Consider the following 56,647-nt stretch of genomic DNA (forward strand, 5'->3'; position numbering starts at 1 on the left):
GCTCGCGGTGGTGCCCTGGACGGGCCGTGCGGGACCGACGGGCCGTGCCACCCCTGCTCCGGGGCGGCACGGCCCGTCCGTCGTCCCGGGCTACCAGTCGACGCCGGCCCGTTCCGTGCCCGTCCGGCGGGGGCACTGCGCGGCTGACGGCATGCGGACCGGAGAACGGGTGCCGCTGGCGTAGTGTGCCTCCGGAATGCGGCGGACGTGCCGCCGATCGAGGTGGTGCAGACGTCGTGGAGAAGGCGCGCACAGCCTCCGGGCCCGCCGCGGGGGCGGCCCCCGGGGCCTCGGCGGACCGCGTCGCCGTCTTCGACGCCGACTGGACGATCGTCGCCGTCGACGAGGGCACCGCCGCGCTGCTGGGCCGGCGACGCGACGAGCTCGTCGACCGCAACATCTGGATCGCGCTGCCGGAGCTGGCCGGCACGATCTTCCACAGCTTCCTGCTGCACGCGCGCAGCGTCGGCGAGCGCGTGACGTGGCGGGGCTTCTACGCCCCCCGCAACTGCTGGCTCGAGGCCACCGCCGTGCCGGTCGGCGGCCGGCTGCACGTGCAGCTGGCGGCGGCGACCGGATCCGCCCCTGCCGAGGGGGCAGCCGGCCACGCCACCGCGCCGGGGGAGGGCGCGGAGAGCGACCGGCTCCGCTTCCTGGCCGAGGTCAGCGAGGCGATGATCAGCACGCTGGACGCCGATGAGTCGGTGGGCAAGCTCGTCGACCTCGTCGTCCCCCGGCTGTGCGACTGGGCGGTGGTGTCGGTCCTGGGCGACGACGGGCAGTCCACCGAACAGGTGGGGGCACACCGGGACCCCTCCCGGCTGGCCGACCTGGACATCTACCTGACCCAGCGGGTGCAGAGCCCGCGGGACGACAGCAACCCCATGGCGGCCGCGCTGCTCACCGGCGAGCCGATCCACCTGGCCTCGATCGACCAGGAGCTCGTCGAGCCGACCCTGGGCACCGACGCGGTGCGGGAGGCGTGGCGGCGGCTGGACGCGGCCTCGCTCACGATCGTCCCCCTGCGGGCGCGGGCGGAGACCTTCGGCGCGCTGGGGCTGGTCAACACCTCCGCGCGGCCGCCGCACAGCGAGATGCAGATCGCCACGGCGGTGGAGGTGGCCCGGCGGGCCTCCCTCGCGATCGACAACGCGCGCCTCTACGGCCGGCAGCTGAAGGTGGCCGAGACCCTCCAGCGCAGCCTGCTCACCCCGCCCCCGCAGCCGGACCACCTGGAGATCGCCGTCCGCTACCAGCCGGCGGCCAGCCACATGCACGTCGGCGGCGACTGGTACGACGCATTCCAGCAGCCCGACGGCGCGACCCTGCTGGTGATCGGCGACGTCGTCGGCCACAACGTGGACGCCGCGGCCGCCATGGGGCAGGTCCGCAGCATCGTCCGGGGGATCGCCTACGACCGGCAGGAGCAGCCGGCGCGCATCCTCACCCGGGTCGACACGACCCTCACCGGCCTGCGGATCGGCACCCTGGCGACCGCGCTGATCGCGCGGATCGAGCAGCCGCCCGGCGAGGCCGCCGAGGACCGGCGGACGCTCCGGTGGTCCTCGGCCGGGCACCTGCCGCCGCTGGTGCGCCGCGCGGACGGCCGGGTCGAGCGGCTCGACACGCCCCCGGAGACGCTGCTGGGCACCGGCGCGCACCCGGCGCGGTCGGACGCGTCGGTCCAGCTGCTCCCCGGGGACGTCGTCGTCTTCTACACCGACGGGCTGGTCGAGCAGGGGCGGACGGGGATCGACGAGGGGCTGGCCCGGCTCACCGCGCTCGTCGGCGAGCTCGGGCCCTGCGGCGTGGACGACCTGTGCGACGGGCTCCTGGAGCGGATCGTCCGGCACCGCTCCGACGACGATGTCGCCATCGTCGCCGTCGCCTTCCACGCCGCTGGCGGAGCCCCTCCCCGCTGACGCGGGGAAGGGCTGCGCACCGTCCTCAGAAGCTGGACTTCGGCACGCCCGGCGCCGGGTCGATCCGGGTCGGCCCCGACGCGCTCGGACGGACGTCGAAGTCGAAGATCCCGGTCGGGATGTAGACGGTGGAGCAGGCGTTCGGGATGTCCACCACCCCGGAGTGCCGGCCTTCGATCGGGGCTGCCCCCAGGATCATGTAGACCTGCTCCGGCGTGTAACCGAACTTCGACAGGTAGTCGATCGCGTGCAGGCAGGCGCGCTTGTAGGCCAGGGTGGAGTCCAGGTAGCGCTGCTCGTTGTCCCTGGTGACGGACACACCGGAGAAGGCCAGCCACTGGTCGTAGCGCGGGTCCACGTTGCCGGGCATGAACACGGCGTTCTCGCCCACGCCGTAGGTCTCCATGCCGCCCTTGATGAGGTCGACGTGCAGGTCCAGGAAGCCGCCCATCTCGATCGCGCCGCAGAAGGTGATCTCGCCGTCCCCCTGGGAGAAGTGCAGGTCGCCCATCGACAGCTTGGCCCCGGGGACGAAGACCGGGTAGAAGATCCGGCTGCCCTTGGTCAGGTTCTTGATGTCCTGGTTGCCGCCGTTCTCCCGCGGGGGCGCGGTCCGGGCGGCCTCGGCGGCCGCACGGTCGAACTCCTCGCCGCTGAGGGTGCCGAGGATGGCGTCCTGCGGCAGCGGGGGCAGGGCCAGCGGCGGTACCCGGTCGGGGTCGGTGGCGATCAGCTCGCCCTCCCGCTCGTTCCAGCGGGCGAGCAGGTCCGCGGAGGGTGCTGTTCCCATCAGGCCGGGGTGCACGATCCCGGTGAACGACACCCGGGGGATGTGCCGGGAGGTCGCCTTGATGCCGAGGAAGTCCCAGATCACCTTGTAGGCGTCGGGGAACTCGTCGGTGAGGAACCCGCCCCCGTTCTGCTTCGGGAAGATGCCGGTGTAGCCCCACCCCTGGCCGGCCAGCGGTCCGGAGTCCTCCTGCGGGATGGGCCCGACGTCCAGGATGTCCACGAGCAGCAGGTCCCCGGGTTCGGCGCCCTCGACGGCGATCGGCCCGCTGAGCACGTGCACCCTGGACAGCGGTGCGTCGCGGACGTCGTCGGCCGAGTCGTCGTTGTGGATCGCCCCGTCGAACCACTCACGGCAGTGCACCCGGAACACGTCGCCCGGGCGGACGGTCACGTTGGCCGGGATGTCCGGGTGCCATCGGTTGTGTCCGACGTAGCGCTGGTCGGTGAACTTCTTGGTGGAGTCCAGCGGGAACACGACCTCGGGCATGACCTACCTCCTGATCGGCGGGGGTGGGACGACGGTGCTGTGCTCGCTCGGGTGCCGGCCTCACCTCCTCCGGCGCCCGGCGGACTCGTCCCGGCCGGGCGCGGCGCTCTGGCTGGGGCGGGGCGTCGGCGTGGAGGTCTCCCGCAGCTCCGGCGCCGGAGCGGTTCCGGCCGTCGCCCGCGGTTGGCGCAGCCGCGGGTAGAGGGCCAGCGAGAGGATGCAGATGACCGCGATCACGATCGCCCACGTCCTGGTGTTGTCCGCCCACTTGCCGGTGAGCAGCAGGAAGGCGGGCACCGCGGCGGTCACGATGCCGGCGACGATGGCGACGGCGCCGGTGAAGCGGGTGAACTCTTCCCGCTTCAGCCCCAGCACCACGAAGAACAGCGCCCACAGGAAGGCCCAGTAGAGCCAGATGACACCGAAGGCGGGGTCGTCGAAGCGGCTGAAGTTCAACGCGGAGTAGACGATCGCGCAGACGGCGACGAAGCCGGAGAACCAGCCCAGGCCGGCGCCGTCCAGGTCGCCGAGCAGGTTGATGCCCACGTACAGGTAGGTGAAGCCGAACAGGTAGATGCCCGACGCGGAGAGGATCACGTCGGGGTCGCCGCCCGAGGTGACGATCAGGTAGGTCGGGGTGAACACCTGCAGGGCGCCGACGAACAGGTTCAACGGCGCGGCAGCCCGGGCGTCCATCCAGCCCAGCAGCATCACCCCGTTGATGAGGAGCACCGCTCCGACGTACAGCAGGCCGACACTGGCCATGGGAACCGTCCCTTCATCGCAATCGATCGGGGCAGAGGGACGCCCGGCCGGCCGTCGCCGGCCGGACGGCGGATCAGGGACGCGGCAGCCGGCGCAGCTTCGGGTCGGTCAGCGTCGGGGAGCGGCGCCTCGGCCGCGGCGGGGGAGCGGAGACCACCTCAGGGGCGTCGCGGCTGCGCTCGGCGCGGTCCAGCAGCGCCCCCCGGGTCGGGTCGCCCAGAGACAGCCGCGGGGCGGTGAAGACCCGCGGAGCCGGGGAGCCGCACGTCGGGCACGGGACCGCGGCGGTGGCCGTACCGATCGGGCGGGACTGCTCGGTCACGCCGTGCTCGGAGCATCGGTAGACGTAGACGACCATGGCCACCCTCGGTGCAACCGGTCCGGACACTCTGTGGCGCCACGGGCCACTGGCCGCGAGGTTGCTCCGGTCGCCCGGCGGCGGCAAGATCCCCGAACGCGGACCCCCCCGTCCCGGAGGCGCGGGAACCCGGGCGCGGCGCGTCGTGACCGGGGCACACCGTGCGCGCACGAGGAGGGGCCGGACCGCCCCGGCGGCTCCCGGCGGGCACCGCGGGGGCCCGGCAAGGAGCCGCGTCGATCATGATGGGCGGGCCACCCTCCCCTCCTGAGCAGAAGGAACAGCCAATGTCGCTCCTCCCCGGGTTCGCCGCCGCGCTGGCGACCGGCGGCATCGAGGTCGTCGACCTCACCGCGCCGCTGTCGGCCGACACCCCCGTCATCGCGCTGCCCGCCGAGTTCGCCCAGACCGCGCGCTTCGAGCTGGAGGAGCTCAGCCGCTACGACGACCGCGGTCCGGCCTGGTACTGGAACAACTTCCGCACCGGCGAGCACACCGGCACGCACTTCGACGCGCCCAACCACTGGGTGACCGGCCGGGACGGGGAGGACGTCGCCTTGGTGCCGCCGCGCAGGCTGATCGGGCCGGCCGCCGTCCTCGACTTCTCCGCCGAGGCCGGGGCCGACCCCGATTTCCTGCTCGAGGTCGAGCACGTCCGCAAGTGGGAGGCCGACCACGGCCCGCTGCCCGAGGGCGGCTGGCTGCTCTACCGCACCGGGTGGGACGCCCGCAGCGCCTCCCAGGAGGAGTACCTCAACGCCGACGAGACCGGCGCGCACACCCCGGGCATCTCGCCGGAGTGCGCCCGCTGGCTGGCCGAGGAGGCGCCGGTGATCGGGGTGGGCGTGGAGACCGTCGGCACCGACGCCGGGGCGGCGCACTCCTTCGACCCACCGTTCCCCTGCCACGCCGCGCTGATGGGCAGCGGCAAGTACGGGCTCACCCAGCTGCAGAACCTCGCGCAGCTGCCGCCGACCGGCGCGGTGCTGATCGCGGCGCCGCTGCCGATCGTGCACGGTTCGGGGTCGCCGGCCCGGGTGCTGGCCCTCGTCGAGCGCGGATGAGCACCGTCGCCGAGGTGGTCGGCGCGGCGCTGGTCGGGTGCGGCGTGGACGCCGTCTTCGGCGTCGTCGGCTCGGGCAACTTCGCCGTCACCAACGCCATGGTGGCCGCGGGCGCCCGCTTCGTCGCCGCCCGCCACGAGGGCGGCGCGGCGACGATGGCCGACGCCTACGCCCGGATGAGCGGGCGCCCGGCGGCGCTGACCGTCCACCAGGGCTGCGGGCTCACCAACGCCCTGACCGGTCTCACCGAAGCGGCCAAGAGCCGGACCCCGCTGGTCGTGCTGGCCGCCGAGGCGACCTCGCCGCGGTCGAACTTCCACGTCGACCAGGTCGCGCTGGCCACCGCGGTGGGCGCGGTGCCGATGCGGGTCACCTCCGCCCGGAACGCGGTCGAGCAGGTCGCGGCCGCGGTGGCGACGGCGGTCGGGGAGCGGCGCACCGTGCTGCTCAACCTGCCGCTGGACGTGCAGGACGCGCCGGCGCTCCCCGGGCCGGTGGCGGGCGGGCCGGTCACGCTGCCGTTCCGGGAGATCCCGCCCGCGGCCGCCGAGGAGGTCGAGCGGCTCGTCGCCGCGCTCCGCGGGGCGCGGCGGCCGGTGTTCGTCGCCGGCCGCGGTGCCCGCGGCCCCGGCTGCCGAGCGGCGCTGGAGGAGCTCGCCGCGCGGTGCGGCGCGCTGCTGGCCACCTCGGCGGTCGCCAAGGGGCTGTTCGCCGGCAACCCGTGGTCGCTCGACGTCTCCGGCGGCTTCGCCTCGCCGCTGGCCGCCGAGCTCGTCTCCGGCGCGGACCTGATCGTCGGCTGGGGCTGCGCGCTCAACATGTGGACGATGCGGCACGGCCGGCTGATCGCCGACGACGCGGTCGTCGTCCAGGTCGATCTCGACCGGGAGGCCCTGGGCGCCCACCGCGACGTCACCGTCGGTGTGGTCGGTGACGTGCGGGCGATGGCCGAGGCGGCCACCGCGGCGCTTCCGGAGGGCACGGCGACCGGGTACCGGACGCGGGAGAACCGGACGGCCATCGCCGAGCGGGTGCGCTGGCGGGACGTCCCGTTCGAGCCGGCCGGCGGTGCGGGCCGCATCGACCCGCGCACGCTGACCGTCGCGCTGGACGACCTGTTGCCGGCCGAGCGGGTCGTCGCGGTCGACTCGGGCAACTTCATGGGCTACCCGAGCATGTTCCTCGACGTGCCGGACGAGTTCGGGTTCTGCTTCACCCAGGCCTTCCAGTCCGTCGGGCTGGGGCTGGCCTCGGCGATCGGCGCCGCGCTCGCCCGGCCCGACCGGCTGCCGGTGGCCGCGCTGGGGGACGGCGGTGCGCTGATGGGCGCCGCGGAGCTGGAGACGGTGGCGCGGCTGGGCCTGCCGATGGTGGTCGTCGTCTACAACGACGACGCCTACGGGGCGGAGGTGCACCACTTCGGCCCCGACGGCCACCCGCTCGACACCGTCCGCTTCCCGGAGACCGACCTGGCCGCCATCGCCCGGGGCTACGGGTTCGACGCCGTCACCGTGCGCCGCCCGGAGGACCTCGGCGCGGTGGCCGCGTGGGTGGCCGGCCCGCGGACGGCGCCGCTGCTGGTCGACGCGAAGGTGGCCGCCGACGAGCCGTCGTGGTGGCTGGAGGAGGCGTTCCGCGGCCACTGAGCCGCGCGGCTCAGTCAGCGAAGACGGCGGTGAGCGCGGCGGCGACGTCGCGGTGGCCGCGCACCAGCCGGCAGCGGCCCCGGCCGGCCCGCGCGAGGTCGCGGCCGAGGTCCACGTCGTCCTCGCCGGAGGTGTCGAGCAGGACGTCGAGCCGGGGCAGCCGGCCGGCCACCAGCCGCGGGTCCGGGCCGGCGTTGTGCACGCAGTCGGACAGCAGCAGCACGCGCGCGTCCCGGGGCGGGACGCCGGCCAGCTGCGCGCCGGCGGTCTCCAGCGCGAAGGAGACGTTGGTCAGCCCCTGGGTGGGCACCCGCACGAGCAGGTCGACGACGGCGAGCGGGTCCACGGTCTCCCCGAGCCGGACCAGCGCGGCGGCGTCGGACCAGAAGGCGACGACGGCCAGCCGGTCGCGGGCCAGCTCCCCGGCCAGCGCGCCGACGGTGGCGGCCGCGGTCCGGATCCGCTCGCCGCGCATCGAGCCGGACACGTCGACGACGAGCACCACCGAGCGGCGCCGGCGCACCCGCTCCCGCACGACGACGTCCTCGTCCTCGGGTAGCGGCGTGCCGGCGACCGCCTCCAGCGTGCGCTCGAGGTCCAGCTCGTCGGAGCCGCCGCTCCACCGCAGGCTGGCCAGCTCCCCGAGGCCGCGGCGCGCCCGCCGGTCCCGCGGCGGCCGGGCCACGGCCAGCCGGCGGGCGATCTCCCGGGCCCGCTGCCGCGCCGCCCGGTCCGGCCCGTCGACACCGGCCGGCTCGGCCAGCGGGATCAGCTCCGCCGGCTCGTCGGTCGTGCCGCGCGCGGTGCCGCCGGGCCGCGCGCCGGCCGGCCGGTCACGCCGGCGGCTCCCCGAGGTCAGCGCCAGCCCGCCACCCCCGTGGGCGGGCTGATACAGCGCCGGCTGCTCGGTGAGCTCCTTGGGGCGCCGGCGCAGGGGGCGGGTGCCCCGGGTCCGGCCGGCCGCGCCGCGGTCGCGCCGGGTCAGCGGGGAGTCGGCGTCGATCGTCCTTCAACCGGGCTCGGCGGCGCCGGGACGCAGCAGGAAGTGGTCCTCCCAGATCTCCCGGAGGACGGTCTCGGAGGTCGCGTCGAGGGCCTCGTCGAGGAAGATCCGCCCGGACAGCGCCAGCAGCAGGGCGTCGAGCACGGCGTCCGTGTACTCCTCCGGCAGCCCGCGCGGCGGCTCGACCGAGGGCTCGTCGGGAAGCGGGACGGCGCGCATCGCGGCCAGCTGGGCGGCGACCAGGGCCAGGTCGATGGCCCCGCGCACGCTGCTGCCCTGCCGGACGTCGTCCCGGTCGCGGGTCGCCCGGGTCAGCGCGACGGCGTCGGCGATCAGCCGCGGCGACTCCAGGCCGGTGCGCCGCCCGACGATGCCGCGCTCGGCCGCGGCGTCCTGGTAGTCGACGGCCAACCGGCACAGCCGGTCGTAGACCGAGGTGGACAGCCGGGTGGTGCCGACGTTGTCGTAGGGGTTCATCGAGGCGACGACGCGGAAGGTCGGCCGCGCCTCGACCGTGCCCACGCGGGGGACCGCGATGCGCCGCTCGGCCATGGCGGTCAGCAGCGTGTTGAGCGTGTCCTCCGGTGCCCGGTTGAACTCCTCCACGTAGAGGAAGCCGCCCGAGCGCATCGCCTCGACCAGCGGGCCGGCGACGAAGTTGTCCTCCGTGTAGTCCTCGCGCAGCACCCGCGCCGGGTTGTGGTGGCCGACCAGCCGGGTGGGGGTGAGGTCGGCGTTGCCCTCGACGAACACCAGCGGAATGCCCCACTCGGTGGTGATCGACCGCAGCAGGGTCGACTTCGACGTCCCCGGGGGGCCCTCCAGCAGCACGTCGCGGCCGGCCGAGACCGCCGCCAGCAGCAGGTCGATCTCCCGCTCCCGGCCGACCAGGTGCCCGGCGACCCGCGCCCGCACCTCGCGGACGGAGCGCCCGTCGGTGCCACCGATCCTGCTGCCGGTGATCGCGGTGTCCGGCCCCGGCGGGCCGGCCGCGGTGCGGGAATCGATGCTCACGTGTCCTCCGGCGGCCGGGGGTCCTCGGGCTCTGCTCCGGGCAGGGTAACCAGACCCGCCGGCTGATCAGTGCGAACGGCGCGGTCGGCGGGTCAGCCGGGCCGCTTCTCCCGGGGCAGGGCGAGCGCCGCCACCAGCCCGAGGGCGAGCACGCCGGTGCTGACGGCGAAGGCCACCTGGTAGGAGGCGACGTCGGTGAGCCACCCGGCGGCCAGGGGGCCCACCACCGCGCCCAGGTCGGCCGACATCTGGAACACCGCGACCACCCGGCCGCCCCGGGCCGGGCTGACGTCCCCGACCAGCGCGGCCGGCACGCTGGCCAGCAGCGAGGCGGCCAGCCCGTAGCCGGCCATCGCGACCAGGAACGTGCCGATGCCCGGCGGCAGCACGAGCAGGCCGATGGAGACGGTGGCCAGCGCCGCGCCCAGCACCAGCGACGGACGGCGCCCCCAGGTGTCGGCCAGGCGGCCGGAGCGCAGCAGCCCCACCGCCTGGGCGAGCGACCCGGCCAGCAGGCCCGCGCCGGCCCAGGCCACCGTGCGCCCGAGCTCCTCGGTCACGTACAGCGGCACCAGCGAGTTGCGGATGCCGAAGAGCACCCACCCCACGCCCAGGTTGGCCACCAGCGCGGCGAGGTAGACCCGGGAGCGGAACGCGGCGCGCAGCGGGAGCGGGTCGTCGGAGGGCTCGGGCACCGCGGGGTCCGGCGTCCCCGCCGCCGGGCCGGCGGAGCCGGAGCGCAGGAAGAGCAGGCCCAGACCGCCGGCGAGGAGCAGGAAGCCGGCGTAGAGCAGGAACGGCAGCCGGGGGGAGAGCTCGGCGAGCAGGCCGCCCACGGCCGGGCCGGCGATCCCGCCGAGGATGAAACCGCCCTGATAGGTCGCCGCCGCCCGCCCCCGGTGCGTGGGCGGCGAGACCCGCAGCAGCAGGGACAGCGCCGCCACGGTGAACATGGCGCTGCCGATCCCGCCGGCCGCGCGCAGCGCCAGGAACAGCGGGAAGGAGCCGGCCAGCCCCGCCGCGCCGGTCGTGACCGCGACCGTGACCAGGCCGAGGGTCAGCACCGCGCGCTCGCCGAGCCGCTCGACCAGCGAGCCGCCGGCGAAGGCCGAGGCGAAGCGGAAGAAGGCGAAGGCGCTCACCGCGAGGCCGACGGCGGTGGTGCCCACGCCGAACGAGCGGGCGTACAGCGGGATGGCCGGGGCGACGATGCCGAAGCCGAGGGCGACCACGAAGGCCACGACGGAGAGCACCCCGACCTCGCGGGGCAGCTGCCCGGCGCCCCGCTTCCGCACGAGCACCGATGCTCCCACGGCCCCGGAGGAGGTCCGGGGCGCGCCCCGCCGCGGCCACCGTTCGAGAAGTGGTTGTCCTCCGCACCACTGTGGGCCAGGGTGTCGCCCGTGGACGGCCGGTGGGGGGACGCTGTGCTCCCGCCGAGCGGTTCCTTCGAGCTGACCGGCGACGCGGGTGGCTCCGTGCTGCACCTGCGCGGGGACGTCGACGCGCCGGTGGTGCAGGAGATGGAGGTCGCCGGGGTGGACCCCCGGGCCGTGGTCGCCGTCGACGTCGGCGCGCTGACCTACATCGACTCGACCGGGCTGTCGATGCTGGTCCGCTGGGCGCAGCACGCCCGGGGCACCGGGCGCCCGGCACTGATCCGCCGGCCCACGCCCCGCTTCGTCAAGGTGCTGGAGGTCGCCGGGATCTCCCCGCTGTTCCAGGCCGACGGCCCCTGACCGCCGCGGGGGCCCGGCCGGCCGGCGTCCCCCACCCGCGGGGACGCGTGGCACGGACCGTCATCCGAGCGCAATGGGGGGCCGCCTACAGTTCCCGGGGTCTGGCCGCAGGAGGAGGACGCCGATGGACCGACCCCCCGCGATCGCGCTGCTCGGCCTGGGCGAGGCCGGCTCCGAGATCGCCCGCGACCTGGTGGCCGCCGGGGCCGACGTGCGCGGCTACGACCCCCGCGTGGCCGCGCCCGACGGTGTGCTGCCGCGTCGTGACGAGGCCGCCGCGGTGGTCGACGCCGACCTGGTGCTGAGCGTGAACAGCTCCTCCGACGCCCTGCCGGCGCTGCGCAACGCCCTCCCCGGCCTGCGCGCGGGAACGGTCTGGGCCGACCTCAACACCGCAGCTCCCGGCGTCAAGCGGGCCCTCGCCGACACGGTGGCCGGGCGCGGGGTGCCGGTCGCGGACGTAGCGCTGATGTCGACCGTGCCCGGCCGCGGCCTGCGCACGCCGATGGTCGTCTCCGGGGAGGGCGCGCCCCGGTACGCCGCGCTGCTGGCGGGGTTCGGCGTCCGGGTCGAGCTGTGCGAGGGGCCTGTGGGGACGGCGATCTCGCGCAAGCTGCTGCGCAGCGTCTTCTACAAGGGCGTGGCCGCCGCCGTGGTGGAGGCGCTGGCCGCCGCCGAGGCCGCCGGCGCGGGGGAGTGGCTGCGGGAGAACATCGCCACCGAGCTCGCCGCCTTCACCGCGGGGGACGTCGACCGGCTGGTCACCGGCAGCCACCGGCACGCGCGGCGTCGGGCCGAGGAGATGGCGGCGGCCGCCGAGCAGCTGCGCGAGCTCGGGGTCGGGGCCCGGATCGCCGCGGCGGCCCGCGACCAGCTCCGCGAGCTGATGGCGCCGGAGCTCGCGGCCGACCAGGACGGATCGCGGAGAGCCCGCTAGCGTCGGCTCCCCGACCGAACTCAGCGGGCGTGCGCGTCCGCGCGGGCGGCCTGCCGGCGGCGGCGGTGCGCAGCCATGCGGACCGGCGCATCGGCGCTGCCGTACCCGTCGTAACCGCCGATCCGCTGCACCACCTCGAAGAACACCCGGTCGCCGAGGACCTCGGTGGCCAGGTGCAGGTAGCCGCCGTGCGCGTCCTCCTCGTACATCAGGCCGTGCTCGCGGACGGCGGCCAGCAGGTCGTCCGGGAGGTCGAAGCGCGCGGCCAGGTCGTCGACGTAGTTGGCCGGCATCCCCAGCAGGGGCGCGCCGGCCGCGCGCAGCGCCCGGGCGGTCGCGACGATGTCGTCGGTGGCGAAGGCGACGTACTGGGGCTCGGGCACGGCCGGCGCCCACCCGCCGCGGCGCAGCACGGCCACGCTCAGCGCCAGCCGCACCGCCCGGTCGGGGCCGGTGACCGCGCGGGTGCGCACCAGCCCGAAGGGGGCGGCCAGCTCGGTCACCTCCTGCGGCTCGAGGCCGAGCACCGCCCGGTAGAACAGCCCGGCCTCGTCGAAGGCGTCGAAGGGCTGGGTGAGGCCGACGTGGTCGACGCCGGTCAGGCCGCTGCCCGGCCCGGCGGTCGCGCCGGTCGGCAGGAAGTCCGCCGGCCAGCCGTCGGGCCCGGTGCGGGTGAAGAACACCTGGGTGCCGTCGGGGGCGGCGACGGCGGCGAGGTCGGCCTCCGCGGCGCCGCGGCTGCGGGGCAGCACCGGGGCGCTCATCGCCCCGGCGCGCCGCGCCGACCGGGGCGGGTCCGCGCTCTCCAGGCCGAGGGCGGCGACCGACGCCACGCCGGCCGCCGCCGGGCGGACGACGGAGGCGTTGAGCAGCACCCGCGCGGACCCCTGCTCCCACAGCTGCACCGGCTTGGACCGGTGCTGGCCGGTGTGGGTGAAGCCGAGCGCCGCCAGGACGCCGGCGACCTGCGGGCCGGAGACGCCGTCGACGGCCAGCTCGGTGAACGAGTAGCCGGACAGCGCCGGCGCGGGCGGGGGCACGGACCGCCCGGACTCCTGGCCGCCGACCGCGCGCGCCTCCTCGAGCCACTGCAGGGAGCGCATCGCGTCGACCGCGGTGCGGGCCGGGTCGGCCTGCCGGTAGACGTCGTTGAACACCTCGAGGGACAGCGGGCCGGTGTACCCGGCGGCCCGCACGTGCCCGAGGAAACCGGGGAGGTCGAAGGCGCCCTGGCCGGGGAAGAGGCGGTGGTGGCGGCTCCACTGCAGCACGTCCATCGCCAGCCGGGGTGCATCGGCCAGCTGCAGGAAGAACAGCTTGTCGGCCGGCACCTGCGCGAACCCGGCCGGGTCCCCGCCGCGGGAGAGCACGTGGAAGCTGTCCAGGCACAACCCGAGGGCGGGGGAGCCCGCGCGGCGGACCGCGTCCCACGAACCCTCCCAGGTGGAGACGTGCCGGCCCCAGGCCAGCGCCTCGTAGGCGATCCGCAGCCCTCGCTCGCCGGCCCGGGCGGCCGCGGCAGCCAGCTGCTCGGCGAGCAGGTCGGGGTCGTCGACCGCGTCGTCGGCGACCGACGAGCACACCAGCACGGTGTCGACGCCGAGGCCGGCCATCACGTCGAACTTCCGCTCCAGCCGGCGCAGGTTGCGGGCGAACCGCGCCGGGTCGGTGGAGTCCAGGTCGCGGAAGGGCTGGTAGAGGTCGATGGACAGGCCGAGGTCGGCGCAGCGGGCGGCCAGCTCCGCCGGGGACCACGGGGAGGCGACCAGGTCCGGCTCGAACACCTCGATGCCGTCGAACCCGGCGCCGGCGGCCGCGACGATCTTGTCCTCGAGGGTGCCCGACAGGCAGACCGTGGCGATCGTTCGGCCCCGTCCCGGGTCCCGCCCCGAGCGGAGCGAGGGGTGGGGAGGACGGGGTCCTTCTTCAGCTGACACGGACGTTCCGCTCCGGGCCGGCGACCAGGGTGGTGAAGTGCGCGAGCATCCGCTCGGCGTCGGGCTCCACGCCGGTGAACAGCCGGAAGGCGTCGACGGCCTGGAAGACGGCCATGCCGCCGCCGTCGAGCACCCGGCAGCCGCGCTCCCGGGCGGTCCGGACCAGCTCGGTCTCCAGCGGCCGGTAGACGATGTCGGCCACCCACAGCTCCGGCCGCAGCAGCCCGGCCGGCAGCGGCAGGCCCGGGTGCGCGGCCATGCCGGTCGGTGTGGCGTGCACCAGCCCGTCGGCGTCCTGGAGCGCGACGGCGAGGGTGGCCAGGTTGCCGCCGGTGGCCCGGTCGGCGCCGAAGCGCGCGCGCAGCGCGCCGGCCAGCTCGACGGCCCGCTGCACGTCGACGTCGACGATGGTCAGCTGCCGGGCGCCGAGGGTGAGCAGCGCGTGGGCGACCGCCGCGCCGGCCCCGCCGGCTCCGAGCAGCACGACCCGGCCGAGGGCGGCGTCGGGCAGCCCGCGGTCGAAGGCGCGGGCGAAGCCGGACCAGTCGGTGTTGTGGCCGACGGCCCGACCCCCGCGCAGGACGACGGTGTTGACCGCGCCGAGGGCGGCGGCGTCGGGGGAGAGCTCGTCGAGGTGGTCGAGCACCAGCTGCTTGCAGGGGTGGGTGACGTTGAGCCCGTCGTACCCGGCCAGCCGGGCCGCGGCCAGGATCTCCCCGATCGCGCCGGCCGGCCGCTCCAGCCGGTCGAGGTCCAGCCGCTGGTAGAGGTAGCGCAGCCCCAGCTCGTCGGCCTCGCGCTCGTGCAGCGGCGGGGTGAGGGAGGGGCCGATGCCGGTGCCGACCAGGCCGACCAGGAAGCTGCGCGCGCCGGACGCCATGAACGTCTCCTGCCTATGTACCAGTTGGTGAGTTGTTCCAAGGGGACCACATCCGCGGGTCCGCCGCCAGCCCCCGGCGTGACCGGCGACACGGCACCGGGTGGCACAGCCGGGCGTTCCGGGGCGCACCTACGCTGCTCGGGACGGCTGCTCGGGGCGGCCGCCGAGGTGGGAGGGCGCAGTGACCGTGCAGCACCCCGGGGACGAGCTCCCCGTCGCGGGGGCGCCCGCCGCAGCGCCGGAGCGGACACGGGACGCCGAGCGCACCCGGGCGGAGATCCTCGCCGTGGCCACGGCCGAGTTCGCCGACCGCGGCTACGCCGGTGCCCGGATCAACGAGATCGCCGACAAGCTGAGCACCACCAAGCGGATGATCTACTACTACTTCGGCGGCAAGGAGCAGCTCTACGTCGCCGTCCTCGAGCAGGCCTACAGCCGGATCCGGAGCCTCGAGCAGCAGCTCGACGTGGAGTGCCTGGACCCGGTCGAGGCCATCCGCGAGCTCGCCGGGCTGACCTTCGACCACCACGAGGCGCATCCGGAGTTCATCCGCCTGGTCAGCATCGAGAACATCCACCGGGCCGAGCACATCGCCCACTCCGAGGCCCTGTCGGGGTTGGCCAATCCGGCCGTGGACGTCCTGGGCGCCATCCTCGAGCGGGGCTGGGACGCCGGGCTGTTCCGGGACGACGTCGACGCGCTCGACGTGCACCAGGTGATCAGCGCCTTCTGCGTCTTCCGGACGGCCAACCGGCACACCTTCGGCGCGATCTTCGGTCGCGACATGCTCGATCCGGCCCGCCGGGAGCACCAGCGGCGGATGCTCGGCGACCTCGTCGTCGCCTACCTCACCAGCCGCTGAGGGGCTCGACGGGGCGTTCTGACCTGCCCGCTTGACACGGTGACGGCGGTCACCTCACCATTTGGTACGTAACCAGTTGGTACATAAGCCGCTGACCGCGCACCGGCTCCCCGACGACGCACCCCCGACCGCACCCGGGCCCGACCCGCCGCCCTCCGGCACGACGAGATCGCTGCCGCCGCGCCTCCCCAGGAGACCGACATGAGCACGACCACCGCCCCCGGTGGGACCTCCCACGAGCGCACGCCACGCAAGGCCGCCCTCGCCAGCTTCGTGGGCAGCATGCTCGAGTACTACGACTTCTTCATCTACGGGGCCGCCGCCGGGCTGGTCTTCCCGAAGGTGTTCTTCCCCGAGTCCGACCCCTCCACGGCCACGCTGCTGTCCCTGGCGACCTTCGGTGTCGCCTACGTGGCCCGGCCGCTGGGCGCGGTCGTCATCGGGCACTTCGGCGACAAGGTCGGCCGCAAGCGGATGCTGGTGCTGACCCTGCTGCTGATGGGCGTCTCGACGTTCCTCATCGGCGCGCTGCCCTCCTACGCCGCCATCGGGGTCGCGGCCCCGGTCCTGCTCGTCGCGCTCCGCATCCTGCAGGGCCTCTCGGCCGCCGGTGAGCAGAGCGGCGCCAACTCGATGACGCTGGAACACGCCCCCGAGGGCCGGCGCGGCTTCTTCACCAGCTTCACCCTCGTCGGCACCCAGGCCGGCCTGATCCTCGCCAACCTGGTCTTCATCCCCGTCGCGCTGCTGCCGGAGGACGCGCTGCTCAGCTGGGGCTGGCGGATCCCGTTCTTCCTCTCCGCCGTCGTCGTCGCCATCGGCTACTGGGTGCGCCGCTCGCTGCCCGAGACGCCGGAGTTCGAGCGGGCCGAGCAGGAGCAGACGGTCGTCAAGCTGCCCGTCGCCGTCCTGTTCCGGGACCACTGGGCCGCGGTCCTGCGGGTGGTCCTGTGTGCGCTGGTCTCGGTGGTGAGCACGATCGTCGGCACCTGGGCGCTCGCGCACGGCACGAACGTCGTGGGGCTCGAGCGCTCGACGCTGCTCTGGATGATCATCCTGGCCAACACGGTGGCGCTGGGTGCGCTGATCCTGTGGGCCCAGCTGTCGGACCGGATCGGCCGCCGTCCGGTGTTCGCCTTCGGCGCCCTGGGCTCCGCGGTGACGGTCTTCCCCTTCCTGTGGGCACTGCAGCAGGGCAACGTGGCGCTGATCTTCGTGTTCGGCATCCTGCTGGCCGGCGTCTTCTACTCGGCGGCCAACGGCATCTGGCCCTCCCTCTACGGCGAGATGTTCGACACCCGGGTCCGCTACTCCGGCATGGCGATCGGCACCCAGATCGGCTTCGCCCTGGGCGGGTTCTCCCCGGCGATCGCCGCCGCGATCGTGGGCGAGGGCGTCAACGGCTGGGTTCCGGTCGCCCTGCTGACCGCGGCCGCGGCGACCGTCGCCGGGCTGTGCGCCCTCACCGCGCGGGAGACCGCGCACGTGCCGCTGGAGCAGCTCGGCCGCAAGGACGACGCGACCCGACGCGACCGGGACCTGATCGGCGCCTGACGAAGGACCCCGCTGCCCCCCACCCTCGCAGGCGCGGGGCGGGGCCCTGCAGCGGGGCCGCCTGCGGGCCCCGGCCGACGGCCGGGGCCCGCAGCCGTCCCCCGGAGGTGGGGCCGTGCCCGGCAGCGCGTCGACACCCGGGACCGGCCGCGGGAAGACCTCCGGGCGGCGTCCGCGAGGGTGTCGCCGCAGCGCTGCGGCGGGCTAGCGTGGCTGCAGCCCCGGCATCGCCGGACAGGAGGCCCCATGGGCAAGCCGGTCCTGCTGAGCGTCGACGACGACCCGGGCGTGTCCCGCGCCGTCGCCCGCGACCTGCGCCGTCGGTACGGCGAGGCCTTCCGCGTCCTGCGGGCCACCTCGGGGGCCGAGGCGCTCGACGCGCTGCGTGAGCTCAAGCTGCGCGGCGACCCGGTGGCGGTGCTGCTGGCCGACCAGCGGATGCCCGGGATGAGCGGCGTGGAGTTCCTCGAGCAGGCGATGGACCTCTTCCCCCGTGCCCGCCGGGCGCTGCTGACCGCCTACGCCGACACCGAGGCCGCGATCGCGGCGATCAACCTGGTCGACGTCGACTCCTACCTGCTCAAACCGTGGGACCCGCCGGAGGAGAAGCTCTACCCCGTCGTCGACGCCATGGTCGACGCCTGGCGGCAGACGCCCGACAGCGGCGTCGAGGAGATCAAGCTGGTCGGCCACCGCTGGTCGGCGCCGTCCTTCCGGGCCCGTGACCTGCTGGCCCGCAACGCGGTGCCCTACCGCTGGTACAGCGCCGACGAGCCCGAGGGCCGGCGGCTGCTGCGCGCCGCGGACGCCGGGCCGGACGACGTCCCGGTGGTGATCACCCCCGACGCGCGGATCCTCCGGGCCCCGACCGAGGCCCAGCTCGCCGCGGTGGCCGGGCTCGGCGTCGAGCCGCGGGAGGAGTTCTACGACCTGGCGGTCGTCGGCGGCGGGCCGGCCGGCCTGGGCGCCGCCGTCTACGGGGCCTCCGAGGGGCTGCGCACCGTGCTGATCGAGCGGGAGGCCACCGGCGGCCAGGCCGGCCAGAGCAGCCGGATCGAGAACTACCTGGGGTTCCCCGACGGCGTCTCCGGAGGGCAGCTGGCCGACCGCGCCCGCCGGCAGGCGGTGCGCTTCGGCGCCGAGCTGCTGCTGGCCCGCGACGTCGTCGCCCTCGAGGCGCACGGCCCGAAACGGGTGCTGCGCCTCGACGACGGCCGCGCCCTCGCCGCGCACGCCGTCGTGCTGGCCACCGGGGTGTCCTACCGCAGCCTCGGCGTGGCGGGGGCCGACGAGCTGACCGGCCGCGGGGTGTTCTACGGGTCGGCGATGACCGAGGCCATCGAGTGCTGCGACCGCGACGTGTTCGTCGTCGGGGGGGCCAACTCGGCCGGGCAGGCGGCGGTGTTCTTCGCCGGCTACGCCCGGTCGGTGAGCCTGCTGGTCCGCGGCCCGTCGCTGGAGGCGTCGATGTCGACCTACCTCATCGAGCAACTCGCCGGGATCCGGTCGATCGCGGTGCGCACCTGCACCAGCGTCGAGGCGGTGCACGGCGACGGGCACCTGGAGACGATCACCGTGCGCGACGGGCGGACCGGTGGGCGGGAGACCCTGGAGACCGGCCACCTGTTCGTCTTCATCGGTGGCGCGCCGCGGACCGGCTGGCTCGACGGGGCCGTCGTGCGCGACGAACGGGGGTTCCTCCCCACCGGGCCGGACCTGCTCCGCGAGGGCACCGGGCCGCCGGGCTGGCCGCTGGAGCGGGACCCCTACTTCCTGGAGTCCAGCCTGCCCGGGGTCTTCGTCGCCGGCGACGCCCGGGCGGAGTCGGTGAAGCGGGTGGCCTCCGCCGTCGGCGAGGGCGCCATGGCCGTCACCCTCGTGCACCGGTACCTGGAGGAACGGTGACGAGGGCGGCGAGCCGGGTGAGCCCCGGCGCGCTGCGCGAGCTGTTCCTCTTCGCCGACCTCGACGAGGCGCAGCTGGACTGGGTCGCGTGCAACGCCGACGTCGTGGAGCACCCGGCCGGCAGCGAGGTGGCGGTCGAGGGGGAGCCGGCCGAGTGCTTCTTCGTCCTGCTCTCGGGAACGCTGAGCATGGTCCGCCGCGTCGGGGGGGACGAGGTGGAGATCGTGCGGACCTCCGACCGCGGCGTCTACTCCGGAGCGGTGCAGTTCTACTTCGGCGACCGGATCAGCCAGACCTACCAGGCGACGGTCCGCGCGGTCAGCGACTGCCGGTTCCTGGCGCTGCCCGCCGACCGCTTCGCCGTCGTCTTCCGGCGGTGGTACCCGATGGCCGTCCACCTGCTGGAGGGCCTGTTCGTCGGCCAGCGGACGGCAGCCGAGCTGGTCGGCCAGCGGGAACGGCTGCTCGCGCTGGGCAAGCTGACCGCCGGCCTCACCCACGAGCTGAACAACCCGGCGGCGGCCGCCACGCGGGCGGCCGCCGCGCTGCGGGAGCGGTTCGCCGGCATGCGCCACAAGCTGGCCCTGCTCTCGACGGGGAGGATCGACGGCGCGGTGCTGCGCGCGCTCACCGGGCTGCAGGAGGAGCTCGTGGCCCGGGTCGGCAGCGCTGCGGAACTCACCGCTCTGGAGCGCGCCGACCGGGAGGACGAGCTCGGCGACTGGCTGGAGGACCACGGCATCGGCGCGGCGTGGGAGCTCGCCGGGGTCTTCGTCCCGGCCGGGCTGGGCCCCGGGGAGCTCACCAGGGTCGCCGACGCGGTGGAACCGGGCGCCCTGGAGGCGGCGCTGCGCTGGCTGGCCTACACGGTGGAGACCGAGACGCTGCTGGCCGAGGTCCAGGAGAGCACCGCTCGGATCTCGGCGCTGGTCGACGCCGCCCGGCAGTACTCGCAGCTGGACCGGGCCCCGCACCGGCCGACCGACCTGCACGCCGGGCTGGACGCCACGCTGGTGATGATGAGCGCCAAGATCCCTCCCGGGGTCCAGGTGGTGAAGGACTACGACCGCTCGCTGCCCCCGGTGCCGGCCTACGCCGGCGAGCTCAACCAGGTGTGGACCAACCTCGTCCACAACGCGCTCGACGCCATGTCGGGCGAGGGGACGCTCACCCTCCGCACCGGACGGGAGGGGGAGCGGGCCCTGGTCGAGGTGGCCGACACCGGGCCGGGCATCCCGGAGGAGCTGCAGCGGCGGGTGTTCGAGCCGTTCTTCACCACCAAGCCCGTCGGCCAGGGCACCGGCCTGGGCCTGGACGTCTCCTGGCGGGTCGTGGTCAACCGGCACGGCGGTGACCTGCGGGTGCGCTCGACGCCCGGCGACACCCGCTTCCAGGTGCTGCTGCCGCTGGCCGAGGCCGCCGCGGCCCCGGCGTGACGGCCGCCGGTGCGCGGGCCCCGGGCCTGCGGTACGGGGAACCCGAGGGGCGCTGGGTGCTGCTGGCCACGGTGCTCGGCTCGGGGATGGCGTTCCTCGACGCGACGGTCGTCTCGATCGCCCTGCCCGCCATCGGGGAGGACCTCGGCAGCAGCGCCGCCGGCCTGCAGTGGGTGGTGAACGGCTACACGCTGACCCTCGCGGCGTTCATCCTCCTCGGCGGCTCCCTGGGGGACCGCTTCGGCCGCAAGCGGGTCTTCCTCGCCGGGGTGGTCCTCTTCGCGGTCGCGTCGACGCTGTGCGGCCTCGCCCCGAACACCGGCACCCTGGTGGCGGCGCGGGCGGTGCAGGGCCTCGGTGGTGCCCTGCTGGCCCCCGGGTCGCTGGCGATCCTGCAGTCCTCGTTCGCGGCCGAGGACCGGACGCGGGCGATCGGCGCGTGGTCCGGGCTGTCCGGCATGGCCGGTGCGATCGGCCCGCTGCTCGGGGGCTGGCTGGTGGAGGTGGCCAACTGGCGGCTGGTCTTCCTCATCAACGTGCCGGTGGCGCTGGTCGTCGTCCTCGTCACGCTGCGGCACGTGCCGGAGTCGTCGGACCCGGCCGCCGCCCGCCGCCTCGACGTGCCGGGCACGGTGCTGGCCGCGGTGGGGCTCGGCGGGCTGACCTACGGGCTGACCGCGTGGCAGGAGGGCCAGCGCGGCGTCGTGGCCGCCACGCTGGCCCTCGGCGTCGTCGCGCTGGGGGCGTTCCTGGCCGTCGAGCGCCGCTCGCCGGCGCCGATGCTGCCGCTGCACCTGTTCCGGTCGACGACGTTCAGCGCGGTCAACGCCATGACCTTCCTCGTCTACGCGGCTCTCGGCGGCGTCTTCTTCTTCGTGGTGGTCCAGCTGCAGGTGGTGTCCGGCTTCCCGCCGCTCGAGGCCGGGCTGGCCCTGCTGCCGGTGACCCTGCTGATGCTGGTGCTCTCCGCCCGGGTGGGGGCGCTGTCGAACCGGATCGGCCCGCGGCTGCCCATGGCCCTGGGGCCGCTGCTGTGCGCCCTCGCGCTGGTCGGGCTCTCCCGGATCGGGGCGGGTGCGGACTATCTCACCGACGTCCTCCCGCCGGTGGCGTTGCTCGGCCTCGGCCTCTCGCTGACGGTCGCCCCGCTGACCGCGACGGTGCTCGCCGCGGTCGAGGACCGGTACGCCGGCGTGGCCAGCGGCATCAACAACGCCGTCGCGCGCACCGGCGGCCTGCTCGCGGTCGCGGTGCTGCCGCTGGTCTCCGGGGTCGGCGCGGAGCTCACCGACCCGGCCACGCTGGCGCCCGCCTACCGCACCTCCATGCTCATCTGCGCCGCGCTCATGGCGGTCGGTGGCCTGCTCGCGCTGGCCGCGGTCCCGTCCAGCTACGAGCAGGTGCGGCCGCCGACCGAGCGGGGGGCGGCGGAGTCCCCGTGCCGGGTGCACTGCGCCGTCGGGGCCCCGCCGCTGCAACCTGGCGGGGAGCCCTCCCGCCCGTGATCATGGGCTGCGCGCCGCCCGGCGCGGCGGGCGCGCCGGAACTCCGCAGGTAGGAGCGCCGGCATGCGGGGTAGGGCAGCGACCATGACGGTGATCGGCTTCCACAACTCGCACGAGCAGGTGCACCCCGGCGAGCTGCTGCGGGCGGTGCAGCACGCCGAGGAGGTGGGCTTCACCGCGGCGATGTGCTCCGACCACCTCGAGCCGTGGAACGAGCGCCAGGGGCACTCGGGCTTCGCCTGGTCCTGGCTCGGCGCGGCGCTGGCCACCACCGGCCTGCCCTTCGGCGTGGTCAACGCCCCGGGGCAGCGCTACCACCCGGTGATCATCGCCCAGGCGGTCGCCACGCTCGGGGCCATGTTCCCGGGCCGCTTCTGGGTAGCCCTCGGCTCCGGGGAGGCCATGAACGAGCACGTCACCGGCGAGGCGTGGCCGCGCAAGGAGCTGCGCGACGCCCGCCTGCGCGAGTGCGTCGACGTCATCCGGGCCCTGCTCGCCGGCGAGGAGGTCAGCCACGACGGGCTGGTCACCGTCGACCGCGCCCGCATCTGGACCCTCCCGGAGCGGCAGCCGGCCCTGATCGGGCCCGCCGTCACCGCCGCCACCGCCGCCCGGCACGCGGAGTGGGCCGACGGCCTGGTCACCATCAACCAGTCGCACGACACCCTCCGCGAGCTGATCGAGGCCTACCGCGGTGCCGGCGGCCAGGGGACGCTCACCCTGCAGGTGCACGTCAGCTGGGACCCCGATCCCGACCGCGCGCTCGCCATCGCCCACGACCAGTGGCGCAGCAACGTCTTCCCCCCGCCGCTGTGCTGGGACCTCGACACCACCCGGGCCTTCGACCTGGCCAGCGCGCACGTGCCCCCCGAGGCGGTGACGCAGGCGGTGCGCGTCTCCGCCGACCTCGGCCGGCACGCCGCCTGGCTCGCCGAGTACGCCGACCTCGGCTTCGACCAGATCTACCTGCACCACGTGGGCAAGGAGCAGCTGCCGTTCCTCGACGCCTTCGGGGCGCACGTGCTGCCGCAGCTGGAGGTCACGGCCCCGGCGCCGGCGGTCGCGATCGACCCGCCGGGGCCGGCCGAGCCGCTGCGGCCGCACCAGGAACTCCGGCCCGCGGTCGCGAACTGAGCAGAGGAGCGGCGGCATGCGGATCACGGACACGAGCGACCTCTGGTGGAAGACCGCGGTCGTCTACTGCCTGGACGTCGAGACCTACCTGGACTGGAACGGCGACGGCTGCGGTGACTTCGAGGGCCTCGCCCAGCGGATCGACCACCTCGCCGACCTCGGCGTCACCTGCCTGTGGCTGATGCCCTTCTACCCGACCGCCGAGCGGGACGACGGCTACGACATCACCGACTTCTACGGCGTCGACCCGCGGCTGGGCACGCACGGGGACCTGGTGGAGGTCATCCGGACCGCCCGGGACCGCGGCATGCGGGTGATCGCAGACCTCGTGGTCAACCACACCTCCGTCCAGCACCCGTGGTTCCAGCGGGCACGGCAGAGCCGGGAGGACCCCTTCCACGACTTCTACGTCTGGCGGGACGACGAGCCGCCGGACACCTCCGACCAGGTGGTCTTCCCCGACCAGGAGGACGGCATCTGGACGTTCAACGAGCCGACCGGGGAGTGGTACCTGCACCGCTTCTACAAGGAGCAACCGGACCTGAACGTGACCGACCCGCGCGTCCGCGACGAGATCGCCAAGATCATCGGGTTCTGGCTGCAGCTGGGCCTGTCCGGCTTCCGGGTCGACGCCGTCCCGTTCTTCCTCGAGGTGCAACCGGAGGACGCCGAGCACTTCCCCGAGCCGCACGAGTACCTGCGCGCGCTGCGCTCGTTCCTCGGCCGCCGCACCGGCGACGGCATCCTGCTCGGCGAGGTCAACCTGCCGCACGAGCAGCAGGTCCAGTTCTTCGGTGACGAGGACGGCGACGAGCTCACCATGCTCTTCGACTTCATCGGCATGCAGGCGCTCTACCTCTCCCTCGCCCGCACCGACGCCGGCCCGCTCAGCGACGCGCTCACCGGCCGGCCCGCGATCTCGCCGGACAGCCAGTGGGCCACCTTCGTCCGCAACCACGACGAGCTCACCCTCGACAAGCTCGGCGACGCCGAGCGCGCCGAGGTCTTCGCCGCCTTCGGCCCCGAGGAGCGGATGCAGGTCTACGGCCGCGGGCTGCGCCGCCGCCTGCCCCCGATGCTCGACGGCGACCCGCGGCGCGTCCGGATGGTCTACAGCCTGCTGTTCTCGCTGCCGGGCACGCCGGTGCTGTTCTACGGCGAGGAGATCGGCATGGGCGAGGACCTCGACGCCGAGGGCCGGCTCGCCGTCCGGACGCCGATGCAGTGGACCGCAGGCCCCAACGGCGGCTTCTCCACCGCCGACCCCGCCCGGCTGCCCGGCCCGGTGGTGGACGGTGGGTTCGCGCCCGAGTTCGTCAACGTCGCCGACCAGCGGCGCGACCCGGACTCGCTGCTGTCGTTCATGAAGCTGCTCGTCCGCCGCTACCGCGAGTCCCCGGAGCTGGGCTGGGGCACGTTCACCGTCCTCGAGCAGCCGCACGCCGAGGTGCTGGCCCACCTGTGCAGCTGGGCCGACGGCGCGCTGGTCGCCGTCCACAACCTCGGCCCCGAGCCGCGCAAGGTGCCGCTGGCCCTGGCCGGTTGCGGGCCCGAGCACCGGCTGGTCGACCTGCTGCAGCCCGGCGAGGTGGCGCTGGGGGAGGACGGCGGCGCCGAGATCGCCCTCGACGGCTACGGCTACCGGTGGCTCAGGGTGGTCGCCCCCGACAGCCGCCGGCTGGTCTGAGCCAGCAGCGGCGCGGCGTCCCGCTCGTCGAGCCCGACCGAGGCGCCGCGGACGGCGAGCGCGGCGACGAACCCCGGCGGCGGGTGCAGGTCGTACAGCGACGTCGGCTCCGACCGGCCGGTCCAGCGCTCCACCCGCGGTGGCCGCATCGGCGGGGAGACGACGATCTGGTTCAGCCGGACCGCCAGGCCCTCACCGGTCGCCTTGACCAGTGCCTCCTTGCGCGTCCAGTAGGTGCTGAAGGCGTAGGCGCGGCCGCCGCGCGCGGGCCAGCGGGCCAGGTCGGCCCGCTCCTCGGGCGCCAGCGCGTGGTGGGCGATGCAGTCCAGCTCCTCCGGGTCGTACTGCGCGAGCTCCTCCACGTCGATGCCGACGGGACTGCCGCGCACGACCGCGACGGCGACGCAGCCGGCCGAGTGGGCGACCGAGAACTGCAGGTCCGGGGCCTCCGGCAGCCAGGGTTTGCCGTGCTGCTCGCCGCACCGCGGGCAGCTGCGGTCGATCCACAGCTGCTCCGGGCGGGTGCCGGCGTGCGCGGCGAGGATCAACCGGGCGACGGCGGCCGCGACCGTCGACTGCCGCCGGTCGGTGCCCCCCCGGAGCCGGGACCGCCGCCGCCGGTCGGCGGGGGCGAGCAGGTCGTCGTGCTCGGGCCGGGCCTGCCCGGCGCGTGCCCACCACACCTGGCACACGCCCGCCGGCAGCAGGGGGATCGCCGTGTCCACGGGCAGCGTGCCCGCGACGGCGGTCACCGGAGCCATCCCGGGTCGGCGGTCGCGGTGAGCCGGACCGGGTCGGCCATCGCGACCAGCATCTCGCGGGGACCCTCGTACGGGTCCCGGCCGTGCGCGGTGGCGAGGTTGTCGACCAGCATCAGGTCACCGTCCTGCCAGGACACGCGGGTGGTGTGCATCTCGTAGACCTCGTTGATCATCGCGATGACGTCCTCGTCGATCGGCTCCCCGTCGCCGAAGCGGGTGGTGAACGGCAGCCCGTCGGCGCCGTAGACGTCCACCAGGTACTCGTGGACCTCCGACGGCAGCGTCCACTCGTTGAGGAACGCCACCTGGTTGAACCAGCAGCGCCGGCCGGTGCGCGGATGGGTGATCACGGCGGGGCGGCGCTGGCGGGTGCGCAGGCCGCCGCCGGGCTGCCAGGCGGTCTCGATGCCGTTGGCCCGGCAGTAGGCCTCGATCGCGGCGCGGTCGTCGGTGCCGAACGCCTCGGCCACCGAGGCCCCGATCTCGTCGTCGTAGCTGCGCAGCAGCAGCCAGCCCTCGCGCTCGAAGCGGGCGACCACGTCCGCCGGCAGCGCCGCGAGCACGGTGGCCGCGTCGGCCAGCGTCGTCGCCCCGCCCACGGCCGGCGCACACAGGCAGGCGAAGGCCATCAGCCCCGGTACCTGGCGGGCGTAGCTGAGCTCGTGGTGCAGGCGCATGGGCTGGTTCGCCGGCCACGGCGTCGACCAGGAGAGCCGCTCACCGGCGTCCTGCCGGGGCGCGTACGCCTCGCGCTCGGTCATCAGCCCGGTGGTCAGCTCCCGCACGACGGCGGCGGTGGCGGCCGGGTCGCGCAGTTTCAGCCCGCGGAGCAGGACGGCGCCGTGCTCGGTGGCGGCGTCGCGGACGGCGTCGTGGTGGGCGGCCGCCCAGCCGGGGGCGTCCCCGTCCGGCTCGGCCCGCAGCACCGCGGGCCGGCCCGGCTGCAGGCCCAGCTCGAGGTCCGGCAGGGACATCAGCGACGAGGACGACATCGTTCTCCTCCTCAGGTGGTGGGGACGCCGGCTCGGGCGAGGAGCTCGAGCTTCCCGTCGGGCCGCCAGCGGCCGAGGTCACCGCTGCGGCAGAGCCGCTGCCCGGGGCGCTGCGGGTCGGGCGGGAACGCCGCCGCGGTGCGCGCGGGGTCGCCGACGTAGCCGCGGCCGACGCAGACCCCGGAGACGACGATCTCGCCGGGCGCGCCCAGCGGCACCGGGGCGAGGAACTCGTCGACCACGGACACCCGCACGTTGGCGATCGGGCGGCCCAGCGGCACCCGCTCGCCGTCGGGCGCCCGGTGGAGGACCTCGTGGTTGGTCTCGTCGGAGGTCTCGGTCAGCTCGTAGGCGTGGACCAGCGGCACCCCGGGCACGGTGGCGAACCAGCGCCGGGCGAGCTCCCGCTCCAGGGCCTCGCCGGTGACCGACACGCAGCGCAGGTCCGGCAGCGGGCGCGGCCGGCGTTCCAGGGCGGCCAGCACGTCCTCCAGGAAGGCGGGGGTGACCTGCAGGACGGCCACCCGGCCGGCGACGACCATGTCGAGGGACCGCTCGGCGTCGGGCACGGCCTCCCCCGCGACCAGCAGCGTCGTCCCCCCGGCGACCAGCGCGGCGAGCAGCTGCCCCAGCGAGGCGCTCAGGCCGTGCGGCGCGGTGGAGGCGACCACCTGCCCCTCGCCGATCCCCAGGTCGTCGATCGTGGCGAGGACCTGGTTGAGCAGCCCCTGGTGCTCGCACAGCGCGCCCCCGGGCTCGCCGGTGGACCGTGAGGCGAGGGACACGTGGGCCAGCTGGCCGGCCGCGACCGGGACGCCGAGGTCGGACCCCTCGTGCCGTCCGGCGCCGTCCACCGCCAGCCGCTGGAGGTCGGGCAGCTCCGCCACCGCCCGGTCGAGCGGGCCGGCGCTGCCCGCCCCGGTCACCACGAGCCGGCACCCGGCCCGGCGCAGCGTCCGGGCGATGCGGTCGGCGGGCAGGCGCGGGTCGACCGGCAGGTACACGCCACCGGCCTTGAGAACGGCCAGGACGGCGGCCAGCCGGTCCAGGTCGCGCCCGGTGACCACCGCGACCACGTCCTCCCGGCGCAGCCCGTGCGCGAGCAGGGCGCGCCCCAGCCGGTTGGCCCGGGCGTTGAGCTCGGCGTAGGTCCACCGCCGGTCCCCGTCGACGGCGGCGACCGCGTCGGGGGAGGCGGCCGCCCGCTGCTGGATCAGCTCGTGGACCCGCAGGTCGGGCAGCTCCCGGTGGCGCCCGGCGAGCTCCTCGCGCTGGAACCGGAGCTCCTCCGCCGAGAGCAGGCTCGCGCCGGCGTGCCCGCCGTCCGGGTCGGCGGCCATGCGGGCCAGCGCGGCGACGTGGTACCCGGCGAGCCGGGCGGCGCCGCCGGAGTCCAGGACGTCGGTCCGGTACCGCACCCGCAGTGCGAGCACGTCGCCGCGGTCGGTGACGCCCACCCGGACGATGACGTCCTCCACCAGGGCGCCGGCGCCGGCCGGATCGAGCACCGTCTCGTACGACGGGCCCGGCACGCCCAGCTCGCCCCGGAGGTCGTCGAGCCGGAAGCGGCCGTGGGTGCGCAGCGCCGCCTCGGCGTGCGCGGCCTCGCGCACCAGCGCCCGCCACGATCCCGCCGCGGTGGACAGCCGGCAGGGCAGGGGCCGGCCGCCGGCCGCGACGACCACCCCGGCGGTGACCTCCGGCGCGCCGGCCAGCGCGGCCAGCACGCGGGCGTGTGCGGCCAGCAGCACCGCGCGCAGCGGCACCTCCAGCTCGTCGGCGAGCCCGCGCACCGCCGCGGTGACGTCCGCGGGCACGGCCACCGCGTGCTCGGCGACGCCCAGGACCGGCTCGCGGGTCCACCGGGGCACCGTGGTGGACCCGCCGGCGAGGAGCACCTCCCGCCAGAACGCCCGCCCGTCCGCCGTCGCCGGGGGCGCCGTTCCGCCGGTGGTCGCGGTCATCGCTTCCGTCCTCTGGTCGTCGCGCGCGGCCGGCGGCCCGGACCACCGGTCGGTATCGAGCGTCCTCACTGCCCCGGGCGCGCCACCATGCGACCTTGGGGCTAGTACCAAGGACCCCGCCCGCGAGGAGGGCTTCGATCACGGCCCGGTCGATGACGGGACCGGCCCGCCGCCCGGAACTCATCGACGTGTCGACGTGGGGACGAGTCGACACGCCCCGGGCCGGGTCCCCCCGGTGCCGGTCGGCGCGCCTAGCGTGGGCAGGTGATGACCGAGGTCCCGCGCACGCCGTCCCCGTCGACCTCCGAGCTGCCCGCCGTCGGCCCGGCCGGTGGATCGCAGCCGGCTCCCGCGCCGCCCACGAGTCGGGCCCCCGGTCCGCTCCCCGCCGGCCCGCCGCCGGCGGCCGAGGGGTACCAGCCCACTGGGCCGGTAGCAGGCCGGCCGCGGGTGGGCCCGCGGCGCACGAGCCCGCTGACCCGCATGGGCCCGTGGGCGCCGGTGGCCGGTGCGCTGATCGGGCTGCTCGCCGGGGTGCTGGCGGTGCTGCTGCTCGCCGGGGTGGCCGAGGCGTTCAACGAGCGGCTGGCGCTGGTCTTCCTCACCGTCGGGCTCGGCATGCTCGGGGCGGCCGGCGCGCTGCTGGCCGACGAGGTGCGGCTGGTCCGCCGCGGCACCCGCGAGGCCGGCGTCCGCCCGCAGTGGGTGGAGGCGACGGCGAACCTGGTCAACGGCCTCACCCCGGCCCGGTTGCTGCTGCTGGCCGGCGCGTTCGTGCTGTTCCTGGCCGCCTACGTCAGCTGACGCCGGCGGCTACGTGTAGGCCTGCACCGCCAGGGTGAGCGCCAGCCCGAGCCCGGCGACGGCGATGATCCGGCGCAGCGCCGTCTGGGGAGCCCGGCGCACCAGAGGCGGGCCCAGGCGGCCGCCGAGGAACAGCCCGATCGCCAGGGGCAGCGCCGCCGACCAGGCGATGTCGGCCAGCACGACGAACGCGACGGCGGCCACGGCGTTGGCCACGCCGAGCACCACGTTCTTCAGCGCGTTGCCCCGGGGCAGCCCCTCGCCGGTGGTGAGCAGGTACATCGCCAGCATCATGACCCCCGCCGCGGCGCCGAAGTAGCCGCCGTAGACGGCGATGGCGAAGGTGCCGAGCGGCAGCCACCACGGGTCCTGGTGCGTCGGGTGCGCCCGCGCTCCCTGCTCGGCCAGCAGGCGCGGGGGCCGCTGGACCAGCAGCGCGATCGACGCCCCGGCGATCAGCCACGGCACGATGCGCTCGAAGGCGTGCGACGGCGTGAGCAGGAGCAGCGCGGCACCGGCCACGCCGCCGAGCAGCGCTCCGGCGGAGAGCCGCAGGAGCCGCCGGCCCTGCCCGTGCAGCTCCGGCCGGGAGGCGCTGACCGAGCCCACGCTGTTGAGCACCAGCGCGACGGTGTTGGTCACGTTCGCCGTGACCGGCGGGATGCCGGTGGCCAGCAGCGCGGGATAGCTGATCAGCGAGGCGAGGCCGGCGATGCTGCCGGTGAGCCCGGCGCCGATGCCGGCGAGGACGAGGAGGACGAATTCCAACGGGCTCACCCGCGGCCCCCCGCACGCGTCATGCCCGCAAGCCTGCCGTCCGGCCTGCGGGGTCGCGGGAGGGGGTGGGTCACCGCGTCAGCAGGGCGGCGACGGCGGTCAGCCCGAGGAGCACGATCGCCGTCCGCAGGGCGACGGCGGGCAGCCGCCGGCCGAACCGCGCCCCGAGGTGACCGCCGACCAGCGAGCCGGCGGCGACCAGCGCCGCCGCCCGCCAGTCGATGCGGTCGGTGGCCACCACGACGTAGGCCCCGGCGGCCACCGCGTTCACGGCGAGGGTCAGCACGTTCTTGAGGGCGTTGAGCCGCTGCAGCGACTCGTGCAGCAGGAGCCCGAAGATGCCGATCTGGAGCACGCCCTGGCTGGCGGCGAAGTAGCCGCCGTAGCTGCCGGTGGCGTAGGCGCCGGCGAAGAGGGCGGCCATCCGCCCGCGGCCGATCCGGCGCGGCGGCGCGTCGTTCCTCGCCCGGCGCCGGGCCAGCGCCCGCTGCACGGCGGGCTGGACGGCGACGAGCACGACGGCCAGGCCGATCAGCGCCGGCACGACCGCCTCGAAGGCCTCCGACGGGAGGTGCAGCAGCAGGAAGGCACCGGTCAGCGCGCCGAGCACCGAAGCGGGCAGCAGCCGCAGCAGCAGCCCGCGCTGCCCGGCCAGCTCCCGCCGGTACCCGATCGAGCCGGTCAGGTTGCCGGGCACCAGCCCGAGGGAGTTGCTGACCGTGGCGGTCACCGGCGGCAGCCCCACGGCCAGCAGCACGGGGAAGGTCACCAGCGTGCCGGAGCCGACGACGGCGTTGATGCTGCCGGCAGCCAGGCCCGCGCAGGCGACCGCCACCATCTCCCACCCGTTCATGCGTTCATCGGGTGGAGCCTGGCACGGCCGCCGTCGCCACGCGCCGGAAGCCGGTCAGCCGTCGCGTCGGCCGGCGTCCACCAGGCGCAGCACCACGGAGCCCTCCTCGTCTGAGGCGGCCAGGTCCACCTCGACGTCGAGGCCCCAGTCGTGGTCGCCGGCCGGGTCGTCGACGATCTGCCGCACCCGCCACACGCCCGGCTCGGCCTTGTCCCAGATCAGCAGCGCCGGGCCGCGGGCGTCGGCCCCCGTGTTGAGCTCCGCGTGCTCGGCGAAGTAGGCCTGCACCACCTCGCCCCAGCGGTCGGCGTTCCACCCGGAGCCGGAGTCCAGCTCGCCGAGGTCGTACCAGCGCCGGCGGGCCCACAGCTCCACCCGCCGGAACAGCGCGTTGCGCACCATCGCGGTGAACGCCCGCTCGTTGCCGGTCAGCGGCCGCGGCCGGGCCGGCACCTCGACGGGGACATCGTGCGGCTGGTCGGGCGAGGTCAGCTGCTCCCACTCGTCGAGCAGCGACGAGTCGACCTGGCGCACCAGCTCACCGAGCCACTCGACCAGGTCGGTCACCTCGTCGGTGCGGGCGACCGCGGGCACCCCCGACCGCAGCGCCTTGAACGCGTCGGACAGGTAGCGCAGCACCGCGCCCTCGGAGCGGGTCAGCCCGTAGGTGGTCACGAACTCCCGGAAGGTGAACGCCCGCTCCCACATCTCCCGGACGACGGACTTCGGCGACAGGTGCGCGTCGTTCGCCCACGGGTTGCTGCGCCGGTACACGTCGAACGCGTGCGAGAGCAGCTCCTCCAGCGGCTTCGGGTAGGAGATGTCCTCGAGCAGCTCGAGGCGCTCCTCGTACTCGATGCCCTCGGCCTTCATCTGCGCGACGGCCTCGCCCTTGGCCTTGTTCAGCTGGGCGGCGAGGATCTGCCGCGGGTCGTCGAGGGTGGCCTCCAGGACGCTCACGACGTCCAGCGCGTAGGTGTCCGACTCCGGGTCCAGCAGCTCGATCGCCGCCAGCGCGAAGGTCGACAGCGGCTGGTTGAGCGCGAAGTCCGGCGGCAGGTCGACGGTCAGCCGGTAGCGCCGGCCGTCGGCGTCGGGCTCGTCGAGCCGCTCGAGGACGCCGGCCTGCAGCAGGGACCGGGCGATGCCGACCGCCTCCCGGATGTGCCGCAGCTGACGCTTGCGCGGCTCGTGGTTCTCGGTGAGCAGCCGGCGCATCGCGACGAACGGGTCCCCGGGCCGGTCGACGACATCGAGGATCATCGCCGTCGACACCCGCATGTTGCTGGTCAGCGCCTCGGGCTCGGCGTCGACGAGGCGCTTCATCGTCGCCTCCGACCACGGCACCATGCCCTCGGGCGCCTTGCGGCGGACCAGCTTGCGGCGCTTCTTCGGGTCGTCGGCCACCTTGGCGAACTGCTTGAGGTTCTCCACCTCGTGCTCCGGCGCCTGGACGACGACGGTGCCCGCCGTGTCGAAGCCCGCGCGCCCGGCCCGGCCGGCGATCTGGTGGAACTCGCGGGCGTTGAGCAGCCGCGTGCGGGTGCCGTCGTACTTCGACAGCGCGGAGAAGACGACGGTGCGGATCGGCACGTTGATGCCGACGCCGAGGGTGTCGGTGCCGCAGATGACCTTGAGCAGCCCGGCCTGGGCCAGCTGCTCCACCAGCCGCCGGTACTTGGGCAGCATCCCGGCGTGGTGGACGCCGATGCCGTGGCGGACCAGCCGCGACAGCGTCGTCCCGAAGGCGGAGGTGAACCGGAATCCGCCGATCATCTCGGCGATCGCGGCCTTCTCCTCCTTGGTGCACACGTTGACGCTCATCAGCGCCTGCGCCCGCTCCAGCGCGGAGGCCTGGGTGAAGTGGACGACGTAGACCGGCGCCTGCCGGGTGTCCAGCAGCTCCTGGATCGTCTCGTGCATCGGCGTCGTCGCGTAGTAGTGGTGCAGTGGCACCGGGCGCTCGGCGCTCGCGACCAGCGCGGTCGGGCGGCCGGTGCGGCGGGTGAGGTCCTCCCGCAGCCAGCCGGTGTCGCCGAGGGTGGCGCTCATCAGCAGGAACTGCGCCTTCGGCAGCTCCAGCAGCGGCACCTGCCAGGCCCAGCCGCGGTCGGGGTCGCCGTAGAAGTGGAACTCGTCCATGACCACCAGGCCGATGTCGGCGTCCGCGCCCTCCCGCAGCGCGATGTTGGCCAGCACCTCGGCGGTGCAGGCGATGATCGGCGCGTCCCGGTTGACCGCGGCGTCGCCGGTGAGCATGCCGACGTTGGCCGCGCCGAAGACCGCGCAGAGCGCGAAGAACTTCTCGCTGACCAGGGCCTTGATGGGCGCGGTGTAGTAGCTGCGGCGCCCGGCCGCCAGCGCCGCGTACTGGGCGCCGGTGGCCACCAGCGACTTGCCCGAGCCGGTCGGCGTGGCCAGGACGACGTTGGCGCCGCTGACCAGCTCGATCAGCGCGTCCTCCTGCGCCGGGTAGAGGGTCGTGCCGTTCGACTCCGCCCAGGCGGCGAAGGCGGTGAACAGTTCGTCGGGGTCGGCGCCGCCCGCGCGCAGGGCGGTGAGGTCGCGGGGGTCGTCGAGGAGAGGTGCGGCGGTCATCGTGGAGAACAGCGTGCCTGACGCCGTGATCCTTCCCGGCGCCGGCGGTCGGGTTCCGTCGCCGACGGCGGGGGTAGGCGGGGTCGTACGCATCCGACCACCTGGAGGACGACGTGTCTTCGCCCCGCCCCGAGTCCCAGCCCGCGCAGCAGCAGTCGGTTCCCGGCTCGCTCGGCGAGATGACGCCCAAGCCGGACCACGGGGAGGAGACCTACCGCGGGTCGGGCAGGCTCACCGGCAAGGCCGCCGTCATCACCGGCGGCGACAGCGGCATCGGCCGCGCCGTGGCCATCGCCTTCGCCCGGGAGGGCGCCGACGTCCTGATCTCGTACCTGAACGAGCACGAGGACGCGCAGGACACCGCCAAGTACGTCGAGGAGGCCGGCCGCAGGTGCGTGCTGGTCGCCGGTGACCTGTCCGACCGGGCACACGCGCACACGATCATCCCGAAGGCCGTGGAGGAGTTCGGGAAGATCGACGTCCTGGTCAACAACGCGGCGTTCCAGATGAGCCACGACTCGATCGAGGAGGTCTCGGACGAGGAGTGGGACTACACGCTCGCGGTGAACCTGACCGCGATGTTCGTCCTGACCAAGGACGCGATCCCGCACATGCCGTCCGGCGGCTCGATCATCAACTCGTCGTCGGTGAACTCCGACATGCCCAGCCCGCAGCTGGCGCCGTACGCGATGACCAAGGCCGGGATCGCCAACTTCACCGCCAGCCTGGCGCAGATGTACGCGGACAAGGGCATCCGGGCCAACAGCGTGGCGCCGGGGCCGATCTGGACGCCCCTCATCCCGTCGACCATGCCGCCGGAGAAGGTGGAGAGCTTCGGCCAGCAGGTGCCGATGGGCCGCCCGGGGCAGCCGGCGGAGGTCGCGCCGGTGTACGTGTTCCTGGCCAGCGACGAGGCGAGCTACATCTCCGGCGCCCGGGTCGCGGTCACCGGCGGCAAGCCCATTCTCTGAAGAAGGACCCCGGTGCCCCCCACCGCTCGCAGGCTCGCGGCGGGACCCTGCACCGGGGCCGCTCCATCACGTCACCGCGGCGGCGAGGGCGGCGATGTCGGCCGGCCCCACCCGGCAGCAGCCGCCGACCAGCCGGGCACCGGCGGCCACCCAGCCGGGGACGTCGCCGGCCTCGATCCCCGGCATCCCGGTCCAGCGGCGGGCGCCGGCGTCCCACCCCTCGCCGCTGTTGGGATAGGCGACCAGCGGCTTCCCGGCGGCCGCGGCGGCGGCCAGCCCGGGCAGGACGGCGGACGGCGCGGTGCAGTTGACCCCGACGGCGAGCACCGCGTCGACGCCGCGGGCCAGCGCGAAGACGTCGGCGGCGCGCTCGCCCCGGCGGGTGCGCGCCTCGCCGTCCCGCCCCACGACCGTGGTCAGCGACAGCCACACCGGCACGCCGAGCGCCTCGGCCTCGGCGAGCAGCGCCTCCGCCTCTGCGGCCGCCGGCACCGTCTCGCAGGCCAGCACGTCGGCGCCGGCCTCGGCCAGCAGCGCCATCCGCGGCCGGTGGAAGGCACGCAGCGCCGGGACGCCGATCTCGGCCACGTACGCGCCGGTGTACTCCGAGCCGTCGCCGAGCATCGCCCCGTACGGGCCGACCGATCCCGCCACCCAGCAGCCGGGCGCGCCGCGGCGGGCCAGCTGCACCGAGCGGGCGATCAGCCGCCGGGCCTCGGCGGCGCCGATCCCGGCGGCGGCGAAGCCCTCCACCGTCGCCTGGTAGCTGGCCGTCGTCGCCACCTGCGCGCCGGCGGCGGCGAAGGCGCCGTGCGCGGCCACGATCGCGTCCGGGTCGTCGCGCAGCAGCCGTGCCGACCACAGCGCCGAGCCCAGGTCGTGCCCCTGCGCCTCCAGCTGGGTGGCCAGCCCGCCGTCGAGCACGACGGGCCCCGCCGCGAGGGCGTCGGGGAGCGCGGTCATGCCCCGATCGTGCCCGCCGCGTCACCGACGCCGGGCGCCGGCGCGCGGCCTGGAAACCGGGCGCCGCGCCGGAGGCCGGCGGGGGCGCCAGACTGGGGGCATGCCTGCCGGTGACGACGCCTCCGGGGACCTCCCGGTCACCGGCTCCCTCGTCGTGCCTGCCGGGGCGCTGGGCTGGCGGTTCTCCCGCTCCTCCGGGCCGGGCGGGCAGGGGGTGAACACCGCCGACTCGCGGGTGGAGCTCTCGGTGACCCCGCTCGAGCTGCCCGGGCTCACCGACGCCCAGCGGCAACGGCTGGCGCAGCGCCTGGCCGGCCGGCTGGTCGACGGCGTCCTCACCATCGCGGCCAGCGAGCACCGCCAGCAGCTGCGCAACCGGCAGGCCGCCCGTGAGCGGCTGGCCGCGGTGCTGCGGGCTGCGCTGGCCCCGCCGTCCCCGGCCCGCCGGCGCACCAAGCCGACCAGGGGCTCGCAGGAGCGGCGCATCCAGGCCAAGAAGCAGCGCGGCGAGCTCAAGCGCTCCCGCCGCCACTGGGACTGAGCCCGGTCCGCGAGCTGGGCCGGGTCGTCCGGCCTTCTGCGGGTCTGAGCTGCACTTTCCCCGTTCGTCCATCTTGCGGGGATCCGGGACGTGGACATAGCATCGAACATGTGTTCGATGACGTCGCGGCTGCCGAGTGGTTCGCCGGCGCCCGGACCGCGTCATCGGAGCGGCGACGGCGGGCGGCCGAGCCGTCGACGGAGTGGCCCGCGTTCGCGCCGCCGGTGGAGCTCGCGCCCGGCCCGCTGGGCCGGGCGCAGGCCGCGGCGCGGGAGACGGCACGCCAGTTCGCGGTGCAGGCGCGTGCGGTGGCCGAGTTCGCCGCCACCCGACCGGCGGCCGGCGACCGGGCCCAGGGCGAGCCGGGGGCGATGAGCGCCGCACGGTGGGCGGGGCGGGCCGAGGTGCTGCGGCCGGTGAGCGAGTGGGCCGCGCAGGAGCTGATGATCGCCTGCTCGCTGAGCCTGCAGTCCGCCGAGGCGCTGGTCGAGCGGTCGTTGACGCTGGTGCAGAGACTGCCCGGCACCCTGGCCGCGCTCGAGGCCGGCGCGCTGCACCCCGGGCACGTGTTCCCGCTGCTGGAGATCGTCGCACCCATCGGAAGCGACCGGGTGCGCGGCGAGGTGGAGGCCGAAGTGCTGCGCTGGGCCGCCGGCCGGGTGATCTCGCCCGCGCAGTTGGCGGACAAGGCCCGCCGGGAGGCGACCGCCCGCGACGCCCGCGCCACCGCCCGCCGGCTCGCCGAGGCGATCAAGCGGCGCGGGGTGTCCCTGCGTCCCGAGCGCACGCCCGGGATGGCCACGGTCACCGCGGTGCTCACCGTGCCGGAGGCGCGGGCGCTGTACCGGGCCCTGGCCGCCATGGCCGACGCCCTCGACGATCCGGCTGATCCGCGCGGCCGCGGGCAGAAGATGGCCGACTGCCTGCTGGATCTGGTTCTTCGCCCGGGTGAGTCCGGTCTCGTGCCGGTGCAGGTGCTGCTCACCGTGGTCGCATCCGTGCAGACGCTGCTCGGCGGCGACCAGCCCGGCGAGATCGATGGGCAGACCGTGCCCGCGGAGATGGTCCGGCAGCTGATCCGCGCCGTGGCGGAGCGTGGCGTGTCCGCGCCGCTGGCCGTCCGGCCGGACCCGGCCCGGCCCACCCAGCGCACTCCGGTCGAGCCGCTGCCCCCTGCCTCGCCCGCCGAGGACCCGGTGTGGCAGGAGATCGAGCAGCGTGAGCTGACCGCCTGGTGGGCCGAGACCGAGCGCCGGGTCCTCGCCGGCGAACTCATCGACGCGCTCGAGCCGATACCGGACGAGGTGCTCGCCGCGTGGGCCGCCGAGGCTGGGGAAGAGGCGGTCCGGGCGGACCTGGCGCTCGACGAACCGGCCGACGCCGTACCGGGTGATGATCCTCCTGCCGGTGATCCCGCGGACCGTGATCCGTGGGACGCCCATCCAGCGAACGGGGATCCACCGGGTCCTGGGTGGTGGGCTGCGGCCGACCGCGCCCTCGACGACGCGAGCCAGGCGCTCCTCCGGGCGCAGCGTGCGCTGGCACACGCCTCCCGGACGGTGCGCACCGCCGAATGCGCCGACGCCGCGGACGAGGCCGCCTGGCGGGCCGGTCCGGCCGGCCGGGTCACCGCCGCGACCAGCGCCCTCGCCGCGCTGCACGCCGCTGCCGAGAGCGACCGCCGGTGGCTGGCCGAGCTGCTGGGAGCCACCGCCGGTGGCGGGCTGGCCGACCGGCCGCGGATCGCGGTCGTCGACGAGCTGACGGGCGCTCTGGTCGCGCTGACCGACAGCCGCGCACTGCGCCGCCTCGCGCACTGCGGCCGGCCCGCCTGCCGCCGCCGACCCGAACGCTGCGCCCACGACCTCACCGGCCGCCCCGGCCTGGGCCCGCCGCCGCCCACCGACGGCCACGACCCGGAGACCGGCCTCGACCGGTTCGTCCGCGCCCGCGACCGCCGCTGCCGCTTCCCCGGCTGCCGCCGGCCCGTGCGGGAGCTCGACCACCACACCCCCTGGCCCGTCGGTGCGACCAGCGCGGCCAACCTGACCGGTTTCTGCACCGGCGACCACCGCGGCAAGCACCAGGCACCGGGCTGGGCCTACACCCTCACCCCCGACGGCACCCTCACCGTGACCACCCCCACCGGCCTGGTCGCCACCACCGAGCCCCCGCCCTTCTGAGCCGCCGGCGTCGGGCCGGGTCCGGGGCCGAGGAGGCGGGTCAGGCCTGCCGGGGCCGGCGCACCAGCAGCCACAGCGGCAGCTCCTCGTCGGCGGTGTGCATCGCCCGGTCGACCTCGAAGCCGAACCGGCGCAGGAAGCGGACGTTCGCCCACGTGTAGACGGCGGTGGCGGCGACCGTGCCCTCGGCGTCGCAGCGGTCGAGCACGGGCGCCAGCAGCGCCGAGGCCATGCCCTGCCGGCGGCTGCTCGGCCGGGTGCCCAGGTGAGCCAGCCACCAGTGCGGCTGCGCCGGGCGGGCGGCGTCGACCAGTTCGCGGGTGCGCGCCACCCGGGAGGCGTGCGGCCCGGACAGGTAGGGCAGCTCCCGGTCCAGCGCGGCCCGGACGTCGTCCGGCAGCGGGGCGGTGCCCGGTGCACCGGCCGGGGGCTGCCAGGTGGCGACGGCGGTGACGTCCTCGGTGACCCACGCGCTGCCGGTCGACACGCCCCGGTGCCCGGCGTCCAGTTCGTGCAGGCGGGTCAGCCGCTGCATCCGCCCGTCCTCGGGCAGCGCCCAGCGGACCCAGCGGGAGTCGGCCAGCGCGACGGTCAGCGTCGCGGCGATCCGGGGGACGTCGCGCTGCTCGGCCGGCCGGACCGAGGGCGTGCCGAGGTGGACGGTCGTCCCGGGTTCACTCACCCCGCCATCCCACCACCCGGGCGGGGGCGCCCCGGCGGCCGGGCACCGCAACCCGGCCGCCGGGACCGGGGGTCACGCCAGGGCGTCCTTGACCGCCTTCGCCAGGTCGGTCATCAGCGACTCGTACCCCTCGCTGCAGGCCGCGCTGAGCCAGAAGATGCCGTGGATCTGCCCCTCGTAGCGCCGGACGGTGGTCGGGACGCCGGCCTGCTCGAGCAGCTTGCCGTACTTCTCGCCGTCGTCCCGCAGCGGGTCGTACTCGGCGGTGGCGATGAACGCCGGCGGCAGCCCGGAGTGGTCGGAGGCCAGCGCGGGGGAGGCGTAGGGCTCCTTCTGGTGCGCCTCGTCGGGGATGTAGTGCTCCCGGAACCAGCGCATCGAGTCCGCCGTCAGCAGGTAGCCCTGGGCGTTGTCGCGGTAGGAGTCGGTGTCGAAGCTGCTGACATCGGTGGCCGGGTAGATGAGCGCCTGGAAGGCGATCACCGGGCCGCCCCGGTCGCGGGCCATCAGGGCCACCACCGCGGCCAGGTTGCCACCCGCGCTGTCCCCGCTGACCACCAGGCCGGCTGGTTCGGTGCCCAGCTCCGCCTGGTGCGCGGCCACCCAGCTGGTGACCGCGTAGCAGTCCTCGGCCGCCGCCGGGTAGGCCGACTCGGGGGCCAGCCGGTACTGCGTGGAGACGACGACACAGCCGGTGGCCTCGGCCAGCGCGCGGCAGGGCCCGTCGACGATCTCGATGTTGCCGATGACCCACCCGCCGCCGTGGAAGTACACGAGCACGCCCCGCGGCGAGCCGTGCGGGGTGTAGATGCGGACCGGCAGCGCCCCCGCGGGGCCGGGCACCGTCCGGTCGCGGACCGATGCCACCTGGGGCAGCGGGCCCTGCAGGTCCTTGAACGTGCTCGCGACGTCGCGGGCCTGGGACACCGAGAGCTCGGCGAAGTCCGGGGCGGCCTGCGCCTCCATGGCGGCGAGCAGTCCGGCGGTCTGCGGGTGCAGTGGCATGGGTTCCTCCCACGGTGAGCGGACCCCGCCGGGCCGGCGGGGGGCGGCACAGAGGCCCGTAACCTAGATCACACCCACGTCTCACCGACAGGTACCGCCGCACAGCCGGGTCCCCGCAGCGGGGACGGTCAGGCGGGCGGCGTCCCGAGCTCGGTGAGGGCCGCGGTGACGTCCTCGTCCCGCACGAAACCCAGCGCCAGCAGCCGGTGCACCAGCACGCCGCGGCGGGTCAGCCGCAGGTCCGCCGGGCGCAGCCGGGGCTGCGCCGCACCGCCCGGCCGGGGCGAGGCCGGCGGCGGGTCCAGCAGGCCGGCCCGCTGCAGGTCGGTGACGTCCTCCCGGGCGCCCCACGCCGTCCATCCGCGCGGGTCGTCGGCCAGCGGGGTCATCGGCAGGGGCAGCCGGTCGCGCCGGCCCACACCGGCCAGCAGGGTCAGCTGCCGCCAGGACAGCCCGGCCGCGAGCCGCAGCGCCCGGTCGACCAGCGCGGCGTCGAGGTCGGGGGAGGCGGCCACCTCGGCGAGCAGGTAGCCCAGGTGCCGCACCCGCCGCTCGTCGTGCGAGCCGCGCGCGGCGGCGACCACGGCCTCGGTCACCTCGTCGGCCGCCGACCGGCCGCCAGCACGCGGGGTGAAGAAGTCGTCGTCCCGGACCGGGCGCCCGCTGCGGGACAGCGAGACGGCGTGCTCGACGGCGAAGGCGAGGACGGCGCCCGCGCGGACGCGCTCGCGGGTGGCCGGCAGCGCGGCGGCCTCGTCGGCGGCGGAGCGCTGGGCGTGGGCCAGCCGCTCGTCCAGCCCCACCGCCGGAGCCGGGGCCGAGCCGCCGGGGAACACCACCGAGGCCGCGGCCCGGCTCATCGACCCGGCGACCGCCGCGCCCGCCTCGAGCAGCGCACGGCCGGGAGCCGGCAAGTCCTCGGTCGCAGTCACGCCGACGATCTTCGCCGCTCCGGCGGGCGCCGTGCACGCCGATGGCCTGCCCCTCACCACACCGGGGCAGCGACGGTCAGACCGTCAGCCGGTAGCCGCGCTCGACGACGGTCTCCACCAGCGGGGCGCCCAGCGCCGCCCGCAGCCGGGTCACCGCCGTGTCCACCGCGTGCTCGTCGCCGCCGGGCAGCACCCGCCCCAGGGCGGGGCGGGAGAGCACGGTGCCCGGGCGGGCGGTCAGCGCGCGCAGCACCGCCATGGGCCCGGGCGGCAGTTCGACCAGCCGGCCGTCGACGACGGCGGCGTGCCCGCGCACCTGGACGGCGTGCCCGCCCACCTGCAGCACCGGGTCGCGCTCGGGCAGCCGGGCGACCACCTCGCGGGCCAGCGCGCCCAGCCGCGACCGCTCCGGCTGCACCGACGGGATGCCGGCCGCGGTGAGCGGGCCGGCGGTCACCGGGCCGACCGCGACGGGCAGGACGCCGTCGGTCAGCGCGGCCACGAACTCCGCGCGCCGGCCCAGCTCGTCGGCGACCGACAGGAGTCCGGCCGCGGCCGGGGCGCTGGTGAAGGTCACCGCGTCCACCTCGCGGGCGATCACCGTGTCCACCAGCCGGCGCACCGGGGCGACGTCCTCGGGCAGCACCCACCGGTACACCGGCACCGTCAGCACCTCCGCGCCGGTGGCGCGCAGCGCCTCGACGAACTCCGTCAGCGGGTCCCCGTGCAGCTGGACGGCGATCCGCCGCCCGGCCAGCGGGCCCTCGGCGCCGGCCAGCAGGTGCTCGAGCACCTCGGCGGAGGACTCCGACGCCGGCGACCAGGCGTCCACCAGCCCGCCGCCGCGGATCGCGCCCCGCGCCTTGGGCCCCCGGGCCAGCAGCCGGGCGGTGCGCAGGTGGTCGACCAGCGGCAGGTCCCAGGTCTCGGCGGCCTCCAGCCACCCGCGGAAGCCGACGCCGGTCGTGGCGACGGCGAGATCGACCGGGCGCTCCAGCACCGCGCGGGTGGCGGCGACCAGCTCGGCGTCGTCGGCCAGCGGCACGATCCGGATCGCCGGCGCGTACACGACCCGGGCGCCGCGCCGCTCGAGCAGCGCACCGAGCTCCTCCCGCCGGCGGGCCGCGGTGACCGCGACGGTGTATCCGGCCAGCGGCAGGACGTCGGGCTGGGGGGCGGGCTGGCTGTCCGTCACGTCCCCATGGTGCTGCGTCCGCGTCGCGGGCGTGCGACGACCCCTGCTCCCGGCGACCGCGCTCAGCGGACCGCGGCGGTCCACCTGGGCACGGCGCCGCCGCTGCTGATCACCAGGCCCCGGGCGGCCAGGAGCCGCAGGTGCGCGTCGGTCTCGGTGACGGCGAAGATCCGCATCCGCCGCTCGTACTGCTCCCAGGGGCGCGACCAGGTGAGCAGGCCGGCCAGCTGCCACGGCGTGCTGTGCGGCTGCGCCCGGACGGCGGCCAGCAGCTCGGCCAGCCGCCGCTCGTGGTGCTCGCGCAGCTGCGCGGTGCGCGCGGCCAGCCCACGGAAGCGCCACTCGTGCGCCGGCAGCACCTCGGGAACGTCCCGCTCGCCCACGGCCGCCAGCGAGTCGAGGTAGCGGCCCAGCGGATCGGGGGTCCCGTCGTGGGTCGTGGAGATGTTGGGGCTGATCCGCGGCAGGACGTGGTCGCCGGAGAGGAACAGCCCGGTGCGCTCCTCGGCGAAGCACAGGTGGCCGGGGGTGTGGCCCGGCGTGTGCACCGCCCGCAGCGTCCAGCCGGGCAGGTCGGCGACGTCGCCGTCCTCCAGCAGCCGGTCGGGCAGGGCCATGTGGGAGTAGGGGGCGAACTGCGCGGCCGGCCCGACGTCGGCGGCGGCCTCGTCGGGCTCGGCGCCGAGGGAGACCAGGAACGCGACCTCGGCGCGCACCGAGGCGGCCGGGTCCCGGTGCACGGGCGAGCCGACGATCGCCGCGTCGGCCGGGTGCATCGCCACCCATGCGCCGGAGGCCTGCCGGACCCGCTCGGCCAGGCCCAGGTGGTCGAAGTGCAGGTGGGTGATCAGCACCCCGCGCACGTCCTCGACTGCCCCGCCGATGGCGGTCAGCCCCGCCCGCAGCGCCGTCCAGCTCTCCTCGCTCTCCCAGCCGGTGTCCACTAGGCCGAGGCCGCCGCCGTCCAGGGCGAACGCGTAGCTGGTCACGTACCGCAGCGGGCCGTGGGGGATGGGCACGGGGATCGACCACAGGTCCGGGCGCAGCTGCTCCACGGGCGGGAGCACCCGCGCCTGCCAGGCCTCGTGCTGGGCGGTTCCGGTGATCTCCACGTCTCGCACTCTGCCAGCCGCGCTCTGCCGGCCGCACCGCGCCGGGAGCCTGGGACCATGGGGGGCGTGCCGCCCTCCGCGCCGCCCGCCGCCGTCTCCGCCGTCCCCCGCCGCTGGCGGATGTTCTGCGCCGCGCTGGCCGTCGTCGTCGCGGCCGTGCTGGCCTACGTGGGCCTGACGCTGCAGCGGGACACCGGGGGCGTGGTCACCTACACGACGGCCGATCAGGTCGCCGTCGTCGGGCTCGGGCTGGTCCTCGGGGCAGGCCTGCTGGCGCTGGGCCGCCCCCGGGTGGATGCCGACGCCTCGGGTCTGCGCGCCCGCAACGTGTTCGGGACGCGGCGGGTGCCCTGGACGGCGGTGCAGGCGATCCGCTTCGACAAGCGGTTCAAGTGGGCCACCGTGCTGCTGACCAACGACGACGAGTTCGCGCTGCTGGCCGTGCAGGCGGCCGACGGGGAGCGGGCGGCCGAGGCCGTCGAGGGCCTGCGGGCCCTGCTGGCCGCCGGACGCGCCGAGCCGTCGGCGACCCGGGAATGACGTGCACCTGCCCGGCGCTGTACCATCGACGCGCCTCCCCGCTACACCGAGGCGCGCGAACCATCCAGTGGCCCTGCCCGGGCCGCTGACCAAGAGGAGCCCGCTCCCACCTGGCGCCGACGCAGGCACCCAGGTCTCCGGATCGCGGAGTCCGGCCACCGGCCGGTTTCCGCGCCGCGCACGAGCCCACCCGGGCCCGTGCGACCCCGGCGAGTGGGCCCCGTGAGCAGCCGTTCACGGGGCCTTCGTTCTCTCCGGCGTCCGGTCGGGCCAGCGACTCCTCCCGTGCAACAGCAGAGGAGAGGCCATCACCGAGCCCCGTATCAACGACCGTATCCGCGTCCCCGAGGTCCGCCTGGTCGGCCCGGAGGGCGAGCAGGTCGGCATCGTGCCGATCGGCGAGGCGCTGCGCCTGGCCCAGGACTCCGAGCTCGACCTCGTCGAGGTCGCGCCCATGGCCCGGCCGCCGGTCGCCAAGCTGATGGACTACGGGAAGTTCAAGTACGAGTCCGCCCAGAAGGCCCGCGAGGCCCGGCGGAACCAGGCGCTCACCGTCATCAAGGAGATGCGGCTGCGCCTCAAGATCGACCCGCACGACTACGAGACCAAGAAGGGCCACGTCGAGCGCTTCCTGCGGAGCGGCGACAAGGTCAAGATCACCGTGATGTTCCGCGGCCGCGAGCAGTCGCGCCCGGAGATGGGGTACCGGCTGCTTCAGCGGCTGGCCGCCGACGTCAGCGAGCTGGGCGTCGTCGAGTCCAACCCGAAGCAGGACGGCCGCAACATGGTCATGGTGATCGCCCCGCACCGGAACCAGGCCGCCACCGACGCCTCGCGCCGCAACGCGAAGGCCGAGAAGCAGGCGGCCGAGGACCAGGCCCCCCAGGCCTGACCGGCGCCACCGCACGACCGCACCACTGAGACGGCCGGTGCCGTCGCGGCAGCCCCGCGCTGCCGCGGCGTCACCCTGCGCGAGGTCGCCACGACAGCGCGCCGACAGAGACGAACGAGGACCGAGGACATGCCGAAGCAGAAGACCCACAAGGGCGCCGCGAAGCGGATCCGCGTCACGGGTGGCGGCAAGCTCATGCACGAGCAGGCCAACAACCAGCACAAGTTCGAGTACAAGTCCTCGACCCGCAAGCGCCGGCTGGACAAGGACCAGGTTCTCTCCCCGGCCGACGCCAAGCGAATGAAGAAGCTGCTGGGCCTCTGAGCGCCCCCCGTAACGAACAGACAGGAGCACTCACGTGGCACGCGTGAAGCGGGCGGTCAACGCCCAGAAGAAGCGCCGGACGACCCTCGAGGCCGCCAGTGGCTACCGGGGCCAGCGGTCCCGCCTGTACCGCAAGGCCAAGGAGCAGATCCTCCACTCGGCCACCTACAACTACCGCGACCGCAAGGTGCGCAAGGGTGACTTCCGCAAGCTGTGGATCACCCGCATCAACGCCGCGGCCCGGCAGAACGACATGACCTACAACCGGTTCATGCAGGGCCTCAAGCTCGCCGGCATCGAGCTCGACCGCCGCGTGCTGGCCGAGCTGGCCGTCAACGAGCCCGCCGCCTTCGCCGCTCTGGTGGAGACCGCGCGCGCCGCTGTCGCCGCCGCCCCGGCCGGCGGTCAGGCCGCCTGAGTTCCACCGTCTCGACGCCGCCGGCGTCCGGCCCCCGCGGGCCGGCGCCGGCGGCGTCGGCGTGTGCAGGGGTGTCCGTGGCCGGCAGGAGGAGGAAGCCATGAGCGAGCCGCTGACCGAGCGGTCCGCGCGGATCGTGGCCGCGCGCAGGCTCACCCGGCGCGCCGGCCGCGATGCCGCCGGGCTGTTCCTCGCCGAGGGCCGTCAGGCGGTCGCCGAGGCGCTGGCCGACCCGGCCGGCGTGCGGGAGGTCTTCGCGACGGAGGCGGCCCGGGTCGCCCACGCCGACCTGCTGGGCGGGACGTCGGTGCCGGTGCGCCCGGTCACCGAGAAGGCGGCGGCGTCGCTGTCGGAGACCGTCACGCCCCAGGGGCTGGTCGCCGTCTGCGCGCTGCGGGATGTCCCGGCCGCGCGGCTGACCGAGGCGGCCCCGCGGCTGACCGTCGCGCTGGCCGAGCTCGCCGACCCGGGCAACGCCGGCACGGTGCTGCGCACGGCCGACGCCTGCGGTGCCGGCGCGGTGGTCTTCGGCGCCGGCTCGGCGGACCCGTACGGGGGCAAGGCGGTCCGCGCCAGCGCGGGCAGCCTCTTCCACGTCGACGTCGTCCGCGGGGCGCCGCTGGCCCCGCTGCTGCCCGAGCTGCAGGCCGCCGGGGTGACCGTGCTGGCCGCCGACGGCGGGGGAGACGCCGCGCTCGACGAGGTCGCCGCCGCGGGCCGGCTGGCCGGCCCGGTGCTGTGGCTGTTCGGCAACGAGGCCCGCGGGGTCCCGCCGGAGCTGGCCGGCCTGGCCGACGCCCGGGTTCGGATCCCGATGCGCGGCCGGGCCGAGAGCCTCAACCTGGCCGCCGCAGCGGCCATCTGCCTCTACACGACCCAGCTCGCCCAGTAAGGCCCTTGCAGGGGGTCCTCTTTCAGACCAGGCCGGCGCGCCGCCAGAGCAGCTCCGAGCGCCCGCCGATGAGCCCGGCACCGCGCAGGAAGGCGACCAGGCCGGTGGCCGCCTCGCGCAGCTTGGCCCGGTAGTGCTCGTTGGCCCGCGCCGCCGCCCGCGCCTGCCGCGGGTCCAGGCCCACCGCGGCGTAGACGCCCGGCTGCACGAGGTTGTCGACGGCGATCGCGGCCACCGAGGCGATGAGCGCGCGGTGCTTGCGGCGCTGCCAGGCCGACAGGTCCGGGGTCCGCCGGGCGATCTCCTCGCGGGCGAAGCGCATGTGCCGCGCCTCCTCCACCACGTGGATCTGACTGGTCGCCCGGGTCAGCGGCTGCACCCGCTCGTCCTTCATCAGGTCCCGCTGGAAGATGTCGAGGATCTCCTCGACCACCAGGATCGCCGCGTAGGCGGCCGGCCCGCTCGCCTTGGCCGCGTAGGCCCTGCCCAGCCGCAGAACCGACGGCGGCGGCTGGTACGACGGCGCGCCGAACGTCTCGGCGGTACGGGCGAACATGACCGAGTGCCGGCATTCGTCGGCGATCTCGGTGAGCGCCCACTGCACGTGCGGCTGCGCCGGGTCGTCGCCGTAGACGTCACGCAGCACCAGCTGCATGAGCATGCACTCGAACCAGATGCCGACCCCGGAGATCGAGCAGTACTCGTGGATGGTGAGGGTGACCCGCTGCCGCTCGGTCAGCCCCTCCCACAGCGGCGTGCCGTACAGCGACGACCACTCCGGCGAGAGGCCGTAGAGGTCGTCGGGGATCGGCGCCTCCCAGTCGATGTCGACCACCGGGTCGTAGGACTTCCGCGCGGCCGAGCTGAGCAGCCGGGCGGAGATCTCCTGCCGGTCGACGGGCTTCTTCGCCGCGCGCCGGCCGGTGGCAGGCAGGGTGGCGGTCATCGGCACGTTCCTCCCGAGGTCTCGAACAATGCTGTGACGGAAGGTAGCTGTTACTGTGCGACACATGCAACGGGTGGCCGAGGCGCCGCCGGCCGCCGACGGGCGCCGCGCACGCTGGACCGAGCACCGGCGGCTGCGCCGGGAAGAGCTGGTGGACGCCGCGCTGGAGGCCGTGCGGCGGGCCGGGCCGGGGTTCGCCGTCGACGACGTCGCGCGCAGCGCCGGGGTCTCCAAGACCGTCATCTACCGGTACTTCACCGACAAGGACGAGCTGATCGACGCCGTCCTCGAGCGGATCTCCGGCGCGATCCTGCTGCCCCGGCTGCTCGGTGAGCTGGCGGTGGAGCGCGCCGACGACCGGGCCCGGGTGCGTGCGGTCATCGCCGCATTCATCCAGCTCATCGAGGAGGAGCCGGCCCTCTACCGGTTCGCCTACGCCCACGCCGGGCGCGCCGGCCGCCCCGACCTGGTCGCCGCCACGGAGCGGGTGATCGCCGAGGCCCTGGGGGAGCTCCTGGCCGAGCGGCTGGCCGCGGCCGGGCGGCCGACGGCGCCGGCGATGACCTCGGCCTACGGCGTCGTGGGCATGGTCCAGCTGACCGCCCACTGGTGGTCGGCGGCGCGCACGGTGCCGGCCGGGGACCTCGTCGACCAGCTGACCGCGCTCGCCCACGGCGGGCTGGACGCCCTGCTTCCCCCGGCGGAGGACCCGCATGACTGAGCACCGGACCACCGATCACGGCGAGGCCGACGACGGCTACGCGGGCGAGGTGACCCTCGCCGTCGACGGTCAGGCGCAGACGACGGCGCACGCGGTGCTCGCCGCCCGCTTCGACCCGCTCGCCGGCTCGGTCGTGTGGACCGGCCGGGTCCGCACCGAGCTGCCCCTGGGCGGCGAGGTCGTGGTGGGCACGCCGCACGGGCGCGCCCGCGCCCGCGCGGCCGAGCGCGACGTCTGGGGCAACACCCGCCTGGCCGGCCTGGACCGCCCGCCGTTCCCCGTCGAGCTGCTCGACGGCGCCGTGGACGGCTGACCGGGCTCAGCGCACCGCGGTCGCGGCCTTGCGGGCGTACATCCGCACGTCGGCGGCGTACAGCAGGGTGGCGAAGTCGTCGCCGTCCTCGGGATGGACGCTGACCCCGACGCTCGCGCGGACGGCGACCTCCCCGCCGGCCAGCGGCAGCGGCTCCTCCAGCGCCCGGGTCAGGTCCGCGGCCACCCGGCGCGCCTCGTCGGCGGCGGTGGCCGGGTCCAGGTCGAGCAGCGCCACCAGGAACTCGTCCCCGCCGAGCCGGGCGAGCAGGTCGCGCCGGCGCAGCCGGGGGCGCAGCCGGTCGGCCACCGCGCGGAGCAGCTCGTCGCCCGCGGCGTGGCCGTACCGGTCGTTGACCGCCTTGAACCCGTCCAGGTCGACGAAGAGCACCGCCAGGGCGTGGCCCCCGGCGCGGGCCGTCCACAGCGCGGTCTCCACCTGCTCCTCCAGGCGGCGCCGGTTGGGCAGCCCGGTCAGGGGATCGGTGTAGGCGAGCTGCTCGATCCTGGTCAGGTAACCGCGGGTGCGGTCGCGTTCCTGCACGAGCGCGCGCTCGGCCTCGACCCGGGCGGTCACGTCGACCTGGACGCCGATGTAGCGGGCGACCTCGCCGTCCGGGCCGGCGATCGGGGCCAGGTGCAGCTCGTTCCACCACGGTGTCCGCTCGGGCCCCCGGTGGTTGAGCATCGTCACCCGGCACTCCTTCCCGGCCTCGATCGCTCGGCGGACGGCGGCGACGGCGGCGGGGTCGGTGTCGGGCCCCTGCAGGAAGCGGCAGTTGCGGCCGAGCAGCTCCTCCTGCGGCAGCCCGGCCAGCTCCGCGAAGGCCGGGTTGACGTAGACCAGGGGCTGGTCGGGGAGCCGGACGTCGACGATGCAGACGCCGCTGGGCGTGGCCTCCAGTGCGCGCCGCAGCGTCTCGGCCTCCTGCGGTCCGCCGGGCGCGGGGGCGGGCACCGCGCGGGCGGGCTCGACGGCGGGCAGGATGCGGCCGCGCGGGAGCGGCTCGGGCCGCGGCGTCACCCGGGCGAGCAGCGCCGAGGCCGCCCGCACCACGGTGTCGCGGTCGTAGGTCAGGGCGTACACGAACCGGCGCTCGGCGTCGGGACCGTCGTCGCCCAGGTCGCGGGCCAGCAGCGCGGCGGCGAAGTGCGGGCCCAGCACCACGACGTCCCACTCGCCGAGCACCGGGTCCTCGGGGGCGAGCGTCGCACCGCGCAGCCCGGGGACCGGCTCGACCGGCAGGCCCTCGCCCAGCGCGCACACGAAGCCGGTGCGCTCGACCAGGTCGCGGTAGCGCCGCGCGGTCGAGGGGGTGAAGTGCCGCGCCTGCTGGAACGCCGCGGCCGCCACCGACGTCGGGCCCAGCCGCAGCGCCTCCCGCTCCAGCTGCTTGCTCAGCTCGATGAGCAGCGCCTTGGGTGCCTCGCGCAGCACCACGCCCTCGGGCAGGCAGGCGAACGGGGAGACCTCGGTGCCCTCGGCCGTCGGCGCGGCCACCGGGGGCGGCAGCCGCAGCGCGCCGATCTCCCGGCCGGGGGCGGCGCCGACGCCCGGGCGGCCGAACAGCCAGCCCTGGCCGAGCGTGGCGCCCAGCGCCCGCGCCATGGCCAGGTGCCGGTCGTCCTCGATGCCCTCGGCCAGCACGACGGCGCCGGTGCGCTCGGCGTGCGCGTTCACCGCGTTCATGATCTCGGCGATCACCGGGCCCGGCCGCTCCTGCACCAGCCGCAGATCGAGCTTCACCACGTCCGGACGCAGCAGCGGCATGAACGCCAGGGACATCGCCTCGGCGCCGACGTCGTCCAGCGCGACGCCCCAGCCCACGGCCCGCACCCGCTCGACGGTGCGCAGCAGCTCGGCCGGGCGGGCGGCCAGCGCCCGCTCGGTGATCTCCAGGACCACCCGCAGTCCCGGGGCGTCCTCGGCGAGCGCGAGGAGGTCCTCCAGGGGCGCGCGGTCGAGCACCTCGGGCTCGACGTTGACGAAGAGCGTCAGCGGGGCCAGCAGCTCCTGCTCGGCGGCGCCGCGCAGCGCCGCGGTGCGGCAGGCGGCGTCCAGCTCGGCCAGCCGGCCGGCGACACGGGCCGCCGCGAAGAGCGGATCGGGGCGCTCCAGCGGCCCCTCCGGTCCCCGCGCGAGCGCCTCGTAGGCCACCACCCGGCCGGTGTCGAGCTCGATGATCGGCTGGAACACGCTCCGCACGCCGCCGGTGCGGAGGACGGCGTCGATCGTGGTTGCCGGGGAGTTCTCCACGCCTCTGCCATCGGCCGGCAGGCCCCGGGGGATGAGCCGAGCCGCCGGCCCCTCGCCCCGATGGGGGAGTCGTCTGGGTGTCCGGGGGTGGGGGAGCCCGGGGGGGACCGGCGAACCCGGCGGCGGGCACCGGCGTGCGGCGGGCAGAATGGCCTCCCGTGTCTGGCGCCAACGACCCCTACGACCCCAAGCAGGTCGCCGCCCTCTCCGCCGAGGCCCTCGACGCGGCGGTGGCCGATGCGCTCGAGGCGTTCGCCGGGGCCGGCGACCTCGAGGCGCTGGCCGCCGTCCGCCCGGCCCACCTGGGCGACCGGGCGCCGGTGCTGCTGGCCCGCCGGGAGCTCGGCGCGCTGCCGCCGGCCGCGCGGTCGGACGCCGGCAAGCGGGTCAACGCCGCCCGGGTCGCCGTCACCGAGGCCTACGCCGCCCGCCTGGCCGCGCTCGAGGCCGAGCGCGACGCCCGGGTGCTGGCCGAGGAGCGGGTCGACGTCACCCTGCCCTGGGATCGCGTCCCCCGGGGTGCCCGGCACCCGCTCACCACGCTCACCGACCGGATCGCCGACATCTTCGTCGGCATGGGGTACGAGGTGGCCGAGGGGCCCGAGCTCGAGGCGGAGTGGCTGAACTTCGACGCGCTCAACATCGGCCGCGACCACCCGGCCCGCACGATGATGGACACCTTCTTCGTCGCGGGCGGGCCGGGTTGGGAGACGGACTCCGGCCTGGTGCTGCGCACGCACACCAGCCCGGTGCAGGCGCGCACCATGCTGTCGCGGACGCCGCCGATCTACGTCGTCGCGCCCGGCCGGGTCTACCGCACCGACGAGCTCGACGCGACGCACACCCCGGTCTTCCACCAGGTCGAGGGGCTGGCCGTCGACCGCGGGCTGACCATGGCGCACCTGCGCGGCACGCTGGACCAGCTGGCGCGGTCGCTGTTCGGCGCCGAGGCGGTCACCCGCTGGCGGCCGTCCTACTTCCCGTTCACCGAGCCGTCGGCGGAGTTCGACGTCTGGTTCCCCCAGCACCGCGACGGCCCGCGCTGGGTCGAGTGGGGCGGCTGCGGGATGGTCAACCCGCGGGTGCTCGTCGCCTGCGGCATCGACCCGGAGGAGTACTCCGGTTTCGCGTTCGGCATGGGCATCGAGCGCGCCCTGCAGTTCCGCTCCGGGGTCGGCGACATGCGCGACATCGTCGAGGGCGACGTCCGTTTCACTCGAGCATTCGGAGTTGAGCAGTGAGGGTCCCCGTCGGCTGGCTGGCCGAGTACGTCGACATCCCGGCAGGGACGACGGTCGAGGACCTCGACGCCGCGTTCGTGCGCCTGGGGCTCGAGGTCGAGGAGATCCACCGGCCCGAGCCGGTCACCGGGCCGCTCGTCGTCGGCAGGGTTTTGGAGATCGAGGAGCTGACCGGCTTCAAGAAGCCGATCCGCTTCACGCAGGTGGACGTCGGGGAGGGCGAGCCGAGGGGCATCGTCTGCGGCGCGCAGAACTTCGCCGTCGGCGACACGGTGGTGGTCGCGCTACCGGGCGCGGTGCTCCCGGGCGGCTTCGAGATCGCCAGCAGGAAGACCTACGACCGCATCTCCGACGGGATGATCTGCTCGGTCCGCGAGCTCGGCATCGGCGACGACCACACCGGGATCCTGGTGCTGGGTGCCGACGGCGCCGACGTGCCGCCGCCGGGGACCCCGGCCGACGCGGTCGCCGGTCTGGACGACGTCGTCATCGAGCTGGCCGTCACGCCCGACCGCGGCTACTGCCTGGCCATGCGCGGCATCGCCCGCGAGATGGGCACCGGCCTGGCGGCGCCGTGGCGCGACCCCGGGGCGGTTCCCCCGCCCGCCTGGTCCGGGGAGCCGGCCTGGCAGGTGACCGTCGCCGACCCCGAGCGCTGCGACCGGTTCTCGATGATCGCGATGGAGGGCCTGGACCCGACCGCGCCCACCCCGTGGTGGATGCGCCGCCGGCTCGCGCAGGCCGCCGTCCGCAGCATCTCGCTGCCCGTCGACGTCACCAACTACGTGATGCTCGAGCTCGGGCAGCCGATGCACGCCTTCGATCGCGACGCGGTCACCGGCCCGATCCACGTGCGGCCGGCCCGCGAGGGGGAGCGGCTGACCACCCTCGACGGCGCCCAGCGGACGCTGTCGCCCGACGACCTGCTGATCACCGACGACACCGGCCCGATCGGCCTCGCCGGGGTCATGGGCGGCGCGACGACCGAGATCGGGAACGGCACCACAGCCGTGCTGCTCGAGGCCGCGCACTGGGAGCCCACGGGCATCGCCCGCACCGCCCGCCGGCACCGGCTGCCCAGCGAGGCGGCCAAGCGTTTCGAGCGTGGGACGGACCCGGAGATGACCGTGGCCGCCCTCGCCCGCGCCGCGGAGCTGCTGGCGGAGTACGGCGGCGCGAAGGTCGTCGGCGGCCTGGTCGACGTCGACAGCCGCCGGCCCCGGCCGGCCATCCCGCTGGACGTCACGCGGCCCGCCCGCGTGGCCGGGGTGCCGTACACGCCCGGCCAGGTCGTGGAGCTGCTGCGGGCGGTCGGCGCCGAGGTGGACGCCGACGGCGACACGCTGCAGGTCACCCCGCCGTCCTGGCGGCCCGACCTGACCGACCCGGCCGACCTGGTCGAGGAGGTCGTCCGGCTGGCCGGCTACGACGACGTCCCCTCGGTGCTGCCGACCGCCCCGCCCGGGCGCGGGCTCACCGAGACCCAGCGCCGCCGGCGGGCCATCGGCCGGGCGCTGGCCGAGTTCGGGTTCGTGGAGGCGCCGAACTACCCGTTCGTGGGGACGCCGGCCCTCGATGCCCTCGGCCTGCCCGCGGACGACGACCGCCGTGCCGTCGTCCTGGTGCGCAACCCGCTGTCGGAGGAGGAGCCGGCGCTGCGCACCACGCTGCTGCCGGGCCTGCTCGCGACGCTGGCCCGCAACCTCTCCCGCGGCCAGCGCGACGTGGCGCTGTTCGAGCACGGCGCGGTGTTCCCCGGCGGGGAGCGCCGCCCGGCCCCGCTGCCCGGGGTGGACCGGCGTCCGGACGACGAGACCCTGGCGGCCCTGCTCGGCGCCGTGCCCGGGCAGCCCTGGCACGTGGCCGTGGCCCTGTCCGGCCACCGGGAGCCGCGCGGCTGGTGGGGCCCCGGCCGGCCCGCGGTGTGGGCCGACGCGGTGGAGGCCGCTCGCCGGGTCGCCGCGGCCGCGGGCGTGGAGCTGACCGTGCGGGCGGGGGAGCGGGCGCCCTGGCACCCGGGCCGCTGCGCCGAGCTGGTGGTCGGCGACCGGGTGGTCGGCCACGCCGGTGAGCTGCACCCGCGGGTGTGCGCCGCGCTGGAGCTGCCGCCGCGCACCTCGGTCATGGAGCTGGACGTGGACGCGCTGCCGCCCGCGCCGGTGCCGACCCCCCCGCGTGTGTCGACCTTCCCGCCGGTGCTCATCGACCTCGCGGTGGTGGTCGCCGAGGACGTGGCCCAGGTCGACGTCGCCGCCGCGCTCACCGAGGGCGCGGGGGAGCTGCTGGAGGACCTGCGGCTCTTCGACGTCTACACCGGCGCGCCGATCCCGCCCGGCCGCAAGTCGCTGGCCTACGCCCTGACGCTGCGGGCGCCGGACCGGACGCTCACCAGCGAGGAGGCCACGGCCGTGCGCGACGCGGCGCTGGCGGCCGCCGCCGAGCGGACGGGTGCTGAGCTCCGTGGCTGAAAGAGGACTCCGTCCTCCCCACCCTTCGCAGGCTCAGGGCGGGGCCCGAGACGGGGCCAGGAGCCTCGGGGGCGGGGTCGCGCTGGTCACCGGCGCGTCGACGGGGATCGGCCGGCACCTCGTCGAGGGGCTGGCCACCCGCGGCATGGCCGTGGCCGGCCTGGCGCGCGGCGAGGACCGGCTGCGGACGGCGATGGACGAGATCGCCGCGGCCACCGGCGCCCGCACGCTCGCCGTCGCCGCCGACGTCACCGACCGTGGCGCAGTGGACGCCGCCGTCGCCCGCGCGGTCGAGGAGTTCGGCCGGGTCGACCTGCTGGTCAACAACGCCGGGCTGATCGACGCCGCCGAGGTGCCCGTCTGGCAGGCCGACCCCGATCAGTGGTGGGACGTCGTCACCAGCCACGTGCGCGGCGCGCAGCTGCTGGTGCGCGCGGTGGTGCCCGGGATGCTGGCCCGCGGCAGCGGCCGCGTGGTCAACATCGCCAGCGGCATGAGCGTCCGCGCCCGCCCCGAGTACTCGGCCTACTCGGTGGCCAAGACCGGCCTGATGCGCATGACCGAGGCACTGGCCGGCGCTCTGGAGGGCTCGGACGTGCGGGCCTTCGACGTCGCGCCGGGCGTGGTGGAGACCGAGATGACCCGCGCCATGCCGATCTGGCAGGGCTTCACCGACTGGACCCCGCCGGAGAAGGTGGTCGAGCTGATCGCCGCGATCGCGTCCGGCGAGCTCGACCCCTGGTCGGGGCGCTTCCTGCGCGCCGGCGTCGACGACCCGTCCGTGCTTCGCGACATCACGCCCGAGGGCGACGCCCGGCGGCTGCGCCTGCGCCCCTACAGCGACGAGGACCCCCTCGCCTGAACGACGCCGGACGCCGCATCCTCGGCTGACCGGGAAACCCGGTGTGAACGGCCATGCATGACCATGTATATTCATGCATCATGAGGACAGCGCAGACGTGGACGGTCGGGGTCACCGGCGCCACCGGGTACGCGGGGGGCGAGGTGTGCCGGCTGCTGGCCGGGCACCCGAACCTCCGGCTGACCGGGGTGCACGCCAATTCCAGCGCCGGCCGCCGCCTGGGTGAGCTGCAGCCCCACCTGCTGCCCTTCGCCGACCTCGAGGTGCAGCCCAGCGACGCGGCGAGCCTGTCCGGCTACGACGTCGTCGTCCTCGCGCTGCCGCACGGGGAGTCCGCCGCGATCGCCGCGCAGCTGCCCGAGGACACGCTGGTCCTCGACTGCGGCGCCGACCACCGGCTGACCGACGCCGCCGCCTGGCAGCGGTGGTACGGCAGTGCGCACGCCGGCTCCTGGCCCTACGGGCTGCCCGAGCTGCCCGGCCAGCGGGAGAAGCTGGCCGGCGCCCGGCGGATCGCCGTCCCCGGCTGCTACCCGACGTCGGTGACCCTCGCCCTGGCCCCGGCGCTGGCCGCCGGCCTGGTCCAGCCCGACGTCGTCGTGGTCGCCGCCAGCGGGACCAGCGGCGCCGGCAAGTCCGCCAAGCCGCACCTGCTCGGCAGCGAGGTGATGGGCTCGGTCAGCGCCTACGGCGTCGGCGGGGTGCACCGGCACACGCCGGAGATGGTGCAGAACCTCTCGCAGGCCGCCGGGCAGCCGGTGCGCGTCAGCTTCACCCCGACGCTGGTGCCGATGAGCCGGGGGATCCTGGCCACCTGCTCGGCGCCGCTGACGCCGGGCGTCGACGCCGAGGCCGCCCGCGCCGCCTACGCCAAGGCCTACGCCGACGAGCCGTTCGTCCAGCTGCTGCCCGAGGGGCAGTGGCCCACGACCGCGCAGGTGCTGGGCGCCAACACCGTCGCGCTGCAGCTGGCCGTGGACCCCGACGCCGGCCGGCTGGTGATCGTCGCCGCCGTCGACAACCTGACCAAGGGCACCGCCGGCGGGGCGCTGCAGTGCGCCAACCTCGCCCTCGGCCTGCCCGAGACCACCGGCCTTCCGCTCGTAGGAGTCGCACCGTGAGCGTCACCGCACCCGCAGGGTTCTCGGCGGCCGGCGTCGCCGCCGGGCTGAAGTCCAGCGGCGATCCCGACGTCGCCGTCGTCGTCAACCACGGCCCGGACGACGTCGCCGCCGCCGTCTTCACCACCAACCGCTTCCCGGCCGCGCCGGTGCTGTGGAGCCGCCAGGTGCTGGCCGGACAGCGGGCGCGGGCGATCGTCCTCAACTCCGGCGGCGCCAACGCCTGCACCGGCCCCGAGGGCTTCGGCGACACCCACGCCACCGCCGAGCACGCCGCCGCCGAGCTGGGGCTGGGCGCGATCGACGTCGCGGTGGCGAGCACCGGGCTGATCGGCGTCCGGCTGCCGATGGACGCGCTCACCGCCGGGGTCACCGCCGCGGTCAAGGCCCTGTCCGAGGACGGCGGACCGGACGCCGCCCGCGCGATCATGACCACCGACTCCGTGCCCAAGACGACGGTGCAGGCCCGCGACGGCTGGACGGTCGGCGGGATGGCCAAGGGCGCGGGCATGCTCGCCCCGAGCCTGGCCACGATGCTCGTCGTCCTCACCACCGACGCCGTCGTCCCGCCGGAGGTCCTCCAGCCCGCGCTGAAGCAGGCGACCGGCGTCAGCTTCGAGCGGGTCGACTCCGACGGCTGCCTGTCGACCAACGACACCGTGATCGTCATGGCCAACGGTGCCAGCGGCATCA

Annotated in this window: 50 protein-coding genes (1 of these 50 only partly in view); 28 read left to right on the plus strand and 22 right to left on the minus strand. The window is 75.7% G+C overall.

What is annotated here, in order from left to right; translation table 11 throughout:
- Positions 1–236 precede the first annotated feature (236 nt).
- Positions 237–1,922, plus strand: coding sequence for a PP2C family protein-serine/threonine phosphatase (locus BMZ50_RS17135; protein ID WP_091327059.1), 1,686 nt, complete (start codon positions 237–239; stop codon positions 1,920–1,922).
- A gap of 25 nt (positions 1,923–1,947) precedes the next feature.
- Here the strand turns inward: BMZ50_RS17135 and fmdA are convergent, their stop codons facing one another.
- The 3 genes from fmdA to BMZ50_RS17150 all read right to left on the minus strand — a co-directional run bounded on the left by fmdA (position 1,948) and on the right by BMZ50_RS17150 (position 4,324).
- The gene (gene fmdA / locus BMZ50_RS17140; RefSeq protein ID WP_091327062.1) at positions 1,948–3,201 is read right to left on the minus strand and encodes a formamidase; all 1,254 of its coding nucleotides are present in this window, start codon (positions 3,199–3,201) and stop codon (positions 1,948–1,950) included.
- Between the two features lie 60 nt (positions 3,202–3,261).
- On the minus strand, positions 3,262–3,966 hold the full coding sequence (locus BMZ50_RS17145) for an AmiS/UreI family transporter (RefSeq protein WP_091327066.1): 705 nt from the start codon (positions 3,964–3,966) through the stop codon (positions 3,262–3,264).
- Between the two features lie 73 nt (positions 3,967–4,039).
- The gene (locus tag BMZ50_RS17150; RefSeq protein WP_091327070.1) at positions 4,040–4,324 is read right to left on the minus strand and encodes an FmdB family zinc ribbon protein; all 285 of its coding nucleotides are present in this window, start codon (positions 4,322–4,324) and stop codon (positions 4,040–4,042) included.
- A 287-nt stretch (positions 4,325–4,611) separates the two neighbouring features.
- On the opposite strand from BMZ50_RS17150, the gene BMZ50_RS17155 reads away from it, so the two are divergent.
- Both BMZ50_RS17155 and BMZ50_RS17160 read left to right on the plus strand, forming a co-directional pair.
- The gene (locus BMZ50_RS17155) at positions 4,612–5,388 is read left to right on the plus strand and encodes a cyclase family protein (protein WP_091327073.1); all 777 of its coding nucleotides are present in this window, start codon (positions 4,612–4,614) and stop codon (positions 5,386–5,388) included.
- Complete coding sequence (locus BMZ50_RS17160; protein ID WP_091327076.1) at positions 5,385–7,034, plus strand: thiamine pyrophosphate-binding protein; 1,650 nt, start codon at positions 5,385–5,387, stop codon at positions 7,032–7,034. The genes BMZ50_RS17155 and BMZ50_RS17160 overlap by 4 nt, the downstream gene beginning before the upstream one ends.
- 10 nt (positions 7,035–7,044) lie before the next feature.
- On the opposite strand, the gene BMZ50_RS17165 is transcribed toward BMZ50_RS17160, so the two are convergent.
- From BMZ50_RS17165 to BMZ50_RS17175, 3 genes are all read right to left on the minus strand, one after another.
- Positions 7,045–7,719: a vWA domain-containing protein gene (locus BMZ50_RS17165; protein WP_245753692.1), complete on the minus strand. Its 675-nt coding sequence runs from the start codon at positions 7,717–7,719 to the stop codon at positions 7,045–7,047.
- Between the two features lie 324 nt (positions 7,720–8,043).
- The gene (locus tag BMZ50_RS17170; RefSeq protein ID WP_245753693.1) at positions 8,044–9,051 is read right to left on the minus strand and encodes an AAA family ATPase; all 1,008 of its coding nucleotides are present in this window, start codon (positions 9,049–9,051) and stop codon (positions 8,044–8,046) included.
- A gap of 92 nt (positions 9,052–9,143) precedes the next feature.
- Positions 9,144–10,352, minus strand: coding sequence for an MFS transporter (locus tag BMZ50_RS17175; RefSeq protein ID WP_245753694.1), 1,209 nt, complete (start codon positions 10,350–10,352; stop codon positions 9,144–9,146).
- Between the two features lie 102 nt (positions 10,353–10,454).
- Between BMZ50_RS17175 and BMZ50_RS17180 the strand changes: the two genes are divergently transcribed.
- Together BMZ50_RS17180 and BMZ50_RS17185 are read left to right on the plus strand one after the other, a co-directional pair.
- On the plus strand, positions 10,455–10,790 hold the full coding sequence (locus BMZ50_RS17180) for an STAS domain-containing protein (protein WP_143087206.1): 336 nt from the start codon (positions 10,455–10,457) through the stop codon (positions 10,788–10,790).
- A 124-nt stretch (positions 10,791–10,914) separates the two neighbouring features.
- Entirely contained in the window at positions 10,915–11,727 is an 813-nt protein-coding gene (locus BMZ50_RS17185) for a DUF1932 domain-containing protein (RefSeq protein ID WP_091327085.1), read from the plus strand.
- A gap of 20 nt (positions 11,728–11,747) precedes the next feature.
- Here BMZ50_RS17185 and BMZ50_RS17190 read toward each other — a convergent pair whose 3' ends face one another.
- Together BMZ50_RS17190 and BMZ50_RS17195 are read right to left on the minus strand one after the other, a co-directional pair.
- A complete protein-coding gene (locus BMZ50_RS17190; RefSeq protein ID WP_218146316.1) occupies positions 11,748–13,664 on the minus strand; it encodes a sugar phosphate isomerase/epimerase and 4-hydroxyphenylpyruvate domain-containing protein in 1,917 nt (638 codons plus the stop codon).
- Positions 13,654–14,544 (minus strand): shikimate dehydrogenase, encoded by an 891-nt coding sequence (locus BMZ50_RS17195; protein WP_091327087.1) that lies wholly within the window; start codon positions 14,542–14,544, stop codon positions 13,654–13,656. Before BMZ50_RS17195 ends, BMZ50_RS17190 begins: the two co-directional genes overlap by 11 nt.
- Positions 14,545–14,725: 181 nt before the next feature.
- On the opposite strand from BMZ50_RS17195, the gene BMZ50_RS17200 reads away from it, so the two are divergent.
- The 7 genes from BMZ50_RS17200 (at position 14,726) to BMZ50_RS17230 (ending at position 24,627) form a co-directional block, all read left to right on the plus strand.
- Positions 14,726–15,406, plus strand: coding sequence for a TetR/AcrR family transcriptional regulator (locus BMZ50_RS17200; RefSeq protein WP_245753695.1), 681 nt, complete (start codon positions 14,726–14,728; stop codon positions 15,404–15,406).
- 201 nt (positions 15,407–15,607) lie between these two features.
- Complete coding sequence (locus BMZ50_RS17205; protein ID WP_091327089.1) at positions 15,608–16,960, plus strand: MFS transporter; 1,353 nt, start codon at positions 15,608–15,610, stop codon at positions 16,958–16,960.
- Between the two features lie 246 nt (positions 16,961–17,206).
- Positions 17,207–18,865, plus strand: a complete 1,659-nt coding sequence (locus BMZ50_RS17210; protein ID WP_091327091.1) for an FAD-dependent oxidoreductase — start codon at positions 17,207–17,209, stop codon at positions 18,863–18,865.
- Positions 18,862–20,301 (plus strand): ATP-binding protein, encoded by a 1,440-nt coding sequence (locus tag BMZ50_RS17215; protein WP_091327093.1) that lies wholly within the window; start codon positions 18,862–18,864, stop codon positions 20,299–20,301. The genes BMZ50_RS17210 and BMZ50_RS17215 overlap by 4 nt, the downstream gene beginning before the upstream one ends.
- Positions 20,298–21,806, plus strand: a complete 1,509-nt coding sequence (locus BMZ50_RS17220) for an MFS transporter (protein WP_245753696.1) — start codon at positions 20,298–20,300, stop codon at positions 21,804–21,806. The genes BMZ50_RS17215 and BMZ50_RS17220 overlap by 4 nt, the downstream gene beginning before the upstream one ends.
- A 63-nt stretch (positions 21,807–21,869) precedes the next feature.
- Positions 21,870–22,940 carry a TIGR03885 family FMN-dependent LLM class oxidoreductase gene (locus BMZ50_RS17225; protein WP_245753697.1) on the plus strand — a complete coding sequence of 357 codons (1,071 nt, stop codon included), beginning with the start codon at positions 21,870–21,872 and terminating at the stop codon, positions 22,938–22,940.
- 16 nt (positions 22,941–22,956) lie between these two features.
- On the plus strand, positions 22,957–24,627 hold the full coding sequence (locus BMZ50_RS17230) for an alpha-amylase family protein (protein WP_091327100.1): 1,671 nt from the start codon (positions 22,957–22,959) through the stop codon (positions 24,625–24,627).
- Here BMZ50_RS17230 and BMZ50_RS17235 read toward each other — a convergent pair.
- The 3 genes from BMZ50_RS17235 to BMZ50_RS17245 are packed head-to-tail and all read right to left on the minus strand — an operon-like array spanning position 24,579 to position 28,344.
- On the minus strand, positions 24,579–25,379 hold the full coding sequence (locus tag BMZ50_RS17235; RefSeq protein WP_143087207.1) for a 4'-phosphopantetheinyl transferase family protein: 801 nt from the start codon (positions 25,377–25,379) through the stop codon (positions 24,579–24,581). The genes BMZ50_RS17230 and BMZ50_RS17235 overlap by 49 nt on opposite strands.
- Positions 25,376–26,380 (minus strand): TauD/TfdA family dioxygenase, encoded by a 1,005-nt coding sequence (locus tag BMZ50_RS17240; protein WP_091327105.1) that lies wholly within the window; start codon positions 26,378–26,380, stop codon positions 25,376–25,378. The genes BMZ50_RS17235 and BMZ50_RS17240 overlap by 4 nt, the downstream gene beginning before the upstream one ends.
- An 11-nt stretch (positions 26,381–26,391) precedes the next feature.
- Entirely contained in the window at positions 26,392–28,344 is a 1,953-nt protein-coding gene (locus tag BMZ50_RS17245) for an AMP-binding protein (protein ID WP_091327107.1), read from the minus strand.
- A gap of 267 nt (positions 28,345–28,611) precedes the next feature.
- Between BMZ50_RS17245 and BMZ50_RS17250 the strand changes: the two genes are divergently transcribed.
- The gene (locus tag BMZ50_RS17250) at positions 28,612–29,148 is read left to right on the plus strand and encodes a hypothetical protein (RefSeq protein ID WP_177212851.1); all 537 of its coding nucleotides are present in this window, start codon (positions 28,612–28,614) and stop codon (positions 29,146–29,148) included.
- Between the two features lie 9 nt (positions 29,149–29,157).
- On the opposite strand, the gene BMZ50_RS17255 is transcribed toward BMZ50_RS17250, so the two are convergent.
- The 3 genes from BMZ50_RS17255 to BMZ50_RS17265 all read right to left on the minus strand — a co-directional run bounded on the left by BMZ50_RS17255 (position 29,158) and on the right by BMZ50_RS17265 (position 33,376).
- Positions 29,158–29,925 (minus strand): sulfite exporter TauE/SafE family protein, encoded by a 768-nt coding sequence (locus BMZ50_RS17255; RefSeq protein WP_091327110.1) that lies wholly within the window; start codon positions 29,923–29,925, stop codon positions 29,158–29,160.
- Positions 29,926–29,995: 70 nt separating this feature from the next.
- Complete coding sequence (locus BMZ50_RS17260; RefSeq protein ID WP_091327114.1) at positions 29,996–30,778, minus strand: sulfite exporter TauE/SafE family protein; 783 nt, start codon at positions 30,776–30,778, stop codon at positions 29,996–29,998.
- Positions 30,779–30,832: 54 nt separating this feature from the next.
- Complete coding sequence (locus BMZ50_RS17265; RefSeq protein ID WP_091327117.1) at positions 30,833–33,376, minus strand: DEAD/DEAH box helicase; 2,544 nt, start codon at positions 33,374–33,376, stop codon at positions 30,833–30,835.
- Between the two features lie 113 nt (positions 33,377–33,489).
- Between BMZ50_RS17265 and BMZ50_RS17270 the strand changes: the two genes are divergently transcribed.
- The gene (locus BMZ50_RS17270) at positions 33,490–34,347 is read left to right on the plus strand and encodes a glucose 1-dehydrogenase (protein WP_091327120.1); all 858 of its coding nucleotides are present in this window, start codon (positions 33,490–33,492) and stop codon (positions 34,345–34,347) included.
- Between the two features lie 66 nt (positions 34,348–34,413).
- On the opposite strand, the gene mmuM is transcribed toward BMZ50_RS17270, so the two are convergent.
- On the minus strand, positions 34,414–35,310 hold the full coding sequence (gene mmuM, locus BMZ50_RS17275; protein ID WP_091327123.1) for a homocysteine S-methyltransferase: 897 nt from the start codon (positions 35,308–35,310) through the stop codon (positions 34,414–34,416).
- 100 nt (positions 35,311–35,410) lie between these two features.
- Between mmuM and arfB the strand changes: the two genes are divergently transcribed.
- Together arfB and BMZ50_RS17285 are read left to right on the plus strand one after the other, a co-directional pair.
- Entirely contained in the window at positions 35,411–35,851 is a 441-nt protein-coding gene (gene arfB / locus BMZ50_RS17280) for an alternative ribosome rescue aminoacyl-tRNA hydrolase ArfB (protein WP_091327127.1), read from the plus strand.
- A 110-nt stretch (positions 35,852–35,961) separates the two neighbouring features.
- Positions 35,962–38,034 (plus strand): HNH endonuclease signature motif containing protein, encoded by a 2,073-nt coding sequence (locus BMZ50_RS17285; protein ID WP_245753698.1) that lies wholly within the window; start codon positions 35,962–35,964, stop codon positions 38,032–38,034.
- 40 nt (positions 38,035–38,074) lie between these two features.
- On the opposite strand, the gene BMZ50_RS17290 is transcribed toward BMZ50_RS17285, so the two are convergent.
- The 5 genes from BMZ50_RS17290 to BMZ50_RS17310 all read right to left on the minus strand — a co-directional run bounded on the left by BMZ50_RS17290 (position 38,075) and on the right by BMZ50_RS17310 (position 42,960).
- The gene (locus BMZ50_RS17290; RefSeq protein ID WP_091327131.1) at positions 38,075–38,716 is read right to left on the minus strand and encodes a GNAT family N-acetyltransferase; all 642 of its coding nucleotides are present in this window, start codon (positions 38,714–38,716) and stop codon (positions 38,075–38,077) included.
- Between the two features lie 72 nt (positions 38,717–38,788).
- Complete coding sequence (locus tag BMZ50_RS17295; protein WP_091327133.1) at positions 38,789–39,721, minus strand: alpha/beta hydrolase; 933 nt, start codon at positions 39,719–39,721, stop codon at positions 38,789–38,791.
- A gap of 128 nt (positions 39,722–39,849) precedes the next feature.
- A complete protein-coding gene (locus BMZ50_RS17300; protein WP_091327137.1) occupies positions 39,850–40,653 on the minus strand; it encodes a hypothetical protein in 804 nt (267 codons plus the stop codon).
- Between the two features lie 76 nt (positions 40,654–40,729).
- Complete coding sequence (locus BMZ50_RS17305) at positions 40,730–41,848, minus strand: uroporphyrinogen-III synthase (RefSeq protein WP_091327141.1); 1,119 nt, start codon at positions 41,846–41,848, stop codon at positions 40,730–40,732.
- Between the two features lie 62 nt (positions 41,849–41,910).
- Positions 41,911–42,960, minus strand: a complete 1,050-nt coding sequence (locus BMZ50_RS17310) for an MBL fold metallo-hydrolase (RefSeq protein WP_218146317.1) — start codon at positions 42,958–42,960, stop codon at positions 41,911–41,913.
- Positions 42,961–43,017: 57 nt separating this feature from the next.
- Here BMZ50_RS17310 and BMZ50_RS17315 point away from each other — a divergent pair, with 57 nt between their 5' ends.
- The 5 genes from BMZ50_RS17315 (at position 43,018) to BMZ50_RS17335 (ending at position 46,026) form a co-directional block, all read left to right on the plus strand.
- Positions 43,018–43,500, plus strand: coding sequence for a PH domain-containing protein (locus BMZ50_RS17315; RefSeq protein ID WP_091327146.1), 483 nt, complete (start codon positions 43,018–43,020; stop codon positions 43,498–43,500).
- Between the two features lie 322 nt (positions 43,501–43,822).
- On the plus strand, positions 43,823–44,392 hold the full coding sequence (infC, locus tag BMZ50_RS17320) for a translation initiation factor IF-3 (RefSeq protein WP_245753702.1): 570 nt from the start codon (positions 43,823–43,825) through the stop codon (positions 44,390–44,392).
- A gap of 129 nt (positions 44,393–44,521) precedes the next feature.
- On the plus strand, positions 44,522–44,716 hold the full coding sequence (gene rpmI, locus BMZ50_RS17325; RefSeq protein WP_091327152.1) for a 50S ribosomal protein L35: 195 nt from the start codon (positions 44,522–44,524) through the stop codon (positions 44,714–44,716).
- A gap of 34 nt (positions 44,717–44,750) precedes the next feature.
- Positions 44,751–45,134, plus strand: a complete 384-nt coding sequence (gene rplT / locus BMZ50_RS17330; protein ID WP_091327155.1) for a 50S ribosomal protein L20 — start codon at positions 44,751–44,753, stop codon at positions 45,132–45,134.
- Between the two features lie 100 nt (positions 45,135–45,234).
- Entirely contained in the window at positions 45,235–46,026 is a 792-nt protein-coding gene (locus BMZ50_RS17335; RefSeq protein WP_091327158.1) for a TrmH family RNA methyltransferase, read from the plus strand.
- A gap of 22 nt (positions 46,027–46,048) precedes the next feature.
- Here the strand turns inward: BMZ50_RS17335 and BMZ50_RS17340 are convergent, their stop codons facing one another.
- Entirely contained in the window at positions 46,049–46,972 is a 924-nt protein-coding gene (locus BMZ50_RS17340) for an AurF N-oxygenase family protein (protein WP_091327161.1), read from the minus strand.
- A 64-nt stretch (positions 46,973–47,036) separates the two neighbouring features.
- Between BMZ50_RS17340 and BMZ50_RS17345 the strand changes: the two genes are divergently transcribed.
- Positions 47,037–47,693 carry a TetR/AcrR family transcriptional regulator gene (locus BMZ50_RS17345; RefSeq protein ID WP_091327164.1) on the plus strand — a complete coding sequence of 219 codons (657 nt, stop codon included), beginning with the start codon at positions 47,037–47,039 and terminating at the stop codon, positions 47,691–47,693.
- The gene (locus tag BMZ50_RS17350) at positions 47,686–48,006 is read left to right on the plus strand and encodes a DUF4873 domain-containing protein (RefSeq protein WP_091327168.1); all 321 of its coding nucleotides are present in this window, start codon (positions 47,686–47,688) and stop codon (positions 48,004–48,006) included. The genes BMZ50_RS17345 and BMZ50_RS17350 overlap by 8 nt, the downstream gene beginning before the upstream one ends.
- A 6-nt stretch (positions 48,007–48,012) precedes the next feature.
- Here BMZ50_RS17350 and BMZ50_RS17355 read toward each other — a convergent pair whose 3' ends face one another.
- Complete coding sequence (locus tag BMZ50_RS17355) at positions 48,013–50,262, minus strand: diguanylate cyclase domain-containing protein (protein WP_091327172.1); 2,250 nt, start codon at positions 50,260–50,262, stop codon at positions 48,013–48,015.
- A 158-nt stretch (positions 50,263–50,420) separates the two neighbouring features.
- Here BMZ50_RS17355 and pheS point away from each other — a divergent pair, with 158 nt between their 5' ends.
- The 5 genes from pheS to argJ form a co-directional block, all read left to right on the plus strand.
- Complete coding sequence (gene pheS / locus BMZ50_RS17360) at positions 50,421–51,503, plus strand: phenylalanine--tRNA ligase subunit alpha (RefSeq protein WP_091327175.1); 1,083 nt, start codon at positions 50,421–50,423, stop codon at positions 51,501–51,503.
- Complete coding sequence (pheT, locus tag BMZ50_RS17365) at positions 51,500–53,971, plus strand: phenylalanine--tRNA ligase subunit beta (RefSeq protein ID WP_091327178.1); 2,472 nt, start codon at positions 51,500–51,502, stop codon at positions 53,969–53,971. Before pheS ends, pheT begins: the two co-directional genes overlap by 4 nt.
- Entirely contained in the window at positions 53,964–54,833 is an 870-nt protein-coding gene (locus BMZ50_RS17370; RefSeq protein WP_091327181.1) for an SDR family NAD(P)-dependent oxidoreductase, read from the plus strand. Before pheT ends, BMZ50_RS17370 begins: the two co-directional genes overlap by 8 nt.
- 80 nt (positions 54,834–54,913) lie before the next feature.
- Complete coding sequence (gene argC / locus BMZ50_RS17375) at positions 54,914–55,954, plus strand: N-acetyl-gamma-glutamyl-phosphate reductase (protein WP_091327184.1); 1,041 nt, start codon at positions 54,914–54,916, stop codon at positions 55,952–55,954.
- Positions 55,951–56,647 carry the 5' portion of a bifunctional glutamate N-acetyltransferase/amino-acid acetyltransferase ArgJ gene (gene argJ, locus BMZ50_RS17380; RefSeq protein WP_091327187.1) on the plus strand. 455 nt of this gene lie beyond the right edge of the window, so only the first 697 of its 1,152 coding nucleotides appear in the window; the start codon lies at positions 55,951–55,953; its stop codon lies off the right edge, out of view. Before argC ends, argJ begins: the two co-directional genes overlap by 4 nt.

Origin of the sequence: Geodermatophilus ruber (assembly GCF_900114385.1) — a bacterium.
Classification (GTDB): domain Bacteria; phylum Actinomycetota; class Actinomycetes; order Mycobacteriales; family Geodermatophilaceae; genus Geodermatophilus; species Geodermatophilus ruber.

Bases quoted from the DNA above. Each gene is read 5' to 3' on its own strand.
- fmdA (WP_091327062.1), bottom strand. From the start codon at position 3,201: ATGCCCGAGGTCGTGTTCCCGCTGGACTCCACCAAGAAGTTCACCGAC.
- BMZ50_RS17145 (WP_091327066.1), bottom strand. From the start codon at position 3,966: ATGGCCAGTGTCGGCCTGCTGTACGTCGGAGCGGTGCTCCTCATCAAC.
- BMZ50_RS17150 (WP_091327070.1), bottom strand. From the start codon at position 4,324: ATGGTCGTCTACGTCTACCGATGCTCCGAGCACGGCGTGACCGAGCAG.
- BMZ50_RS17155 (WP_091327073.1), top strand. From the start codon at position 4,612: ATGTCGCTCCTCCCCGGGTTCGCCGCCGCGCTGGCGACCGGCGGCATC.
- BMZ50_RS17160 (WP_091327076.1), top strand. From the start codon at position 5,385: ATGAGCACCGTCGCCGAGGTGGTCGGCGCGGCGCTGGTCGGGTGCGGC.
- BMZ50_RS17185 (WP_091327085.1), top strand. From the start codon at position 10,915: ATGGACCGACCCCCCGCGATCGCGCTGCTCGGCCTGGGCGAGGCCGGC.
- BMZ50_RS17195 (WP_091327087.1), bottom strand. From the start codon at position 14,544: ATGGCGTCCGGCGCGCGCAGCTTCCTGGTCGGCCTGGTCGGCACCGGC.
- BMZ50_RS17205 (WP_091327089.1), top strand. From the start codon at position 15,608: ATGAGCACGACCACCGCCCCCGGTGGGACCTCCCACGAGCGCACGCCA.
- BMZ50_RS17210 (WP_091327091.1), top strand. From the start codon at position 17,207: ATGGGCAAGCCGGTCCTGCTGAGCGTCGACGACGACCCGGGCGTGTCC.
- BMZ50_RS17225 (WP_245753697.1), top strand. From the start codon at position 21,870: ATGCGGGGTAGGGCAGCGACCATGACGGTGATCGGCTTCCACAACTCG.
- BMZ50_RS17230 (WP_091327100.1), top strand. From the start codon at position 22,957: ATGCGGATCACGGACACGAGCGACCTCTGGTGGAAGACCGCGGTCGTC.
- BMZ50_RS17240 (WP_091327105.1), bottom strand. From the start codon at position 26,380: ATGTCGTCCTCGTCGCTGATGTCCCTGCCGGACCTCGAGCTGGGCCTG.
- BMZ50_RS17245 (WP_091327107.1), bottom strand. From the start codon at position 28,344: ATGACCGCGACCACCGGCGGAACGGCGCCCCCGGCGACGGCGGACGGG.
- BMZ50_RS17250 (WP_177212851.1), top strand. From the start codon at position 28,612: ATGACCGAGGTCCCGCGCACGCCGTCCCCGTCGACCTCCGAGCTGCCC.
- BMZ50_RS17260 (WP_091327114.1), bottom strand. From the start codon at position 30,778: ATGAACGGGTGGGAGATGGTGGCGGTCGCCTGCGCGGGCCTGGCTGCC.
- BMZ50_RS17265 (WP_091327117.1), bottom strand. From the start codon at position 33,376: ATGACCGCCGCACCTCTCCTCGACGACCCCCGCGACCTCACCGCCCTG.
- mmuM (WP_091327123.1), bottom strand. From the start codon at position 35,310: ATGACCGCGCTCCCCGACGCCCTCGCGGCGGGGCCCGTCGTGCTCGAC.
- arfB (WP_091327127.1), top strand. From the start codon at position 35,411: ATGCCTGCCGGTGACGACGCCTCCGGGGACCTCCCGGTCACCGGCTCC.
- BMZ50_RS17295 (WP_091327133.1), bottom strand. From the start codon at position 39,721: ATGCCACTGCACCCGCAGACCGCCGGACTGCTCGCCGCCATGGAGGCG.
- BMZ50_RS17315 (WP_091327146.1), top strand. From the start codon at position 43,018: ATGGGGGGCGTGCCGCCCTCCGCGCCGCCCGCCGCCGTCTCCGCCGTC.
- rpmI (WP_091327152.1), top strand. From the start codon at position 44,522: ATGCCGAAGCAGAAGACCCACAAGGGCGCCGCGAAGCGGATCCGCGTC.
- BMZ50_RS17335 (WP_091327158.1), top strand. From the start codon at position 45,235: ATGAGCGAGCCGCTGACCGAGCGGTCCGCGCGGATCGTGGCCGCGCGC.
- BMZ50_RS17340 (WP_091327161.1), bottom strand. From the start codon at position 46,972: ATGACCGCCACCCTGCCTGCCACCGGCCGGCGCGCGGCGAAGAAGCCC.
- BMZ50_RS17345 (WP_091327164.1), top strand. From the start codon at position 47,037: ATGCAACGGGTGGCCGAGGCGCCGCCGGCCGCCGACGGGCGCCGCGCA.
- BMZ50_RS17350 (WP_091327168.1), top strand. From the start codon at position 47,686: ATGACTGAGCACCGGACCACCGATCACGGCGAGGCCGACGACGGCTAC.
- argC (WP_091327184.1), top strand. From the start codon at position 54,914: ATGAGGACAGCGCAGACGTGGACGGTCGGGGTCACCGGCGCCACCGGG.